Genomic DNA, 57,671 nt, shown 5'->3' with positions numbered 1-57,671 from the left:
TTCCTCAGCCGCACCGCACCCGAATTCATGGCCGAGCTGTTCAAGATGGAAGTGCCCGAGATCTATGACGGCATCATCGAGATCAAGGCCGTTGCCCGCGATCCGGGCAGCCGTGCCAAGATTGCCGTCATCAGCTATGACAGCAGTATCGACCCGGTCGGCGCTTGCGTCGGTATGCGCGGCAGCCGCGTTCAGGCCGTCGTGAACGAGCTTCAGGGCGAAAAGATCGACATCATTCCGTGGAATGACGACCAGCCCACGTTCCTCGTCAACGCGCTTCAGCCGGCCGAAGTCTCGAAGGTCGTTCTGGACGAGGAAGCCGGCAAGATCGACGTGGTCGTCCCCGAAGAGCAGCTGAGCCTTGCCATCGGCCGCCGGGGCCAGAACGTGCGCCTTGCCAGCCAGCTGACCGGTCTGGACATCGACATCATGACCGAAGCCGAGGACAGCGAGCGCCGCCAGAAGGAATTCGAAGAGCGCACCGGCCTCTTCATGGCCGCGCTGGATCTGGATGAATTCTTTGCTCAGCTGCTGGTTTCCGAAGGGTTCACCAATCTGGAAGAGGTCGCATATGTCGAGCTGGACGAGCTGTTGGTGATCGACGGCGTGGACGAAGACACCGCCGGCGAATTGCAGGCCCGCGCCCGCGACATCCTCGAGGCCAAGGCCAAGGAGGCGATGGACAAGGCGCGCGAACTGGGTGTCGAAGACAGCCTGGTTGAATTCGAGGGGCTGACGCCCCAGATGGTGCTGGCGCTGGCCGAAGATGGCGTCAAGACGCTTGAGGATTTTGCGACCTGTGCCGATTGGGAACTGGCAGGCGGCTGGACTGTGCAGGACGGTGAGCGCATCAAGGATGATGGCCTGCTCGAGCCCTTTGACGTATCGCTTGAGGAAGCGCAGAATATGGTTATGACTGCCCGCGTCCTTCTGGGCTGGGTCGATCCGGCCGAGCTGAGCGGCGATGCCGATGAGGACGCAGCAGAAGAGGAGGCCGAGGCCTGATCGCAGGCCTCGGAATGCACCTTATGGGACGCGGCGGGCAACCCAAAGACCGGGAAGACGGTCCAGAGCGCAAATGCATCGCCACAGGCGAGGTGCAACCAAAATACGGCCTGATCCGTTTTGTCATCGGACCGGAAGGCGAAATCGCCCCTGATCTGATGGAAAAACTGCCGGGTCGGGGCATCTGGGTGGCGGCAGATCGCGCCGCACTCGAAAAGGCGGCGACCAAGGGCCTTTTTGCCCGCGCCGCCAAACAGCCGGTTCAGGTGCCCGAAGCGCTTACGGATTGGGTCGAAAGCCTGCTGGCGCAGCGGGTGGTCAACCTGATCAGCCTCGCACGCAAGGGTGGCCGCGCCGTGTCGGGCTACGAGAAGGTCAAGAGCAGCCTCGACAAAGAAGAGGCCGAAGTATTGATACAGGCCAGCGACGGGTCAGAGCGCGGGAAATCCAAGCTCAGCACGCCGCATTTCGGCTCATTCATCGGATGGTTGACCGCCGATGAACTGGGTCAGGCCTTTGGGCGACAAACGACGATCCATGCGGCACTGTCCGCTGGCGGTTTGACGCAACGTGTTGTAGAGGAGGCGGCAAGGCTGAAGGGCCTGCGCGTTTCGGACGATGGCAACGGCCATCGGAAAGGAAAGAAGACCAGATGAGCGACAACGACGGAAAGAAGACATTGGGTGTTCGTGGCGGTCCCCGTGGGGGCAGCGTGAAGCAGAGCTTCAGCCATGGGCGGACCAAGAACGTCGTGGTGGAAACCAAGCGCAAGCGCGTTGTCGTGCCCAAGCCGGGCGCCGGCAACATGGGCGGCGCTGGCAAACCCGCGCCCATCGGGGATCCCTCCAAGCGACCCGCTGGCATTTCCGACGCCGAGATGGAACGCCGGATGAAGGCGCTTCAGGCTGCCAAGGCGCGGGAAGGCGAAGACGCCGCGCGCCGTGAAGCCGAAGAAAAACAGCGCGAAGAAGAGCGTCAGCGCCGTCGCGACGACGCCGAGGCCAAGGAGCGCGAAGAGCAAGAGCGCGTCGAGGCCCTCAAAGCCAAGGAAGTCGAAGACGAGCGTCAGCGCAAAGCCGCGGCAGACGCCGCCAAGCAAGCCGCCGCTCCTGCTGCGACGAACGAGCCGGAAGGCGCGCGCTCTGCGCCGCGCGGTGCCGCTCCGTCGAGCGCACCCCGCAAGAGCCAGGATCGCGACGCTGAGCAAAAGCGCCCCTCCAAGGGCAAGGGCATGGGCGACGATAACCGCCGCTCGGGCAAGTTGACGCTGAATCAGGCGCTGTCGGGCGGCGAAGGTGGTCGCCAGAAATCCATGGCCGCGATGAAGCGCAAACAAGAGCGCAATCGTCAAAAGGCAATGGGCGGCACGCAAGAGCGTGAAAAGATCATCCGCGACGTGCAGCTTCCCGAGACCATCGTCGTGGCCGAGCTGGCCCAGCGTATGGCAGAGCGTGTTGGCGATGTCGTCAAGGCGCTGATGCAAAACGACATGATGGTCACGCAAAATCAGGCAATCGACGCCGACACTGCGGAGCTGATCATCGAAGAGTTCGGCCACCGTGTCGTTCGCGTCTCTGATGCGGATGTGGAGGATGTCATCGCCCAGGTTGATGAAAAAGAAGAAGACATGCGCTCGCGCCCTCCGGTCATCACGATCATGGGCCACGTCGACCACGGCAAGACATCGCTGCTGGACGCCATCCGCAACGCCAAGGTTCAATCCGGCGAGGCTGGCGGCATCACGCAGCACATCGGCGCCTATCAGGTGACGACGGCCAATGGCTCGGTTCTGTCGTTCCTCGATACGCCCGGTCACGCGGCGTTCACGTCGATGCGCTCGCGCGGTGCCCATGTGACGGATATCGTCGTGCTTGTGGTTGCTGCCGATGATGCGGTGATGCCGCAGACCATCGAGGCGATCAATCACGCCAAGGCCGCCAAGGTTCCGATGATCGTGGCGATCAACAAGATCGACAAATACGAGGCGAACCCGCAAAAGGTGCGCACGGATCTGCTTCAGCACGAGGTCGTCGTCGAGGCGATGTCGGGTGACGTGCAGGACGTCGAGGTGAGCGCCACGACCGGTCAGGGACTTGATGAGCTGCTTGAGGCGATCGCGCTTCAGGCCGAGATCCTCGAGCTGAAGGCGAACCCCAACCGCGCTGCGGAAGGTGCCGTGATCGAGGCAAAGCTGGACGTGGGCCGTGGCCCCGTTGCCACCGTCCTCATTCAGAAGGGCACGCTGCGCACTGGCGATATCTTTGTCGTCGGGCAGCAGTTCGGCAAGGTCCGCGCGCTGATCAACGATCATGGTGACAGGATCAAGGAGGCCGGCCCCTCCGTTCCGGTCGAGGTTCTGGGCCTTAATGGCACGCCCGAGGCGGGCGACGTTCTGAACGTTGTCGGCACCGAGGCGCAGGCGCGCGAGATCGCGGAATACCGTGCCAACGCGGCCAAGGAAAAGCGCGCCGCAGCCGGTGCTGCCGTGACGCTGGACCAGATGATGGCGCAGGCCAAGCAGAACGAGAACGTGGCAGAGCTGCCGATCCTCGTGAAAGCGGACGTCCAAGGCTCTGCCGAGGCGATTGTTCAGGCGATGGAAAAGATCGGCAACGAAGAGGTGCGCGTGCGCGTCCTTCATTCGGGTGTCGGCGCCATCACCGAAAGCGACATCGGCCTTGCCGAAGCGTCGGGCGCCCCTGTCATCGGCTTCAACGTCCGGGCCAATGCGCCTGCGCGCCAGAGTGCCAACCAAAAGGGTGTCGAGATCCGCTATTATTCGGTGATCTACGACCTTGTGGACGACATCAAGGCCGCGGCATCGGGCCTTCTGGGCAACGAGATCCGCGAGAAGTTCATTGGCTACGCCAAGATCCTGGAAGTGTTCAAGGTCACGGGCGTCGGCAAGGTTGCGGGCTGCCTCGTTACCGAAGGTGTTGCACGCCGCTCGGCTGGTGTGCGCCTGCTGCGCGACGATGTCGTGATCCACGAGGGCACTCTCAAGACGCTCAAGCGCTTCAAGGATGAAGTGCCCGAGGTCCAGTCGGGTCAGGAATGCGGCATGGCGTTCGAGCGCTATGAGGACATCCGTCCCGATGACGTCATCGAGATCTTCGAACGCGAAGAAATCGTCCGCACTCTGGACTGAGACAAGCCTTAATTATCAAAAAAAGGGCGTCCCACCGGGGCGCCCTTTTTGCGTTGAGGTCTGCCTACAGCCAGTCGCGCAGGATCGGAATCAAGGGGATATCCGCAGGCGGCATCGGGTAGTCGCGCAGTTGATTGGGGCGCACCCACTTCAGCGTCTGCCCCTCTTGCGCCTGCGGGATGCCATCCCATTTGCGGCACGCAAAGAGCGGCATCAGCAGGTGGAAGCCCTCATAGCTGTGGCTGGCGAAGGTCAGCGGCGCGAGGCAACTGGCCCATGTGTCGATGCCCAGCTCCTCTTGCAGTTCGCGAATCAGCGCGGCCTCGGGCGTTTCGTCCGGTTCGACCTTGCCGCCCGGAAACTCCCACAGGCCCGCCATGGACTTGCCCTCGGGCCGCTGGGCCAAAAGGACACGGCCATCGACGTCGATCAGCGCGACAGCCGAGACAAGGACCACCTTCACGAACGGTAGTCTGCGTTGATATCGATGTATCCATGGGTCAGATCGCATGTCCAGACGCGGGCGGTGCCGCCGCCGAGACCCAGATCGACATGAATGATCAATTCCTGATTTTTCATGTAAGCTGATGCCGCCGCCTCATCGTATGTCGGGCTGACCCAGCCATTCTCGGCGACCTTGAGATCACCAAACCAGATGGATAGCGTATCTCGGTCGGCGCGGGCGCCGGACTTGCCCACCGCCATCACGACGCGGCCCCAATTGGCGTCCTCGCCCGCGATGGCTGTCTTGACCAGCGGGGAATTGGCGATGGATTTGGCGTGTCGATGCGCGTCGGCGTCACTGGCAGCGCCCGTGACGGAAATTTCGACCAGCTTGGTCGCACCCTCGCCATCGCGCACCACCTGCTGTGCAAGGTCCAGCATGACGCGGCGCAACCCTTCCATGAAGCCTATGGAATGTTCGGTCACTATGGCGCCCGATGCGCCGGTCGCACCCACCAGCAGCGTGTCCGATGTCGATGTATCGCTGTCGACGGTGATGCAATTGAACGTGGTGCGGTTCAGCGCCGACACCATTGATTGCAAGACCGGCTGCGGCACGACGGCATCGGTAAAGATATAGACGAGCATCGTGCCCATATCAGGCTCGATCATGCCAGATCCCTTGGCGATCCCGGCGATGTGCACGGTCTTGCCATCCATCTCGACCTCGGTGGCCGAACCCTTGGGAAAGGTGTCGGTGGTCATGATCGCACGGGCCGCGTCCGAGATGCCCTCGGCATCCAGTGTCTCGTTCAGCGTTTCCAACACGTCGACGATGCGCTCGTGTTTCATCGGCTCGCCGATGACCCCTGTCGAGGAGGAAAAGACGCGGTGATCGGGAAGGCCAAGCATCTGTGCCACCGCGCCGGTGACGGCGCGCACCGACTCGACGCCGCGCGCACCGGTGAAGGCATTGGAGTTGCCGGAATTCACGATGATGGCCGCACCCTCCTCGCCGCTGCGCCCGATCTTGGACTGGCAGTCCAGAACGGGCGCAGAGCGCGTGGCCGAGCGGGTAAACACCCCCGCCACCGTGCTGCCCGGCGCAAGATGCGCCAGCATTACATCAGTGCGCCCCTCATAGCGCACACCGGCGGCGATGCTGGCAAAGCGGACCCCCTCGATCACGGGGAGGTCCGGAAATGCGGCGGGCGCCAGTGGCGAGACGGAGCTGATCGTGGCCACGTTTGGTTACTCTTCCAGAAGGTTCATCTGGTTCAGCAACTCGGGATCCATCTCATCGCCTGTCGCGCGATCGACGTCACCTGCCTCCTCCAGTTCGCTCACCTTCTGGGCAATCGCCTCCTGCCGCAGCGTCTCGGCGATTTCGTCACTTACATCCTCCAGCTTGGGGGTGTCCTTGGCGCGCGTCTCAACCAGCTTGATGACATGCCAGCCAAACTCCGTTTGGACCGGATCGCTGATCGCGCCCGCTTCCATGCCTTCGACGGCATTATAGAAGGGCTCGACCATCATGCCTTCGCTGAACCAGCCAAGCTCGCCTCCAGAGGGGCCCGACGGCCCGGTCGAATGCTCTTCGGCAAGCGCCGCGAAGTCGGCATCGCCCCTTGCCTCTTCGACGAGGGCCTGCGCCTCTTCCTCGGTTTCGACGAGGATATGGGCCGCATTGTATTCGGTGACGGACTCGCCGCCGACGTAGTTCTCGTCGAAATAGGCTTGCACGGCCTCATCGGTGACTGCGGCCTCTGCGACGGTGGCCATTTCTTCGGCGGCAATCAGCGCGCGGCGCTCGTTTTCGAGGGCCAAGGCGGCGCGGCGGGGCAGGTCGCCCTCATGCGCATCCGCCAGCAGCGTCTGCTGGATCAGCTGGTCGAGGATGCCGGGAAACAGCACATCGGCGGGCACCTGCTGAAACTGTTCGGGCAGGCCCGCGCGCAGGATCAGCATATGACCCAGCGTGATGTCTGTGCCGTCCACCGTGGCGACGACAGTATCGGCGCTGGGCGCGTCATCCTGTGCGAGAACCGGCGCGGTGCCGAGTGCCCCCATCAACATGGCGCAGGTGGCAATCGGTTTGATACGGTCGAGCATTGGACGTTCCTTCATAGTTGCGTGCGGTCGGGCTGCGCGGGGTGCGCAACGTTGACACCAAGACAGCGGGCGCTTACATCGCCTTTGAATAAAGGCATATCCCGCTGATACCCTTCTCGACATAGGGGTGCAATGTAAACGGGACAAGGCATTGCCTGACACAAGAAATGACAAGACGGGAACGTATTGAACATGCTGGGTATTGGAACGGTCGCCCGTAAGGTCTTTGGCACGCCGAACGACCGCAAGGTCAAGGCGACGCGCTCACTGATCGACAAGATCAACGCGCTCGAGCCCGAAATCGAAGCGTTGGATGATGCGGGCATCATCGCCAAGACCAATGATCTGCGCGGCCGCCTGCAAAAAGGCGAAACCCTCGATCAACTCTTGCCCGAGGCATTTGCGAACTGCCGCGAGGCGGCGCGCCGCGCGCTGGGACTGCGGGCATTTGATGTGCAGCTGATGGGCGGGATATTCCTGCACCAAGGTAACATTTCCGAGATGAAGACCGGCGAGGGCAAGACGCTGGTTGCCACGCTGCCTGCCTATCTGAATGCGCTGGGCGGCGAGGGCGTTCATATCGTCACTGTCAACGATTACCTCGCCAAGCGAGACGCCGAATGGATGGGTTCCGTCTTCTCCGCGCTCGGCATGACCACCGGTGTCGTCTATCCGAACCAGCCCGAAGATGAAAAGCAGCGCGCCTACGCCTGCGACGTGACTTACGCCACGAACAACGAGCTGGGCTTTGATTACCTGCGCGACAACATGAAGTCCGAGCTGAGCCAAATGAACCAGCGTGGTCACAACTATGCCATCGTGGACGAGGTCGACAGCATCCTGATCGACGAGGCGCGCACGCCACTGATCATCTCGGGCCCGGCGCAGGACCGCAGCGATCTCTATATCGCCATCGACAAGCTGATCCCCGAACTGCGCGAAGAGCATTACACGGTCGATGAGAAGACACGCGGCGTCACCTTCACGGACGAGGGCAGCGAATTTCTCGAAACGCTTCTGGTCGAGCGCGAGATCCTGCCCGAGGATCAATCGCTATATGACCCCGAAAGCACGACCATCGTTCACCATGTCAATCAGGGCCTGCGCGCGCACAAGCTGTTCCAGAAGGACAAGGATTACATCGTCCGTGACAAGGAAATCGTGCTGATCGACGAATTCACCGGGCGCATGATGTCCGGTCGTCGCCTCTCGGATGGTTTGCACCAGGCGATCGAGGCCAAGGAAGGTGCCAAGATCCAACCCGAGAACGTGACGCTGGCGCAGGTCACATTCCAGAACTACTTCCGCCTTTACAACAAACTGTCGGGCATGACCGGCACCGCGATGACCGAGGCGGCAGAATTTGCCGAAATCTATGGCCTTGGCGTGGTGGCCGTGCCCACCAACCAGCCCATCGCCCGCATCGACAAGGATGACGCGGTGTTTCGGACCACCGCCGAAAAATACAAGGCCGTCATCGAAGAGATCAAGGAAGCGAACGCCAAGGGGCAGCCGACGCTGGTGGGCACCACTTCGATCGAGAAATCCGAGATGCTCAGCCAGATGCTGACCGACGCGGGCGTCGAACATAACGTCCTCAACGCGCGCCAGCACGAGAAAGAGGCGCAGATCGTCGGCGACGCGGGCAAGCTGGGCGCGGTGACGATTGCAACCAACATGGCGGGCCGCGGCACCGACATCAAACTGGGCGGCAACATCGACCTCAAGATCATGGAGGCCATTCAGGCCGATCCCGAGGGCGATCCCGCCGAGATCCGCGCGCGGATCGAAGAAGGTCACAAATCCGAAGAGCAGGCAGTCAAGGATGCGGGTGGCCTCTTTGTCCTCGCGACCGAGCGTCACGAGAGCCGCCGCATCGACAACCAGCTGCGTGGCCGTTCGGGCCGTCAGGGTGATCCGGGGCAATCTTCGTTCTTCTTGTCACTGGACGACGACCTGATGCGAATTTTCGGCTCGGAGCGGTTGGAAAAGGTGCTGGCGGGCCTCGGCATGAAAGAGGACGAGGCGATCATCCACCCATGGGTGAACAAATCGCTCGAACGTGCGCAAGCCAAGGTCGAGGGGCGCAACTTCGACATCCGCAAGCAGCTGCTCAAGTTCGATGACGTGATGAACGAACAGCGCAAGGTGATCTTCAAGCAGCGCCTCGATATCATGCGGGCTGATGATCTGAGCGAGATCATCAAGGACATGCGCGGCGAGGTGATCGACGATCTGGTCGATCAATACATGCCGCCCAAGACCTATGCCGATCAATGGGACATGGAGGGCATGCACGACGCCATCATCGAGCAGCTGAACATGGACCTGCCCGTGCAGGCATGGGCGGACGAGGAAGGTGTCGACGACGAGGACATCAGCGAGCGCATAGAGAAGAACGCGAACGAAATGATGGCGAAAAAGGCCGTTGCCTTCGGGGCCACCAACATGCGCATGGTCGAAAAGCAGTTGCTGCTTCAGACCATCGACGCCAAGTGGCGCGAGCACCTTCTGACCCTTGAGCATCTGCGCAGCGTTGTCGGCTTTCGCGGGTATGCGCAGCGCGATCCGCTGAACGAATACAAGAACGAGGCATTTTCGCTATTTGAATCGATGCTGGACAGTCTGCGTCAGGATGTGACCCAGAAACTGAGCCAGGTGCAGCCCGTTTCGGAGGCAGATCAGCAGCAGATGCTGAAAAAGATGATGGAAGAGCGCGCCGCGCTCAAGGCTCAGACCGACGCTGCGAAACCTCAAGATGATGGAGACGAGAAGGCTGCACGCCCCGCCGAGGCCGCGATTGAAGGATTTGACGAGAATGATCCCACCACGTGGGGCAATCCGGGCCGCAATACGGCCTGCCCTTGCGGGTCGGGCGAGAAGTTCAAGCATTGCCACGGACGCCTTACCTGATCTGGCATAAAAGTCACCGGGCCGCCTTGGTGCGGCCCGAATGACTCCGCGTCCGCGCCATATGGGCGCCCTTTTCCATTGCTAGCGTATCAGCACGACCAGAAGTTTTTCAGGCGTGTGGAGGTAGGGTATGCAAAAGATGAGGATGATCGCACTGGGATGCGGAACGCTGGCATTGGCGCTGGGCGCCGGTCATTTCATGCAGTCCCGCAGCGCCGGCGCACCTGTGGCGCAGGATGCCGCCACCCCGGCGCCCACCTTGGGAAAGGCGCAAGGCGCGGTGCATAATGGCGCGCTGGAGCTGTCGTCGATTACCCTGACATCCGCCGTCCCCGTGCTGCCCGCAACGGCGCCCACTCCAAGCCCGCTAGCCGTGCCCCCCGCCCCGCGTGAGGCCGCGCTGAACGGTGAACCGGCGCAGACTTTGGTCGATGCCCTTCCCAGCGAAGAACCTGCGCCTAGCCTTGGCTGTGACTATGCGCTGAAGGCCAACGTGGCGCCGGGTGCGATGGTCTCCTTGTCGCTCGACGCCCCTTGCGCGCCGGGCGAGCGGTTTACCCTGCATCACAACGGCATGATGTTTACCGAAGTGACGGATGATGGCGGTCATGCCAGCATGCTGGTTCCTGCGCTGTCGCGGAAAGCTTCCTTTATTGCGGCCTTTGCCAATGGTGATAGCGCCGTTGCCTCTGCCGAAGTCGAGAGCCTGGAGTATTATCAACGCGTCGCAGTGCAATGGCAGGGCGCCAGCGGCATGCAGCTTCATGCGCTGGAATTTGGAGCGGGCTACGAGGACGCAGGGCACGTTTGGGCCGGTGCCGCCCGTGATGTCGCCGCTGCCGCAGATGGCAGTCGTGGCTTTCTGACCCGCTTGGGCGACGCCGCGAAGCCCGAGGCGCTGATGGCGGAGGTCTATACGTTTCCCAGCGAGCTGGCAGGCCGTGACGGTGATATCGACCTGAGCCTCGAGGCCGAGGTGACCGAGGCCAATTGCAACCGCGATATCGAGGCGCAAGCCTTGCAGGTGCAGGCGAATGGCGCGCTGAACGTGCAGAATGTGACGCTGATGATCCCGGATTGCGACGCGGTCGGTGATTTTCTGGTGTTGAAAAATTTGCTGAATGACATCACGATTGCGCGCAACTGACACGCCGGATCAAGGACGACCTGATGACACAGCTACGTGCGGCGATCTTCGCCGCACTTTTTCCTTGTCTGGCGGCCGTGCCGGCGATGGCGCAGGACGTAACGCTGACCTCGCGGGACGGCGACGTGACGATCACCGGGGACCTTTTGGGCTTTGATGGTGAGTTCTACCGCGTCGATTCCATCTATGGTGAGCTGACGGTAGATGGCTCGGGCGTCCTCTGCGAGGGGCCGGGGTGCCCCAACCTGAGCGCCTTCGTGGCCGAGGCGACGCTGTCGGGCGCGCCGACCATAGGCCGCGTCCTGATGCCGGCGCTGATCGAGGCGTTTGCCCTGCGTCAGGGGATGGACCTGTCGCGCGACAATACCTCGGACATCGCGTTCACCTATACCCTGTCGGACCCCGAGACTGACGAGGCGCGCGGGCGCTTTCACTTGCGCCTGACGAATACCGACGAGGGCTTTGCCGATTTGCTGGCAGGCGAGGCGGACATGGCGATGTCGCTGCGCGAAGTCACCCGCGATGAGGCTATTCGCGGCCGTGAGGTCGGGCTGGGGGATCTGCGCGATACGCGGCGCAGCCGCGTCCTGGCGCTCGATGCGCTCGTGCCGCTGGTGTCAGCAGGCAATCCCGTTACCACGATCACGACGCCCGAACTGGCAAAGGTGTTGTCGGGCGAGATCACCGATTGGGTCGGGCTGGGCGGCCCCGATGCGCCCATCGCGGTTCATCTGCATGACAGCACGACCGGCCTTGGCCAATCGACCGAGCGCCAGATGCTGCGCGGTGGGGCGCAAGGGTTTGTCGAGGATGCGATCCGCCATCTCGACGGCGAGGCCCTTGCCCACGGCGTCGCGCAAGATCCCTTTGCGCTGGGCGTCGGCAGCCGGTCGGAAAAGGGCCTGACATTCGAGTTGGCCCTGACTGGCGATTGCGGATTTGGCATGACGGCCACGCGCCGTGCGGTCAAGACCGAGGATTATCCGCTGACGGCGCCAATGTTCCTTTACCTGCCTGCCCGGCGCCTGCCCAAGCTGATGCGCGAATTTCTCGCCTTCACCCGTGAGCCTGCCGCCCAGCTGGTGATCCGGCGCGCTGGTTTTGTCGATCAGTTGCCAGAAGAGATCGCGATCGACGATCAGGGCGACAGATTTGCAAACGCGGTTCTGCGCGCAGGCGAGGAAATCGGCCTGAAGGATTTGCAGCGCATGGTGCGCGTGCTCAGCCCGTTGAAGCGCCTGACGACAACCTTCCGCTTTGAGCCGGGCTCGGCCCGGCTGGACGCACAATCGCGCGCAAACATCGAAAGCCTTGCCCGAGCGCTGGAAAGCGGGTTCTACGATGGGCGCCAACTGCTGTTCGTGGGATTTTCAGATGGGGAAGGCGTGGCAAGTGCAAACCGCGTGATTGCGCTGCGCCGTGCCGACGCCGTGCGCGATGCGGTCATTCGCGCCGCCGAGACGGCGGAACTGGATCGGCTGAAGCTGGACATCGATGCGTTCGGTGAGGCGATGCCGATGGCCTGCGATGACAGCGAGTGGGGTCGCCGCGCCAACCGCCGCGTGGAAGTCTGGATACGCTGACACCCGCCGAACCTGCATGCTGCGCCTCGCGGCCTATGGGAAATGGGTAATTTTACCAAGAGAAGCCCCATAGGGCGAGGTTGACTGAGAGCCGTTCAGCGCCTCTTGCGGGCGCGGTCGGCCTCGATCCGATCCATGGCCGCAGTCCATTCCCGGTCGCGCAGAGTGCGCCGAAAGGCGCGGCGCAACTGGCCGACCGCATCGCGATCGTACCACCTACCATGGGTGAGGATCAGGCGCCGAGGCTCCCACGCGATCATCCGTTCGAGCGCTTCGGCGAGTGGCGCCTTTGAATAGCGCATGCGCCTGTCGATGCGCATCTTGCCATCTGCATCGTCTATTCCCGCAAGCCAGATCAGGGGACGCGCCCAAGCGGGCAGCATGGCGGTTTCGACCGCCTCGATCAGATTGGCAACGATCAGCGTGCTCGACGCGCGGTGCAGGAAGGCCGCCTCGCCGTGGTCGCCGCTGCCTTGGGCGATGGTTAGGTCTATATCTCCTGCCCATGCAGCGGGCGCATCTTCGGTAAGCTCATGGGAGCGCGCGATGGGCGTGCCTGCCTTCGACGCACGTTGCGCTATGCCGGGCAGGGCGTGAACCAGCGCGGCCGGATAATCGCGCTGCCACTCCGGGACGTGGGCGCATGATGCCAGATCGGCGGCGATCAGATGGGCAACTGGGCCGAGTGCATCAAGTTCTGCCTTGAGCTCATCCGTAAGCGCTGTTGGTGCGTGGATCCACAAAGCGCCGCTTTGGAGCCGGATGACCGTGCATCGCGCCGGATAGGGCATCCCCAAGAGCCATCGCCCCTCGGCGTCGATGATCCAGATGTTATCCGCCACGGGCTTGAGCGTATTGAGCGGCTCATAGCCCGCGGCGTGCATGTGCCTGGCCAAGATCAGTCGGTAACGCGCACGGCGGTCATCACGTCAGGCTGGCCGACCACGGCACCATTGCCGCCTGTGCCGCGTTTGATCGCGTTCACCACGTCCATACCGTTCGTCACCTTGCCGACAACCGTATATTGGCCGTTGAGGTGGGGCCCGGCGTCGAACATGATGAAGAACTGGCTATTGGCGCTGTCGGGGCTCTGGCTGCGGGCCATGCCGATCACGCCCGCCTCGAAGGGCTCGCTTGAAAACTCGGCCTCGAGGTCTGGAAGATCGCTGGAGCCAGATCCGGCGGCGCGCATATTGCCACCTTCAAGCTTGCCGAATTCGACATCACCAGTTTGCGCCATGAAACCGTCGATCACGCGGTGAAAGACAACCCCGTCATAGGCGCCCTGTTCGGCCAATGTGGTGATCTGTTCGACATGGGCAGGCGCGACATCCTCGAAGAGGTCGATGGTGACGGTGCCGTTCGCCTCTCCTTCGATGTCGATTTCCAGACCGGTGGCCAGCGCGGGCGCGCCAGCGGCGATCAGCAGGGCCGCGAGAATATTACGCATCTGCGGCCACCTTGACGCTGATCATCCGGTCGGGGTTCGCGGGCGGCTCGCCCTTGGTGATGTTGTCGACCAGATCCATCCCCTGAATGACGCGGCCATAGACGGTGTATTGGCCGTTCAGGAAATGGTTATCCTTGAAATTGATGAAGAACTGGCTGTTCGCGCTGTCGGGATTGGCGCTGCGCGCCGCACCCAGTGTGCCGCGGTCATGCGGGATCTTGGAGAACTCGGCCTTGAGGTTGGGCAGATCGCTTGCACCGGTGCCGGCGGCGCGCGGGTTGTAATCCTTTTCCATGTTGGCGTTCTGCACGTCGCCCGTCTGCGCCATGAAGCCGTCGATCACCCGGTGGAACGCCACGTTGTCATAGGCGCCGCTACGTGCGAGCTCTTTCATCCGGGTCGCATGGCCGGGTGCCACGTCGGGCAGAAGCTCGATCGCGACGGTGCCGTCCTTGAGCTCGATCAGGATGGTGTTTTCGGGGTCTTTGATCTCGGCCATGGGTGGGCCTCCTGTTTTGCGATGCGTTGCACCGTTATCTAGGCGCTCATGCCCGCCTTGCCAAGCGGGCCGTCTGGCGAGCGGTCTGCCAAGCCGCCTTGACGCCTGCGCCGGGCCGCGCCAAGAGGGGCGCAACGTGGACGACACCGGGGCCAAGGAGAGCGAAATGAGCTGGAAAACCCTCGACGATATGGATCTGAACGGCAAGCGCGTGTTGGTGCGTGTCGACATCAACGTGCCCGTCGACGACGGGCGCGTCACCGATGCCACCCGGATCGAGCGTATCGTGCCGACGGTCGAGGATATTCTGGCCAAAGGGGGCCGCCCCGTGTTGATCGCGCATTTCGGCCGACCCAAGGGCAAGGTGGTGCTGGATTTGTCGCTGCGCATCGTGTTGCCCGCGCTTGAGGCGGCGCTGGGGCACAGCGTCCGCCTGATCGAAACGCTGGACGGCGCCGAGAATCTCACCGCCGAGGCTGCTGCCGCCGAGGTGCTGCTGCTCGAGAACATCCGCTTTTATCCGGGCGAAGAGGCGAACGATCCGGAGTTCGCCGCGCGCCTTGCCGCGCTGGGCGATATCTATTGTAACGATGCATTCTCCGCCGCGCATCGCGCACATGCCAGCACCGCTGGCATTGCGCATCTCCTGCCCTCCTGTGCCGGCCGCCAGATGCAGGCAGAGCTTGAGGCGTTGGAGGCGGCGCTGAGCCGTCCCAAGCGCCCCGTTGTGGCCGTTGTTGGCGGCGCCAAGGTTTCGACCAAGCTGGATCTGCTGAGCAACCTCGTGGAAAAGGTCGACAGCCTCGTGATCGGGGGCGGCATGGCCAACACGTTTCTTGCCGCGCAGGGCCTGCACGTGGGCAAATCGCTTTGCGAGCATGACATGGCCGCCACCGCGCGCGAGATCATGACCAAGGCCGCCGCAGAGGGGTGCGAGATCATCCTGCCTGCGGATATCGTCGTCGCACGCGAGTTCACCGAGAATGCCGAGAACGAGACACTGGCGGTGCATCTATGCCCCGATGATGCGATGATCCTCGATGCGGGTCCGCAAAGCGTAGCGCGGGTGGCGCAGGCACTGGACCAAGCCAGAACCCTGATCTGGAACGGCCCGCTCGGCGCGTTTGAAATCGCGCCCTTCGATGCCGCGACCAACGCCGCCGCCCGCCACGCGGCCGGGCGCACGCGCTCGGGCGATCTGATCTCTGTCGCGGGGGGCGGCGATACCATCGCTGCGCTGAACCGCGCGGGGGCTGCCGATGATTTCACCTACATTTCGACAGCCGGGGGCGCCTTCCTTGAGTGGATGGAAGGCAAGGATCTGCCGGGGGTTGCGGCGCTCAAGCCCTGACAGGCATCAAGGCGCGTTAGCGCGACCACAATTGCAAGCGTGCGCGTGCTGACCTAAAAGCGCATCGACCCAAGAATTTCAGAAGAGCGGAGCCGATACATGTCCAACGCAGCCAAAGCTGACAAGATTCGCGCCGGAAACGGCTTTGTTGCGGCACTGGACCAGTCCGGCGGATCGACCCCCAAGGCGCTGGCGCAATACGGCGTGCCCGAAACGGCGTATGACGGCGACGATCAGATGTTCGACATGATCCATGCGATGCGCGCGCGCATCGCCCAAGCGCCCGATTTCAACGGTGACAAGGTGATCGGCGCGATCCTCTTCGAGATGACGATGGACCGCAACATGGGTGGCAAGCCATCGGCGCAGTACCTTTGGCAAGAGCGCGGTATCGTTCCCTTTCTAAAGGTCGACAAGGGATTGGAAGATGCGGCGAACGGCGTGCGCCTGATGAAGCCGATCCCCGATCTGGACGCACTTTGCGAACGCGCTGTGGCCGCAGACGTTTTCGGCACCAAGATGCGCTCGGTCATCGACGCGGCATCGCCTGACGGTATCGAGGCGGTCGTTGCGCAACAGTTCGAGGTCGGCAAGCAGATCCTTGGTCACGGCCTCATCCCGATTATCGAATCCGAGGTGACGATCACGATCGAGGACAAGGCCGAAGCCGAGGCCCTGTTGCTGGAGACGCTCAAGCGGCATCTGGATGCGCTGCCCGGCGGCACCGAGGTGATGCTGAAGCTGACGCTGCCCGAGACCGCCAACCATTATCACGCGCTGACGCAGCACCCCGCGGTCATGCGCGTCGTTGCCTTGTCGGGCGGATACAGCCGCGATGAGGCAAACCGCCGCTTGGCACAAAACACGGGCGTCATCGCAAGCTTCAGCCGAGCCCTGACAGAGGGGCTGTCTGCGGATCAATCCGATGCAGAGTTCAACAAGACGATCGGCGAGACGATCGACCGCATTCACGCGGCCTCCATAGCAGGATAAGCGCGCCCTTTTCTTCTTGCTGAAAATATCCCCCGCGCGGAGCGCAAAATCTCTTTTGGGGATCCGTCTGTTCGCACGCCCGACGCTTCAGGCGTTCTCGCCCAGTCGCGCGAGGATGGCGGCCGTGTCCACGCCCGAGATCGCGCCGGTCGTGCGCCCCCGCTCGCCTGTCAGGCGGGTGGCGATATAGGCATCGGCGACCGCAGGCGGCGCTTGGCGGATCAGGATCGACGCGGTCAGCAGGGTGGCGAGGCTGTCGGCATACCAGCGTGCCTGCCCTTCATCCGATAGGCGCGGAAACCGTCCCATATGCGCGCGCAGTGCGGCATCATACCGGCGATACTCGCCACTCACCGCGCCCAGTGCGTCGCTCAGAACTTCGCCAGCCAACGGCACCTCGCGCAGCGTGCGGACGATTTCGAGGCACAGGACATTGCCGGGCCCCTCCCAAACGCCGCTCGATGACGCTTCTCGGTAGATCATCGGCACGCCGGACTCCTCGGCAAAGCTCATTCCGCCCATGCACTCCATCGCTTCGGTGACAAGCGGCGGGCAGAGCTTGGTGTTCAGGTATTTGGCCAATGCAGCGCCCAAACGGGAAAACGCGCGGCCATGCTCGCTGCCCTCATCGAAGGCGCGCGCCACGGTCAGGGAGAGAGCCAATGCGCCCTCCCAGTCCAGCGCCAGATCGGTCAGGACGCTTTGCATCAAGGGCTGGTCGATCAGCTGTGCCTCGCCGATGCTGCGGTGGCTGCACCAGTGATGCGCCGCGCCAAGGGCTGCGCGCATGAGGCCCGCAGGCGCCGCGCCCGCATCGAGGCGCGTGTGATGGATCATGTCCTGCACATGGCGAAGGCCCTCGCCCTCATCGCCCAGCGGATAGGCGATGGCATCGGCGAATTCGATCTCGGCCACGCCGCATGAGCGATTTCCGAGACCATCCTTGAGGCGCTGGATATGCACCGCGTTGCGCGTGCCCTCCAGCCACCGGGGGACGAGAAAGGCGGTCAATCCGCCGGGTGTCTGCGCCAGAGTGATCAGACCATCCGACATCGGCGCGGAGCAAAACCATTTGTGTCCGCGCAGCCGATAGGTCTCACCCTCGCGCACCGCCTGCGTAGTGGATCCGGTCAGGTCGGTGCCACCCTGTTTTTCAGTCAGCGCCATGCCCATGGTCGCCGCCGCCTTCTGCGCCAATGGTTTGATCGCAGGATCATAAAGACGTGCTGTCAGCTTTGGCACCCATTCATCGAAAAGCGCCGGTGCGGCGCGCAGGGCGGGAATGGCGGCATAAGTCATTGTCATGGGGCAGCAGATCCCCGGCTCGACCTGCGCGGTGACATAGACCATTGCCGCATGGGTTGAATGGCCGCCGTCGGCCCCTTCCCACGGCAGGGCGGCATAGCCGGCGCCAAGGCCCGCCTGCATCAGCTCGCGGTAAGCGGGGTGATACGCCACCTCGTCCAGCCGGCGCCCGCCCGCATCGAAGAGGCGCAATGTCGGGGCATTGTGATGCGCCTCCTGTCCGGTCTCGCGCAGTGCGGCCCGCCCCATCTTGCGGCCATAGAGTGCGATGTGGTCCCCATCGCCGCCGAACGCGTGGTCGCGCAGGGCCACGTCCCCCTCCCAGAGGTTCAGATCACCGCGCGCCGCAGGCTGGTTTGCCACAGCGTGTGTATCCGTCTCATGATGGGGGCCAGAAAGGAGGCCGGATGTATCATTGCGGGCATTGGACATGATGGCTCTCCTCTAACGGGTGCATTTAGGCGAGGCTGCCACAAGATTGCAACGCCAAGCGCGCAGCATCGCTGCGGGCGAGAAATATGATTCCAAAGCCGGCACCACTGTGGCAGTGTGCGCTAAAGCCCGCTTAGAGGCCCGAAGCCAAGACAAGAAATGAGGCAAGACCGGTGATCCATCGCAAGAAGCCCCCTGTGGGCGTTTTCGTCTATTTCGTGATCGCGTTCGCGCTGGGCACGTATTTCACCTTTGCCGCGGTGCAGGGGGATTACGGCCTCTTCAGCCGTGCGACGATCGAGGCCGAGGCGAGTGAGCTGCAAGCGCAGCTCGATACGTTGAATGCCGAAATCGCCGTGATGGAAAACCTCACGCTGCGCCTGTCCGATACCTACCTCGACTTGGATCTTCTGGACGAGCAGGCGCGCTCGGTCATCGGGCTGCTGCGCGGGGACGAAATCGTCATTCGTTGATCTGACTTGCCACTTGGGCTGGCACGCGCTTATCGTCACGGGTAAGACGCAACCGTTTGTGCCGGGTATAGTTTAGCGTTAAACTATATGCGACCCACGCGCCAACCAAGGGGATACCTGCTGATGGCTGTCCAGAAGAAAGCAAGCAAATCAAACGCCTCGGCGGAAGAGCTGAAGGCGTATTATCACGATATGCTTTTGATCCGTCGATTCGAGGAGAAGGCGGGTCAACTCTACGGCATGGGTCTTATCGGGGGTTTCTGTCACCTCTACATCGGCCAAGAGGCTGTCGTCGTCGGTCTGGAGGCCGCGGCCGAGGAAGGCGACAAGCGCATCACCACCTACCGCGACCACGGCCACATGCTGGCGTGCGGCATGGACCCCAACGGCGTCATGGCCGAGCTGACGGGCCGCGAGGGCGGATACAGTCGCGGCAAGGGCGGCTCGATGCACATGTTTTCCAAGGAAAAGCATTTCTACGGCGGGCACGGTATCGTTGGCGCGAATGTGCCCTTGGGTGCGGGCCTCGCCTTCTCGGACAAGTATCGTGAGAATGATCGCGTGACCTTTACCTATTTCGGCGATGGCGCCGCCAATCAGGGGCAGGTCTACGAGACGTTCAACATGGCCAAGCTGTGGGATCTGCCGGTCGTCTTTGTCATCGAGAACAATCAATATGCGATGGGCACGGCGCAAAAGCGCTCTACCTCCTCGCCGGAGCTGTTCAAGCGGGGCGAAGCCTTTGGCATCCCCGGCGAGGCGGTCGATGGCATGGACGTGCTGACTGTCAAGGAAGCCGGCGAGAAGGCTGTTGCGCATTGCCGCGCAGGCAAGGGGCCGTACATCCTGGAGATCATGACATATCGCTATCGTGGCCACTCGATGTCGGACCCGGCGAAATACCGGACCCGCGACGAGGTGAACAAGATGCGAGACGAGAAGGACTGCATCGAGCATGTCCGCGAATTGCTGCTGACCGGCAAGCACGCGACCGAGGAAGACCTGAAATCCATCGACAAGGAGATCAAGAAGGTCGTCAACGCCTCGGCCGAGTTCGCCAAGGACAGCCCCGAGCCGGACGAAGCCGAGCTGTGGACCGATGTCTACGCCGCCGAAGTCCCGCAGAAAGCCTGAGGAGCCACGCATATGCCAACAGAAATTCTCATGCCCGCCCTCAGCCCCACGATGGAAGAGGGCACACTGGCCAAGTGGCTGGTCAAGGAGGGCGACACCGTCGCCTCAGGCGATATCCTTGCCGAGATCGAGACGGACAAGGCCACGATGGAATTCGAGGCCGTCGACGAGGGCACGATCGGCAAGATCCTGATCGATGCCGGCACGGAAGGCGTCAAGGTGAACACCGCCATCGCCGTGCTTCTGGAGGAAGGCGAGAGCGCCGATGATATCGGTGATACCTCCGAGGCCGAGACGCCGAAGGAAGAGCCAAAAGAGTCCAAGGAGGCCCCCAAATCGGACGCGCCCAAGGCCGTTCCCGCGCAGGCCAAGGCGCCCGAGCCCGACCGCACACCTGATTGGCCCGACGGAACCGAGACCAAGAAGCAGACTGTCCGCGAGGCGCTGAACGAGGCGATGGCCGAGGAAATGCGCCGCGACAAGGAAGTCTTCATCATGGGCGAGGAGGTGGCCGAGTATCAGGGCGCCTACAAGATCACTCAGAACCTTCTGGACGAATTCGGTGCCAAGCGCGTGATTGACACACCGATCACGGAACATGGCTTTGCCGGGATCGGTGTGGGCGCGGCAATGGGCGGCTTGCGCCCGATTGTCGAGTTCATGACGTGGAACTTTGCCATGCAGGCGATTGACCAGATCATCAACTCGGCGGCCAAGACCCTCTATATGTCGGGCGGGCAGATGGGCTGTCCCATCGTATTCCGTGGCCCCAACGGCGCCGCCGCCCGCGTGGGCGCGCAGCACAGTCAGGATTACGCGGCATGGTATGCGCATATTCCGGGCCTCAAGGTGGTGCAGCCCTATTCGGCCTCCGATGCCAAGGGCCTGCTGAAAACCGCCATTCGTGACCCCAACCCGGTCGTCTTCCTCGAAAACGAAATCCTCTATGGCAAGTCCTTTGATGTGCCGGTGATCGAGGATTACACTGTTCCGTTCGGCAAGGCGCGCATCTGGCGCGAAGGCACCGATGTGACGATCGTCAGTTTTGGCATCGGGATGACCTATGCGATGGAGGCGGCCGAAAAGCTGGCCGAGGACGGTATTTCAGCCGAGGTCATCGACCTGCGCACGCTCCGCCCCATTGACTACGACAGCGTGATTGCCTCGGTGCAAAAGACCAACCGCTGCGTGACCGTCGAAGAAGGCTTCCCGGTGGCGTCCATCGGCAACCACCTGTCGGCGGTCATCATGGAACGCGCGTTCGACTATCTGGACGCGCCGATCATCAACTGCCTTGGCAAGGACGTGCCCATGCCCTACGCCGCTAACCTCGAAAAGCTTGCCCTGACCTCGACCAAGGAGGTCTTGGACGCGGTGCATAAAGTGACCTACCGGTAAGGAGAAAAAGCGATGCCGACAGAAATTCTGATGCCCGCGCTTTCTCCGACCATGGAGGAAGGCACATTGGCGAAATGGCTGGTCAAGGAGGGCGACACCGTCTCTTCCGGTGATCTGCTGGCCGAGATTGAGACCGACAAGGCCACGATGGAATTCGAGGCCGTGGATGAGGGCACGATCGGAAAGATCCTGATCGAGGCCGGCACCGAAGGCGTCAAGGTGAATACCGCCATCGCCGTGCTGCTGGAAGAGGGCGAGAGCGCCGACGACATCGAGGATGCGGGCAGCGCGCCCGCGCCTGCCAAGGAAGAAGAACCCGAGGAGGAGGCGAAGACGCCCAAACCCAAGTCTGAGGACAAAGAAAAGGCCAAGGACAACGACAAAGCGGCGGCAGAAGTCTCCGAAGCCCCCGCAGCGCCCAAGAACGCCGATGGCGAACGCATCTTTGCCTCGCCCCTCGCGCGCCGCATCGCGGCGGACAAGGGGCTGGATCTGAGCCAGATCGACGGCTCGGGCCCGCATGGCCGCATCGTCAAGGCCGACGTCGAGAACGCCAGCGCCAAGCCCGCCGAAACGTCAGGTGCGGATGCCCCAGCCGCGCCCGCACCAGCCAAGACGGGCCAATCCGCCGAGGCCGTCGCCAAGATCTACGAGGGCCGCGAATTCACCGAGGTCAAGCTGGACGGGATGCGCAAGACCATCGCCGCGCGCCTGACCGAGGCCAAGCAGACCGTGCCGCACTTCTACCTGCGCCGAGATATCAAGCTGGATGCGCTGCTGAAATTTCGGGGCGATCTGAACAAGCAGCTCGAAGGCCGCGGCGTCAAGCTGAGCGTGAACGACTTTATCATCAAGGCGTGTGCGCTGGCGCTGCAATCGGTGCCGGAGGCCAATGCTGTCTGGGCCGGTGACCGTGTGTTGCAGCTCAAGCCGTCGGATGTGGCCGTGGCCGTGGCGATCGAGGGAGGGCTCTTTACCCCCGTGCTGAAGGACGCCGACATGAAGTCGCTGTCGGCCTTGTCCTCCGAGATGAAGGATTTGGCAAGTCGCGCCCGCGATCGCAAGCTGTCGCCAGCCGAGTATCAGGGCGGCAGTTTTGCCATCTCGAACCTCGGCATGTTTGGCATCGACAATTTCGATGCTGTCATCAACCCGCCGCATGGCGCGATCCTTGCGGTTGGCGCCGGTGTCAAGAAGCCCGTTGTCGGTAAGGATGGCGAGCTGTCGGTGGCGACGGTCATGTCCGTGACGCTCAGCGTCGATCACCGGGTTATCGATGGGGCGATGGGTGCCGACCTTCTCAAGCATATCGTCGAGAACCTTGAAAACCCGATGGTCATGCTGGCCTGAGTCACTATTTGCTCAGTAAATCCGACACTGCCAATTTCGAAGGAGCGCACTGAAAAGTGCGCTCCTTTCGTTCGTTCAAGGAAGTGACGCTTTGGACAAAGCAGTAAGCTGAAAAAACAAAACACCGGGCAACCGCCCGGTGTTCTCTAATACAAAATGATGAGCGTCGGACGTGCGAGGCAAGTGCCTTCAGCGCACACCCAGCAATTGATCCATAAGCACCGAAGGCTGATCGCAGCCCGCCTCACCAACGATACGCGCAGGAACGCCGGCCACCGTCTTGCAGGCCGGCACCTCTTCCAGAACGACCGAACCCGCAGCGATCCGGCTGCAATGACCAACCTTGATATTGCCCAGCACCTTGGCCCCGGCGCCGATCAGGACACCATCGGCGATCTTAGGATGGCGGTCCTCTTCCTCTTTGCCGGTGCCGCCAAGCGTGACGGAATGCAGCATCGACACGTTGTCCCCGACCACGGCAGTCTCCCCGATGACGATGCTATGCGCATGGTCGATCATGATCCCCTTGCCGATCCGCGCTGCCGGATGAATGTCTACGCCAAACACTTCGGAGACGCGCATCTGAAAGAACCGCGCCATGTCCCGCCGGCCTTCACTCCACAGAAAATGAGCGATGCGATAGGCTTGGATTGCCTGAAACCCCTTGAAGAACAAGAGCGGCAGGATGTAGCGATCACAGGCCGGATCACGCTCAAACACGGCCACGATGTCGGCGCGCGCGGCAATCCCCGTATCGGGGTCTTGGCGATACGCCCAGTCGCAAATCTCGCGAAGGATCTGCTCGGGCATTTCATTGGATGCCAGCTTCATCGAGGTGCGATAGGCCAGCGACGATTCAAGCGTTTTGTGGTGAAGTATGCTGGAGTGCACCATTCCGCCCATCAAGGGTTCATCCCTGATCGCAGCCTCGGCTTCGTCCGTGATCTGGTGCCACACCGGATCGCAGTTTGTCAGTTGTGCGTGCGATTTGGCCATGGCCCAAGCTCCTTCTTTATGTCGCTATTATAGCACATAGGAACAAATGGCAAAATGCAAAGCCGTGATAGCAGTCATTCGGACGCGGACGTTCTTCGGTGGCCCGCGCCCGGAGAGCCTCGCTCAGACAGTTACTTCTTTGCGAGCAAAGACGCCCGGTCCAAACTTGGCAGAAATCTGCGCGACGCGTACTTCGAACGGCCCTGTCGCGCCATCCTGGGCCTTCTGCGCTGCGTCATACCGCCATGAAGGTGCCGCCACCACCTCTTCTCTCAGCACGGTATCATCGACCACGATTCGCAGAAGATACGATTCGCTTTCTTCGCCCAGTGGCACCTCGGGGACATCCCATCGATCCCCGTCTATGCGTGTACGGCGGATCCAGCTGACTTCTGTTGCGCCCTGCCCATCAGCCACCGCGCGCAGGTGCACCGGGCTGTAGGGCCGCAGGCCGATTCCGTCAAATGCCAGAACCGCGCGCTGATAGGATGGATCGTCCACAGCCCGTCCTGCGGGCCCGATGCGATAGTTCTGCGCCCGGCGTCTCAGGGCGTCTGGCAAGGAGATTTGGCTTGGTGTTCCGTCCATCATGACCAGATAGCTGCCTTTTGGCCAAACCGCCTCTGCAATGTGGTCGGTGCCCAACTGGCCGCGCAGGCGGTGACTGAGAAAATACGTATCTTTCCCGATCAGGGTCGCATCGCGGAATTGCATCAACTCCCAACCGTCCGTCGTGCCGTCACCAACAGCGCACAGGTTCGCCCCGTCAAGCAGGCCCATGTCATCGACGCTTTCAAGTCGGCCTGACAGCATCCGCACTGTCAGACCCTGGCCCCGGTCGATCAGGCCCGGGCGGCCCGGTGTGAGGGCATCCTCCAAAACTCCAACAGTGGATCTCGCCTCGATCAGTTGATTCAGGCGATAGTTTGTATCGGTGCTCGATGAGTAAAGCGCGGCAGGCCCCGGCCACGGCCGGGACGTCACGGCCAGAACCGCCGATACCCCCACTCGTCAGGGCCTGTGTAGAAGAACGGCGGGGACACATCGGGTTGCGCCAATTTGAGAAGGTCGAAGTAATCATTCTCGGTCGATTGCCTGGGCACCTCAGGGCCCGCAGGGGTCGACGGGGTCAGACTGAAGTCCGACGCCATCGCCGTACCGAAGAAGGCCGCAACTTCGGTGTCAGCCGCAGAAGTCTTCTCCGGGCTGCCCGATATGCCCGGTGCCTTGGACAGTGTCACACGTCCGCGCCACGGCAGGGGCGGCTGGCCGACCTCGTCACTGTATGGGTCCGGCAGTGTGTTGCCGGCAACTTGGTCCATCAGGATGAAAGGATAGAACATGACGTCTTGGCCCGCCTCTTTCAAAGCGGCAATGGCCTCCAGCACTGACTGGTCCGTGGGCGTCCCGCCATAGATGGGTGTGCCGTCGCTCGTTTGTGGCACCAGTTGCGCGGTTGCCCGCGTCAGGCCAGCAACGGTCCAAGGCATATTGCGGGCATCATGCAGCTTCTGCTCGACTTTGGGCCGCAGGCTGCACATGCCGCAGCGCAGATCGTCTCCGAACCAGCTGACCACCAGTGAGGTGCTGCCGCACTTCGGCAACTCGCCGTTCAACGCATCCAGAGAGGTCGCCAGATCCGATTTTCCTGAAGGTGTATTAATGTTCGCCAAGGCCGAGGCGCCCGCCCCGTAATTCATTGTAACCGGCGTGGTTGCCAGCGTGTATTCTCCGCTCCCCGGAAGCAGTGCGACCGCCCGCACGCCGCGCGCAGGGTCCAGTTCGGCGCCTTCCTCGCTGGCTTGCGAAGGGCGCGTCACCTCAAAGGTAAACTGGGGCACGCGATTGCCAAACTGGCTCAGCTCCAGATCCTCGATCACCACATATGCTGTGCCGCGATAGGCAGGGACAGTTCCCGTACCTTCGACGGCCTCGATCTTGGGGTCGGGCAGTTGATCACGCGTGCCGGCATAGATTCGCATGGTGATGGAATCGCGTGCGATTTCGCTACCGTCTCGCTAGTGTAACCCAGCGTATTGATGTCGAACGTGCAGGCGCCGTCACCCAGAACGGCTGAGCACGGTTTTTGATAGACCCGCCCCAGCGGCCGATTCAGCGCCTCTGTCAGACCGCGCAACTCGGCCTCAAACGCGCCTCCCGACCGGCGCAACTCACCGATCGTGCCGCGAAACTGCATATGGCGCTGGCTCACGTCCTGCCAGTTGACCAGCCACGCCTTGATCTCGGCGCCATCGTAGCGGCCAGCCTCAATGTCCTCCTCGCGTATCGACGCATCGCTCAGCGCGCCCAGCGCCTCGGTATTGTCGACCGACAGACCGGTCGTCTGCTGAATGGCCAGTGCGCTCAGCCCAGTATCGGCACGAAAGGTAAGTCCGTCGAATTCGAGCGGCCCGTCATGGTCGGTAAAGCCAAGCACCGTGCCATCCTTGCGCGTCAGCGCCCAGGCCCGGCACGTGCTGGTGACCCCGCTGCGCAGGTGGGCATCGAGGCCCGCGTTCATCCCACTCATACCCGTATCTCCACCACGGGCACGTTCGGTGCGTCCCCGGCCTGGAAACTGGCGACGCTGACCATGATCCGGTCCGTGTCAAACCGGACAGGCACATCGAATTCGAATCCCGCCGTCACCGCATCGCCCGCGTTCGGCGGATGCAGAAACGTCACGATGCCGGTCGTGTAGTCGACGGTGTAATGCACGCTTTCCTGCTGCTCGTCCCTTCCCAGATGCGTATCCTTCTCCAGCCGGTAATGCGCCGGATCGGCGATCACCTCACTGCCCGACGTGTGCCGCAACACGACCTCTTCGATTGCCTTTACCGGCGCCACGGGCAATGCTTGGCCATACCCCGTGCGCCATGCGATCAACTCCCACGAAAACACGCGCTCGATCAGCACCTTTCCGGTGCGCGCCTCAATCGAGGCGATGGCCGCCCTTAGGAAGCTCTGCAGCACCGCATCCTGCACATCATCATCGGCAAAGCCGGTGCCCAGCCGCAGATGCGCCTTGAACTGGTCCACCGGCAAGGCGGCCTCGGGCACGGCAGTTTCTTCAATCAACATCATGGAATAACTCCGATAGTGCCGGATCCCTCCGGTGGTTCAGGCGCGCGCCGCCCGCGTTGCTCGGACGGAGGGGAGCAGCTGGACAACGCTTCAAGTAGTGGGCAGCGCACGCCCCGGACGGGGGCAAATCCCCCCGCCCGATCCGCGCCTCCTTTACGAGGTCGCGAATTTCAGCAGCTTGATCGCCGCATAGTCGCTGACATCGCCGCCGACGCGCTTGGTCGCGTAGAACAGGACGTGCGGTTTTGCGCTGAAGGGGTCTCGCAGAACACGCAGGTCCGGGCGCTCGGCCACGGTGTAGCCCGCACCGAAATCACCGAATGCGACCGACATCGAACCTGAGGCCATGTCGGGCATGTCCTCTGCGATCAGCACGCGGTAGCCCAGAAGGCGCGCAGGCTCCCCTGCCGAAAGACCATCAGACCAAAGGAAGCGGCCATCGGCGTCCTTCATCTTGCGCAGCGTGCCAGCCGTCTTGGCTCACATCAAAACGGTGCTTGCGCCCGGCGACGGTATATTCATAGGCCACCGGCCAGCCATCATTGCCCGGCACCACACTCATCCGGTCCGAACGCAGCACGTGCAGCTCAACGGGCGCGCCGTCCGCATCGCCCACCGCTTCGACATACGCGTTGCCCGTCAGCAGCAACTGACCGTAAAGCGCCTCCAGCAGTTCGGCGCGCCCCTGCGCCGGGTTGGGTCGCCGCATCAGCGTCAGCATCGGATGCACGGCAAAGCGCTGCTCGGCATCCTGAAGCACCAAGGGCAGCGACGCAGCCGCTTCCGCGATCATCTTCACACAGCGAAAGCCCACCGGATTCGCGGCAAAGCCCTGACGCGTCAGCGTTCCGCTATCGCGCGCGCTCCAGGCGACGCGATTGGAGCCATGCCAGGCCATGACACGGCCCGCCGCGCTCGCCTTGGCTTCGGGTGCGCTGGGCTGATCTGGCGCCGCGCCTTGCCGAAAGAAGTCCATGATCATCTGCCGCTTCTCCTTGATCTGCCATCAGGGGCCAAAGGCGTGTTGGCCTTTCATCCGCTGTTGAAGGCATCATTGTCTTAAAGGTTTAAGAAAACTGAACGTGACCGTGCGCTCCGCTTTCGTTCTCTCGTGCGTGCCTGCACATACTGGCGCGGCGCGGGTACTGTCGTTACGCTTGACCAAAAGCGGGGCCAGACATGCGATCCGAATCCCTTCAGAACTTCTTGGGCGCTGCCCGGTCCGCGTTTTCTTCGCGGGTCCGTGATCCGAATGGCGCAGCGTCCATCCAGCGCATTTTTGACGCGCTCGACACGCCCGGCGCACCGGCGACCTCACCGGGTGCCCGCCTGCCGGTCTGCACATATCTGGCGCAGGCAACCGACCCGACGCGCTTCGCCGATCCAGACCTGAAGGTGCTGATAAAGTCATTCAATGCGCTCGAGCCGTCACTCACTTGGCGACCGCGCAGCGGTGATCACACCAATGCCAGTGCCGACTTTGCCGATAGCCACGCGAATACCATGATCGCCGGGCCCGGCGGGGCCGAGCGGCGCAGTGACGTGTGGATCGGCGCCTCGCTCGTCGCGCCGAATGTCCGCTATCCCGACCACGACCATGCGCCGGAAGAGACCTATCTTGTCCTCAGCCCCGGTGATTTCATGCAAGGGCCGGATAACTNCGACCACGACCATGCGCCGGAAGAGACCTATCTTGTCCTCAGCCCCGGTGATTTCATGCAAGGGCCGGATAACTGGCACACACCGGGCGTCGGCGGCACGCTTTATAATCCGCCCGGCATTCTGCACGCCATGCGGTCCGGTGCGGCGCCGCTCTTTGCCTTTTGGGCGTTATGGGCGGCGCCGCACGTTCGTTGATGCATCACACCGCCCGCACGCGCGGATGCTGCCATTTCGCAGCAGGCTCGATCATCAGCTCGTGCAAAGCCCAGACCAATGCATCGACGCGGTCGGGGCTGCCCCGGCCCTCGTATCCTTGCAAGGTCATGGCGCACATTTGGTCCTCCAGCGCACCCAGACCGCGCAGATGATGCACGCGCCCCTGCTCGTAGAGCGCGGCAATGGGCTCAGCTCGCGCCACCTTGCCGCGCGAGGCATGAACGGCTCTGATCGGCACCATAGGGTCGATCTGCCGGATGACTTCCGACACCAGTTCGCCCCCCTGATTGACCTCGGCCACCAACCGCTCAGCACCCCAGCTTTGCATCGCGCGCACCGCTGCCAAGGCCCAGGTCGCCGGGCTGGCCGCAGTCACCGTTTCGTCCGCCAGGACATAGGCCCGCCAGTTCTGCACCGGCCCGCGCGTAACCGCGCCGACCACCACGATGCCGCAGTCATCAGCCTTGGGGCCACCTGTGACCGGTGGATCGACTGCAACAACGATCCGGTCCATCTCGGGCGCAAGCTCCACCCGAAGCGCTTCGAGCGCGGCCGTGGTCCAGAGCGCGCCCTCCGCATCCTCCATCAGGATCCCGTCCAGCTCTTGCCGACCCAGACGCGTCCCTGCATAGCGCGTGCGCACCTCGTCGAGGAAGCTTTCGGCCAGAAAGGCACGGTTCGCTTCGGTGGGCGCACTCGTCACCACGGTCGAGGGAGATTTCAGCAATTCCTTCAGCACGCCGACATTGCGCGGTGTCGTGGTCACGCAGACCCGAGGCCGCTCGCCCAGCCGCAAGGCGAATTGCAGCATGTCCCATGTGTCTTGCGCTTTTTTCCACTTGGCCATTTCATCGACCCACGCACCATCGAATTGCGGTCCACGCAATCCCTCAGGTTCATGCGCTGAAAACACCTGCGCAATGGCGCCGTTGGGCCAGACCAGCCGCGCTTTCGTTGCCTGCCATTCGGGCCGCCGGTCAGGCGGAGAGCAGGCCAATATCCCGCTCTCACCAAAGACCATTACGTCTCTGACTTGGGCAACGGTCTCGCCCACCAGTGCCAGCCGCTTGCAAATCCCCACATCCAGTGGCGCGGATCCTTCGACCATGCTGCGCACCCATTCGGCCCCGGCGCGGGTTTTCCCCCCGCCGCGCCCCCCCATGATGACCCAGGACCGCCAATCGCCCTCGGGCGGCAGTTGGTGATCCATCGCCCAGAACTCGAACAGATAGGGCAGGGCCAGCAGCTCGCCCTCGCTCAGCTCATCGAGGAAAGCGTCCCGGACATCCTGCCCTTCTGAGGCGATCCAGACGGCACCCGATCGAATCCCGTGCGGCGTCCATGTCGAGGGCGTATCCATTGACGATCCCTTGCTCTTTCTTTTTGCGTTGCTCAAGTTGTGTCTCCGCTTCGATTGCCATTTTCAGCCATTGCCTGATGTCTCCCAGAATGCGGCTGCGGTTTTTGATATCTTCAAAGTCCTCTGCTCGGACGCTGTCTGAAAGTGCCTCCAGATCCTCACACATGGCACGCAACTGCCGCTCCAACGTCGTGACGGTCGCGCTCAGGGCCGACTGGCCCTCTTCGGGTGTTATCAAACTCATTCGTGATCACTGCCTCATGCGATTGCGTTGCTTGCCCCACCGCCCGCGCAAAAATGAAAAAGCGACCACCGGGGAGTTACCCCGGGGCCGCTTGCCCATCTCTTCCAGTATGTCACAACCTATACGCGAGACCGTGCGCAAAGTCAAACGAATTCAAGCGGCAGGAAACCCCTAACCGCCCGATATGGTTACCTTTTGTTAAGGTTGGAGAGTGGCCATTGCCACTCTCCGGTGATCCATCAGGCGTTCACATCGACCACGACACGCCCCTTGACCTGGCCCTTCAGAATGTCGCGGCCGAGCTCGGGCAGATCCCCCAGCTTGGCTGCATGAACCATGGCTTCCAGCTTCTCCATTGGCAGGTCGCTCGCAATACGCTTCCACGCCTCGGTGCGCCGCGCAAAGGGCTGCATGACCGAGTCGATGCCCAAGAGGTTTACCCCCCGCAGAATGAAGGGCGTGATCAGCGCGCCCTCGATCGGCGCGCCCCCAGCCAAGCCAATCGCCGCGACGGATGAGCCATACTTCATCTGCTTCAAAACCCGGCCCAGCATTGATCCTGCCACCGCGTCTACGCACCCGGCCCATTGTTCGGCCTCCAGTGGCTTCTTGGTGACTTCGGTCAGGTCATCGCGCGGCACGATCTGCGTCGCGCCCAAGTCCTTCAGGTAGCCTTCGGTCTCGGGCCGCCCCGTCACCGCCGCCACCTCATAGCCCAGATTTGCCAGGATTGCGACGGCCACGCTGCCCACGCCGCCTGCGGCGCCGGTGACCAAAACAGGCCCGGAACCGGGTTTCAGACCCGCATCCTCCAGCGCCATGATCGCCAGCATCGCGGTAAAGCCCGCAGTGCCCACGGCCATCGCCTGCCGCGCGTCCAACCCTTCGGGCATCGGCACCAGCCAATCGGCCTTCACGCGCGCCTTCTGTGCGTAGCCACCCCAATGCGCCTCGCCCACGCGCCAGCCGGTCAGCACGACCTTGTCGCCCGGCTTGTAGCGATCATCGCTCGACGTCTCGACAGTCCCGGCAAAATCAATGCCCGGCACATGCGGATAATTCCGCACCAGCCCGGCCCCCGGACCGATGCACAGACCATCCTTGTAGTTGACCGTCGAATACTCGACCGCCACCGTCACCTCGCCATCTGGCAAGTCGGCCTCGGTCAGCTGCGTCACTTCGGCATGTGTCTTGCCGCTCTCGTCATCTTTGGTCACGACCAATGCGTTGAATGTCATACGTCATCTCCTTCTAAGGTTGCGCCGGGCAATCGCCCGACTTTCATATCCACTCAGCCCCTCGGCGCCCAGTCGGTCTCTGGGTCCATCGGGTAGATGGGGCGCGCCAACTTCTGAAAATCGAAAAGCCCAAGGTTCGAGCTGGTGATGCCCGCGCTCGCGCATTCCACGACGGCCCGCGACAGCGGCTCAAAGACAGGGCGGCAATACATCCGGGACTTGAGGATCAGGAATTTTGCAGAAACAGGGTCTACTCCTGCGCAACTGAACACGCCCAGATCCCATGGCTCGTGCGGCCGCTCGGTCACCAGAACCGTGGCGCTCTCCAGTTGCAGAACGGCCGCGCGCCCCATGTCGCAGGTCTGCCCGGTATAGATCGGCCCGCTGACCACATAGCGGCCCTGGCCCGTGAAGGCGACCGTTCCGCTTAGCTCCAAGGACGGATTGGGGGGAAACCCCTCCAACGGCACCTTGTTGCCGAGGCGCACAGACACTTGCGCACCGCTTCCCGCCTTTGTCATCTGCGCGACCACCTCGGGGTCACAGATCGGCCCGGCGATGATTCCGCGCATCCCGGCCTCCAGCGCCGAGCGGAGCACATCGACTGTGTCGCAGGTGCCTCCCGACATGCAATTGTCCCCGTGATCCAGCAGCAGGACAGGCCCCGCGCCGGGTCGGTCTGCCGCCTGCCGGGCCTCGGCCAGAGAAACATCCAAAGGCGCCTCGCGATAGACAAATCCTTCGCGTCCCGCCCATGCGGCAGCGCCAAGGTCGCATGCCACCTCATGGGCCAGCGCGCCGGTGTCTGCGACAACCACGACCGATACGCCCGCATCCGAAATATCAGACAGGGGAAACCCGCCAAAGATCGTCACAGCCTGCACGCCATCGCGTTCTTCCGCAGCGCGCGCGGCGGCGATCAGATCGGTCATGATCCCCGGCACTTCGGTGTTCATACGCAGGGTTTGTGCCAGAATGGGCGGATGAACCATCGCCATGGCCGGGCGCGCCGCCCCGCAACGTATGGCGTCCATCATGCGCACCACATGTGCGCCCGTTTCGCGCATATCTATGTGAGGATAGGTCTTGAACCCCGCGATGCAGTCGCAACTCTCGATCAGCCGCGCGGTGATATTACCGTGAAGGTCCAGCGCCACGCCGATCGGCACATCCGGCGCCACCTCTCGCAGCCGCGCCAAGAGTTCCCCCTCGCAATCGTCGATCTCCTCGGCCACCATCGCGCCGTGCAGGTCCAGCAGGATCGCATCGCACCCCGCCTCGGCAGCCTTCAGGATCGGCGCACACAGCGCCTCGAACACCTCGCGCTTTGCGGGTCCGCTTGGGTTTGCCGTGGCGCAGAGCGGGGTGACCAACTCGGCACCGATGCGCTCGGCATAGTCTATGAACGCGCCAAAGGCCGTGGCCGAGCCTGCCCCGAACGCCCGCGCGTCTGCGTTGTGAAGCGGTCCGAAATCCTCAAGCGGCGTCGGCACCGGCGAGAACGTGTTGGTCTCATGGTTGAACCTTGCAGCGATGATGCGCATCGTTTGTCTCCTTTACGCTGGGTCCGGTACGGCGGGCTGCTTGGGCCGGGCGATCAGCGTGATACCGATTGACAAAACGATCAAGCCCAGCGCCACGATCTTTTGCCATCCCAGCGGTTCACCCAGTAGATAGGCGGCGGATAATACGCCCACAGTCGGTGCCGTCAGGATGGAAATGGCCGCCACCGTCGCGGGCAACCGCCGCAAAAGGACGGCCCACAGCAAATAGCATGTCGCCATCGGCCCCGCGACGTGAAAGCCGAATACCAGCCATGTCGCAGCGCTGGGCGCGCGCGCAAGACCTTGCGGCTCCAGCCACAGCGCCAGTGGCCAGGCCAGCACCATCGACACCACGAAAAACCACAAGGTCAGCGCCAGTGGCGACAGCGACCACGTGCGCGCTTGCACCAGAACATTGCCGATGGACCACGAAAGCGCCGCCGCCAGCATGAAGAGCGCGCCCGCAGGCGCCGCCACCAATGCGGCGAAATCCACCGATGCCAGCACACCAAGGCCGGCCATTCCGATCAGCACCGCCAGAACGCGCCGCCATCCCAGCCGCTCTTTCAGGAAAACCGACGCAAGAACGGCGGTGATCGCGGGCATCGTATAGGCAATGATCGCTGCCCTCGACGCCTCGGTCAGGGTCTGTCCCAGCGCCGTGGTGATGTTGAAGCCAAAGACCACGAAAATACCGGCAATGACGATAGCGCGCGCCTCACCCGGTTCGGGCCGCAGGCGATGACCCAGCAGCTTGACGATGCACAGCAGCACCAGCGCCCCGCCAGTGAATCCGGCGGCTCTCAGGCTGAGGGGCGGCACCTCGCGCAGCAGGAATTTGACCGTAGGCCAGTTCAGCCCCCACAGGATGCCCACCAGCGCGACCATGGCCAGAATAAAGGGCGTCAGCCGCGGTTCCACTCGGGTTCTCCTGCTCAGATTGCGGCAGGGCGCCAGCCCTCCGTCACGTGCGGGAGCCTTCCATAAACCCTAGCGGCTTTCCATCGCAAAACCGCCACAAGATATTCTAGTGACTTCGGGGGCTTAAATCGCTTAGACCACTCGGGGCTGGGCATTGCCAAAGCCATTCAAGACAGGGATCAGCCGATGCGCACCATTTTCGTCACCGGAACGGCCGGGTTCATCGGTTACCACCTCGCCAAGCACCTCCTGGCCGAAGGCTTCCGCGTTGTCGGCTTTGATGGCATGACCGACTACTACGATGTCGCGCTCAAGCACCGCCGCCACCAGATGCTGCTGCAAACGCCGGGTTTCACTGCACACGAGGGCATGCTTGAGGATATGGACCTGCTACAGCGCTGCGTGCACGAGGCGGCGCCCGATGCCATCGTCCACCTCGCCGGGCAGGCAGGTGTGCGCTACAGCCTCCAAAACCCGCGCAGCTACATTTCGGCTAATATCGAGGGCACATTCAACCTCATGGAGTGTGCACGTGAGATGCCTCCCTCGCATCTGCTGATGGCCTCCACATCATCTGTCTATGGCGCGAATACCGACATGCCGTTCCATGAGGGGCAGCGCGCCGAAATGCCTCTGACCCTTTATGCCGCGACCAAACGCGCGAACGAGCATATGGCCCATTCCTACGCGCATCTGTGGAAGATCCCGACCACGATGTTCCGCTTTTTCACGGTCTACGGCCCGTGGGGGCGCCCTGATCTCGCGCTCTATAAATTCGTCCGTGCCGCCCTCGATGGCGAGGCGATCGACGTCTACAACCATGGCCGCATGGCGCGCGATTTTACCTATGTCGGCGATCTGGTGCGCGGCATCCGCCTCTTGATCGACACGCCCCCGTTGCAGCCGGACAGCCCCGAGGACATCGCGCCCGGCGACAGCCTCAGCGCCGCTGCACCATACCGCGTCGTCAACATCGGCAATGGTGAGCGGGTCGAACTGATGGATTTCATAGCTGCCATCGAGGCCAAGCTGGGCTTCGAGATCAAGAAGAACATGATGGAGATGCAAAAGGGTGACGTGCCTGGCACGTGGGCCGACTCTTCCTTGCTGGAATCGCTCACAGGATATCGCCCGAACACTCCGGTGGTCGAGGGGATCGGCGAATTCGTCGACTGGTATCGCGCCTACCACAAACCCGCGTGATCGCCCTGCGGGCCATCTCGACAACCTGCACGATTTGCGGCACTTCGGGATGGCCATGAACAGCGATTTCCCCCTTACCCGCGACCTCGTCCTGATCGGCGGCGGTCATGCACACGCCCTCGTTCTGCGTAAATGGGGGATGAAGCCGCTGCCGGGCGCGCGGCTGACCCTTATCGATCCGAACCCCAAGGCGCCCTACACCGGCATGTTGCCCGGCCATATTGCCGGTCACTACCCGCGCGAGGCGCTGGATATCGACCTTGGCCGTCTCGCCCGTTTTGCCGGTGCGCGCCTGATCGTCGGGCGCGCCTGCGGGATTGACCGCGCCACGCGCCGCGTGCAGGTCGATGGCCGTCCGGACATCGCCTATGACGTGCTCAGCATTGATATCGGCATCACTTCGGCGCCCATGACGCTCACCGGGTTTGACGCGCACGGCATTGCGGCCAAGCCGCTTGGACCTTTTGCCGATCGTTGGCAGACCTTTGTCGAGGACGTCAGATCAGGCTCTATTCAACCACATTGTGCCATATTGGGCGGCGGTGTAGCCGGGGTTGAGCTGGCCTTGGCGATGCATCACCGACTGTCGCAGGTCACGCCTCATCCTTGCGTCCACGTCATTGACACCAGCGATGCCCTCACCGGGGTCGCCCCGGCGACCGCCCGCATCCTGCGCGGCCGCATGAAGGCCGTCGGGATTGTGCTGATCGAGCAGGCGGATATTGCCGAAATCACCCATGATAGTGTCGAATTAGAGGATGGTGCGTCCATTCCCGCCACGCTTTCCGTGGCCGCCGCAGGCGCGCGGCCCTGGCCATGGCTTGCCCGGACGGGCCTCGCCCTTGCGGATGGTTTCATCACCGTGGATGCCTACCTGCGCAGTGTCGATGATGGCGCCATCTTTGCGGCGGGCGATTGCGCATATCTGCGCCACGCCCCGCGCCCCAAGGCTGGCGTCTATGCTGTACGCGCCGCGCCAATCTTGCTCGACAACCTCCGCTCCGCCCTGATGGGCGCCGTGCCAAAGCGCCGGTTTGAGCCGCAAAAGCAATATCTCAAACTGGTATCCTTGGGCGAGAAGGATGCTGTTGCCGATCGCGGCGCGCTTGGTCTCAGCCTGCCGGGCCTCTGGCGTTGGAAAGACCGCATTGACCAACGTTTCATGCAGAAGTTCCGAGATCTGCCCGCGATGCCCCAGCCCAAACTTCCCCGCGAAATGGCCGATGGCACCGCGCAGGAGCTGACCGATCACCCGATGATCTGCGGCGGTTGTGGTGCCAAGGTCGGTCCCGAAGCCTTGCAATCGGCTCTGTCCGGGGCGCGCACGGGCCTGCGGGACGACGTGCTGATCCGTCCGGGCGATGATGCAGGCGCGCTGCAAATCGGGGATCGCGTTCAGGTCATCACCACGGACCACCTGCGCGCCTTTACCGCCGATCCGTGGCTGATGGCGCGCATTGCCGCCATTCACGCGTTGGGCGATGTCTGGGCAATGGGGGCCGAGCCTCAGGCCGCCCTCGTCAACATCGTCTTGCCCCGGATGAGTGGGCCGTTGCAGGCGCGAACATTGGCTGAAATCATGTCTGCGACCCATGATGTCATGGCCGCTGCCGGGGCCGAGGTCATCGGCGGCCACACCACTCAGGGCGCCGAGATGACCATTGGGTATACCGTCACCGGCCTCATGCCCGAGGGTCGCGCGCCCATCGGTGTCGGCGGTGCGCGCCCCGGCGACCGCCTGATACTGACCGTTGCGCTGGGCACCGGCGCGATCCTTGCTGCCGACATGACAGGCGCTGCGGATGGGAACATCGTGCGAAGCGCACTGGATCATATGGCGTTCAGTCCCCAATCAGCCGTGCAGAGCCTGAATATGGCACATGCCATGACGGATGTGACCGGCTTTGGCCTCGCCGGCCACCTTCTTGCCATCTGCCGCGCAAGCGGTGTCGGAGCGCAGATTGATGGTGACGCTATCCCCCTTCTCTTCGGTGCCGAACACATCCTGCGGGCAGGGCACAGATCGTCGCTTCATGCATCAAACCGCGCCTTTGCCGCCCCGTCCATGACAGGCCTCGGCGCCGGACCCCAGCATGACATTCTCTTTGATCCTCAGACCGCTGGTGGCTTTCTGGCCGCAATCGCCCCAAGGGATGCCCAGCGCGCTCTCGAGAGCCTTCACCAGATGGGCATGACCGCCACTGATATCGGCGCAATCACTGATGCGCCGCCCGGTATCAGCCTGCGCTAGCCGTCTCGATTACTGCCATCAGATCGGGCAACGCCGCCCGCAGCGCCGCGTCGTCCAGCGCAGGCAAACTCACAGCGCGCGCCTGCGCGGTCTCATGCCGCTCGCGTGCCCGCTGATAGCCTGGATCGTAGTGCTCGCGGATCAATTCTTCTGCCAATGCGGTGAAATCGCCGGTCGCCACCATCTCTTGCCAATGATCCACCGTCTCATGTCCGCGCAGCGGGCGCAGCAGATCGAGGCTCGCGCAGAGTTCTTCGGGCTGGTCCGTCATGTCGCTATAGGCATTGGCCAGATAGCGCGCCCGCGCCTCCGCCGGCGCTGTCACGCGTATGACGGGCGCCGACTTCATTGCTGTCCAGAGGCTGGGCGGCACGATACGCGTTCCGACTTTGTGCGATTCGGCCTCGATCACCACAGGCCGTGCTGGATCGAGCGCCGCGATTTTCTGCGCAAGCCGCCCCTCGAACAGCTTTTGTGGCGGTTGCCCGCCCGCCCGCGCGCCAAGGGCCGAGCCGCGATGGTTGGCCAGCCCTTCAAGGTCGATGACCTGAACACCGCTTTCCTCAAGCAATTCCAGAAGCCGGGTCTTGGCCGTTCCAGTGTTGCCATCCAGCAGCACGGGCCGCAGTGCCAGCGTACTCTCGTAGAGCATCTGCACCACCAGCCGCCGATATGCCCGATACCCGCCCTCCAGCAGGCGCACGCGCCAGCCGATCTGCTCCAAAATCGAAGCGAAAGAGCCTGATCTCTGTCCCCCGCGCCAGCAATAGACCAGCGGCTGCCAACTGCCGTCATGCCGCGCCAGTGGCCCTTCCAGATGCGCCGCGACATTGCGCGCGACCAGCGATGCGCCGATGCGCCGCGCCTTGAACCGGTCTTCTTGCACATAGATCGTGCCCACCTCGGCTCGCTCGGCATCATCGAGGCTGGGCAGGTTGATTGCGCCCGGCAGGTGATCCTCGGCAAACTCGCTGGGCGAGCGGGCATCAATAAGCGTATCGCAAGGCAGCGCGGCCAGTTGGCCGATATGGGTCAGGTTCAGCTTCATGCGATGTGACTACTGCCTATTGCAGGGGCTGAAAACGACAATCTTGCCGCGGTCCCCCGCGGCTAGCTGAACGTCTGCCACCCTGCGTCGGGGGCAAAACGCGCACCATGCTCCGCCTCCAACTCTTCGAGGCGCTTGACCACCGCGTCGACGCCCCGCTCGCGCGCGTAGTGCATCGGCCCCCCGCGAAACGGGGCCCATCCGGTGGCAAAGATCATGGCGGCGTCGATATCATCGGCCTCCTGCGCCGTGCCTTGGCGCAAAACCTCGGCACAGGCGTTCAGCATCGGCAGGATGAGCCGGTCGGTCAGATCCGCGGGCGCGCCGGCGTCGCTGTCGGGATGCGGCGTGCCATCGGACCAGTCGTAATACCCCTTGCCCGCCTTCTTGCCGGTCTCGCCCGCCGCCACCTTGGCGCGCAGAGTGTCCGATATGGGCGCAAGCGGCGTCTTCAGCCCCTCAGACAGGCTGACCGCCACATGCAGCCCGATATCTAGGCCCACCTGATCGGCCAGTGTCACCGGCCCCATCGGCATGCCAAAGCGCAAGGCAGCGGTGTCGATCGTCTCCTTCGCCACGCCCTCATCCATCAGGATCATCGCCTCCATCATGTAAGGGACCAAGGCGCGGTTCACGAGAAAACCGGGCGCGTCGCCCACATGCACCGGCAGCTTCTTGATCGCGCCGCAGAAGGCGGCAAGGCGCGCTGCCGTCTCGTCCGACGTCTTCGGCCCCCGGATTACCTCGACGAGGTCGATGCGCGAGACGGGGTTGAAAAAATGCAGCCCGGCGAAATGTGCGGCATCGGGCGCATGGGCCGCCAGGTCGGCCAACGACAGGCTGGAGGTATTGCTGGCCAGTATCGCGCCCGCCTTGATTTTAGGTTTCAGGTCGTCGTAGATCCCTTGCTTGGTTTCCATTGTCTCTGGTCCGGCCTCGATGATGAGGTCCGCAGAAGCGATGCCATACCCCTTGGGATCCGGCATCAACCTGTCCAGCGCATCGCGCTTTTCGAGACTACTCAGGTGTTTGGAGTCGCATATATCGCCCGCCTGCTTGATCGCGCGCCCCAGTGCCTCGGGGGACAAATCGCCCAAGGTCACGCGCTTGCCACCGATGGCGGACACGGCGGCGATTTCGGCGCCCATCGCGCCCGCCCCGATGACATGAACATGCGTGATGCCATCCTTGCCCTTGGCATTGCCGCGCAGCCGCCGGCGCAGGAAAAACGCGCGCTGGAGGCTCTGCGACGTCTCAGTCTGCAAAAGCTGGCCAAAGGATGCGATCTCAGCCTTCTGCATTGCCGTCGCATCATCGCCATGCTCTTCCCAGAGGTCGATCAGCGCATGGGGCGCGGGATAGTGGGCCTTTGGTGCTTTCTTCTCGGTCTTGCTGCGCATCTGCCGCGCCGCATAGCCGCGCGCGGTGGCATAGCTCAGGGCGTGCGCTTTCAGGCCCCTGTCCTGGCCTTCCATCTTGCCATTCGCCGCCGACAGAACGGCGGCCGCAACGTGGCGCTCTTCGACAACGGCATCCAGCAGGCCCAGCGCCTTGGCCTTCTTGGTATGCGCGCTCTTGCCGGTAAGCATCAGGGTCATCGCCTCCACCGGGTTGATCAGCGCCAGCGACCGGAATGTGCCGCCAAGGCCCGGATGCAGGCCCAATTGCACCTCGGGAAAGGCAAAGGACGCGCCGCGCACGCCGATCCGCATATCGCAGGCCAATGCCATTTCGAATCCGCCGCCCAGACAGGCCCCATGGACCACGCAGATGGTCGGGCACTTCAACGCCGCCAGGCGGTCGAACACGGCATGCCCCTCGCGCAACAGCGTCTCGGGGTCGTCTGCCACATCCTTGAATTCCGAGATGTCGGCCCCGGCGGCAAATCCCGCCTCCTTGGCCGAGCGAATGACCAATGCCTTGGGCAAATCGGCCTCCGCAGCCGCAAGGTGTTGATCGAGCTCTTCCAGCACGCGCCGCGAGATGACGTTGGTGCCACCCGCTTCACAGTCCATGGCCAGCCAGAGGATGCCGCTTGCATCCCTCCCGCTGCGCCAATTGCCCTGCCGCGCACCTGTACCGCCCATTTCGCGCCGCTCGGCGCCCAGAAATTCCATCACTGTTCCGCTCATTGCACAGCCTCCAGCATCATCGCGCCACCAAGGCCGCCACCGATACATTCGGTCGCGATCCCGCGCTTGGCGCCGCGCGTTTTCATCGCATTGGCCAGATGCAGAACGATGCGGTTGCCACTGGTGCCCACGGGATGCCCCAGCGAAATGGCACCGCCATCCACGTTCAGCCGGTTGCGGTCAATCCGCCCGAAGGCAGCATCGTATCCCAGGACCTCGCGGCAGAAGTCCTCATCCGCCCAAGCCTCGACGCAGGACAGCACCTGCGCGGCAAACGCCTCGTTCAGCTCCCACAGATCGACATCGTCACAGCCCAGCCCCTGCCGCTGCGCGATTGGCGTCGACGCCAGAACCGGACCCAGCCCCATAATGGAAGGGTCCAGCCCCGCCCATTCGCTATCGGTGATTTCGGCCAGCGGCTCCAGCCCGTGCACATTGACCGCCTTTTCTGAGGCCACGATGACCCAGCTGGCCCCATCTGTGATCTGGCTGGAGTTGCCCGCCGTCACCTTGCCGTAAGGTTTCTCGAACACAGGCTTCGGCTTGGCCAGCCCGGCCATATCGCTATCGGGGCGCACGCCGTCGTCATGGTCATGGACCGTGCCATCGGGGCCAAACGCAGGAACCACCTCGCCCAGCAGGTCGCCATTCACTTGTGCGGCGGCAAGACGATGGTGGCTTTGCATTGCGTATTCATCCGCCATCTGACGGTCGATGCCAAAGCGATGCGCCAGGATCTCGGCTGTCTGGCCCATGCTGAGATCGGTGATCGGATCGGTCAGACCCCGCTCAAGTCCTACCACCGGCTTGAAGAAATCGGGCCGGATCCCGCCCAGCAGCTTCAGCTTCTCCACCGGGCTGCGGGCCGTGCTCAGATTGCCCAGCCATTCCGCCGCCGATTGCCGCAGGATGAGGGGGGTATGGCTCAGCGCTTCGGCTCCGCCCGCAAGGATCATGTCGTGACTGCCCGACCGGATATAGCGGTAGGCGGTGTCGATGCTCTGCATCCCCGAGCCGCAGTTGATCTGCATTGTAAAGGCGACCATCCGCTCACCCAGTCCAAGGCGCAGGGCTGCGACGCGGGCCGGGTTCATCTCGTCCGCGATCACGTTGACGCATCCCAGGATCACCAGATCCAGCGCCTCGCGCGCAAGGGGCTGACGCGCCAGCAGGGGCCGCCCACATTGCACCGCCAGATCGACGGGCGTGAAAGGGCCGGGCGCACCCCGCGCTTTCAGAAACGGCGTGCGCGCGCCATCCACCAGGAATACTCGGCTCGATTGCGTCATTCTGCGGCCTCCTCAGGCTTGTGCTTGGGTGCGTCGCGGCCCTCGCCGTCGGGGATCAGCCCCGGAAAGTAGTGGCCCAGCTCTTCGGGGTCGAAATCGTCTACGGCGATGACGCGTGAAACCAGATCGTTCATGTCGTTTATCTGGCTCAGCTCCGCCGCGCTGATGATGCCGGCGTCGCGGCCCTCGCGCGGCGTCTTGCTTGCGTCGCGCAGACGTTTCATCGCCGGGGCCATCGCGGTGACGCGTCCATAGCAGTCATTGAGCAGCGATATCCCCGGATGGCTGCAACTGCCCGCGATATCGCCCGTGATGCGGTCGCGCGCGGGCGAAGGTGTATAGATCAGGTCACTACAGGCTTCGACCAGCGCGTCATCCGGCCCTTTCTCGCGCCGTCCGGGCCAGGTTATGCCCCGCAGGATCCACGCGGCCCAGCGCGCGGGCAGGTTCACGATCACATCGTCCAGCGCGACCTGAATCCGCTGAAACGCAATTTCAGCGGTGTAATTCAAAACGGGCAGGTCGGCCTTTTGCCGCCCCTCGTCCTCCCATCGCTTCAATGCGGCAGAGAGGATGTACATCTCGGACAGGATGTCGCCCATGCGGGTCGACAGCATCTCCTTGCGTTTCAGCGCGCCGCCCAGCGTCAGGAAACACACATCGGCGGTCAGCGCATAGGCCGCCGACCAGCGGCCAAGCCTGCGGTAGATATGCGTGGCGGGCCCGGCAAAGGGGGCGGGGGAAAACCGCCCTCCCGTCAGCGCCCGGCCCCACGCACGAAACAGCGTCTTGCCGGTATGACCGATATGCGCCCAGATGGACTTGTCGAACGCATCGAGCGATTTTTGACGGTCCGGCTCCTGCAAGGCCATCATGTTGTCCAGCATATGGGGATGCGCCCGGATCGAGCCTTGGCCGAATATGATCAGGCTCCGCGTGACGATATTCGCGCCTTCCACCGTGATCCCGATGGGCACCGCGCGATAGAGGGCCAGAAGGTAATTCGACGGCCCGTCAATCACCGCCTTGCCGGAATGAACATCCATCGCGTCATTCAGCGCCTCGCGCATCCGAAAGGTCGCATGCGCCTTCATGATGGCCGAAATCACCGATAGCGCGCGCCCCTCGTCAAGACCCGCGCAGGTCAGGTGCCGGGCCGCGTCCATGGCATAGGCATCCGCCGCCAGCCTGCCCATGCAGATCTGCACGCCGCCGAATTTGCCGATCGGCAGGCGGAATTGCTCGCGGATGCGCGCGTAGGCGCCCGTTGTATGCGCGCTCAGCGCGATGGCGGCGCACCCCATCGAGGGCAGGGAAATACCCCGCCCCGCTGCCAGCGCAGACATCAACATCATCCAGCCGCGCCCTGCATACTCCGGCCCGCCGATGATGTTTTCCAGCGGGATGAACACATCCTTGCCGGTCGTCGGCCCATTCATGAACATGGTGGACGAGGGGATATGCCTGCGCCCCGTCTCGACCCCGTCCAGATCCGTCGGCACCAGCGCGCAGGTGATGCCTATGTCCTCGGTATCGCCAATCAGGCCGTCCGGATCGCGCAGCTTGAACGCAAGCCCCAGCACGGTGCAAACCGGCGACAGCGTGATATACCGCTTGGCCCAGTTCAGGCGGATGCCCAGCACTTCCTCGCCCTGCCAGTCCCCCTTGCAGATGACGCCTTCGTCGATCATTGCGCCTGCGTCACTGCCCGCCTCGGCGCTCGTCAGGCCAAAGGCGGGCAATTCGCGGCCATCGGCAAGGCGTGGCATCCAATAGTCGCGCTGCGCCTCGGTCCCGAATTGATGCAGCAACTCGCCCGGTCCCAACGAATTGGGCACCATGACCGTCACCGCTGCCGCAACCGACCGCGTCGAGATAAAGCGCACGATCTCGCTGTGTGCAAAGGCCGAAAACTCCAGCCCGCCATGCGATTCGGGGATGATGATCCCAAAGAACTTGTGCTTGCGCAGAAACGCCCAGACCTCGGGCGACAGATCCGCGTCTGTTTGATTGATCTCCCAATCATCCAGCATATCGCACAGCTGGCGGCATGGCCCGTCCAGAAACGCCTGTTCCTGTTCGGTCAGTTTTGGCGCGCGAACGCCTTGCAGCTTGGACCAGTCCGGGTTGCCGGAAAACAGCTCTGCCTCCCACCAGACTTCGCCAGCGGTCAGGGCCTCGCGCTCGGTATCCGACAGGGCGGGCAAGGCGCGCTGCGCCCAGCGGTGTATCGGGCGGGTGATGTATCTGGCGCGAAACGAAGACATGGCAGGCTCCCTATTGGGCACAGTGGCAACGCACGCATGCGCCCATGTGTTCCCATGCAGGGCTCCCGTCCCTGACGCAGCGCAAGCGTTACCCTACCGTCATCATAGCCCGGTTTGACGACAAAAATATACGCCTGCGCGGCTTCTTCAGGCGCCCAGATCGATCTCGGCTTGGGATTTGGTCAGATCGTCGATGCTGCGCAGCTGGCCGATCAGGGCCTCCATCTTGTCCACTGGGATCATGTTTGGCCCATCGCTTGGTGCGGTATCTGGCGCTTCGTGCGTTTCGATGAAGAGGGCCGATACACCCACCGCGACAGCCGCGCGCGCTAGCACCGGCGCAAATTCGCGCTGCCCGCCTGACGTGGTGCCTTGCCCGCCGGGCTGCTGCACCGAATGGGTGGCGTCAAAGACGACCGGATACCCTGTCCGCGCCATCACTGGCAGGCCGCGAAAATCGCTGACCAGCGTGTTGTAGCCAAAGGATGTGCCCCGATCGCACAGCATGATGCGCGTGTTGCCGGTGCTGGCGATTTTTTCGGCGACATTCTCCATGTCCCACGGCGCAAGGAACTGCCCCTTCTTAACGTTGATCGCGCAGCCCGTCTCGCCGGCCGCCAGCAAAAGGTCGGTCTGGCGGCAGAGAAACGCGGGGATCTGGATCACATCCACCACCTCGCCCGCCGGCGCGCACTGATGCGCGTCATGCACATCCGTCAGGACCGGGCAGCCGAATTCATCGCGAATCTTGTCAAGGATGCTCAGGCCCTCATCCATGCCCAGCCCCCGCTGCGTCGACAACGAGGATCGGTTCGCCTTGTCATAGCTCGCCTTGAAGATGAAGCGCGTGCCCGTTGGCGCGCAGGCCTCGGCAATCCGCCCCGCCATCATGCGCGCGTGATCCAGGCTTTCCAGCTGGCAAGGTCCGGTGATCAGCGCGAATGGCGCGCGCCCGCCGATCTCGATGTCGCCGATGGTGATGCTGCGTGTTTCGATCATTGTGCCTCCAATGCCGCCTCGATGCGGGCGACGTCCTCGGGGTTGTTCAGCTCCCAGAAAAGACGCCCGCGCGCGTCCACCTCGACACAGCGCACCGGCATCCCGGCAGAGAGAAAGCGCAACTGCTCCAGCCCCTCCAGCGTCTCGAGCGTGCTGATGGGCGCCTCGACATATGCCTTCAGCGCGTCCGGCCGATAGGCATAGACGCCGACATGGTGAAACACCGGAATCGGCGTGGGCAGCTTGCCGGGGGCGATATAGGGCAGCACTTCCTTGGAAAAATAGAGCGCGTTCTGCTTTGCGTCAAAGACCGCCGTCGTGCCGCCCACGCGGCCATTCTGACGGTCCTCGACGAAGTTGTCGTAGGTCTGCCGGTCGCAGCGCAGCACGGGCGTCGCCATCATCGCGGTGGGATCGGCCTGCATGGCCGCGATCAGCTCTTCCACGAACCATGGGGGTGTCAGCGGCGCGTCGCCCTGAAAATTGACCACCAGATCGGGCCTGCCGTCCAACTGGGCCAGCGCATCGGCGCAGCGCGCCGTGCCGTTCTCGCAGGTCGAGGAGGTCATCACCACTGCGGCGCCGAAACTGCGCGCGTGCTCGGCGATGCGGGCGTCATCGGTGGCGACATACACGGCATCGACCCCCTCAATCGCGCAGGCTGCTTCCCAACTCATGCGAATGAGGCTCTTGGCGCTGCCATCCTTCTGGCGGATATCGACCAGCGGCTTGCCGGGATAGCGCGTCGAGGCATAGCGCGCGGGAATGAAGATGACGGTTTTCATGTGCGGCCTTTCAGGTAGGTGCAAGGCTTCATACACCATAACGCTGGCCAAGGGGCAATCGCTCGCGCGCGCTCAGTCGATCCGATGCGCGGCGCTCAAAGCTCTCTCAGATCGGCCAGCGCGCGGTTCTCGGCCCGAATGCGCACCCAGAGCATTGCGGCATTGAGCAAGGTGAACAGCACCGCGACCCAGACCAGCCCCAGCACCATCGGCGCGACGATGATCTCGGCCACGACCAGAACGTAATTGGGATGCCGCAGATGTCGGAACGGGCCGCGCTTCACCAGCGGCGCGCGCAGGATGATGATGCGCGTGGTCCAACGGGGGCCAAGCGTCGCCAATATCCACACGCGCAACACCTGAAGCACGGCAAAAATGGCTAGCCAGCCCGGCGAGACAGGCTGGCCCATTCCGAACATGATCAGGCAGAGGATCCAGAGGCTGTGCATTGCCACCATCACCGGGTAATGGCCCGCGCCCACCTCATAAGCGCCGCGCGCCATCAGGCGGGCGGTGTTGATCCGCGCGATGACCAGCTCGCTCAGCCGTTGCAGCACGATAAAGCCGAGAAAGAGCGCGGCGCCGATTTCCATCAGGCCGCCCGTTCGGTCATATTTTCCGCGACATACAAAGGCAGATAGGATGCGGTAAATCCGGGGCCCAGCGCGCAGGCCATCATCTGCCCCGTAGCCCCGGCATCCAGCACGGCGCGCAGCACAAAAAGCACGGTCGGCGCAGACATGTTGCCGCATTGGCGCAGCACCCGGCGCTCGGCGTCCAGACTGCCCGCCGCCAGATCCATCGCCTCTTCGATCGCGGCAATCACCTTGGCGCCGCCGGGATGGCAGACATAGCGGTCAATCCTTGCGGGCGTCAGATCGGCGGCCGCCAGCGCGCCTGCCGTCGCGGCGCCGAAATGCTCGGCAACGAAGGCGGGGATGGAGCGGTCAAAAACAACGCCAAGGCCGGTATCATCGACGTCCCAGCCCATGATGCCCAGCGTATCGGGCCATGTCATCTGGTGGCCTCGGCCCAGCGTGACATGCGCGCCGCGCGGTGCATCCGTGCTGATGCAGGCCGCCGCCGCGCCGTCGCCAAAGAGGACCGCCGCGATGATATCCGCCTTTTGCAGCCGGTCCGACCGAAACGACAGCGAGCAGGTCTCGACCACTACCAGCAGCACCTTTGACCCAGCATCCCCGCGCGCCAACGCGGCGGCAGTCGCCAGCCCACTGACACCGCCCGCACATCCAAGGCCAAAGATTGGCACGCGCATCACGTCATCGCGAAACCCCATTTCGCCCAGCACCCGCGCCTCCAGCGTCGGTGTGGCGATCCCGGTGGAGGAGACGGTGACGATGCAATCCACCTCCCAAGCGGCCCAGCCCGCATCATTGAGCGCGGTGCGGGCCGCGTCGATAAAAAGCGCGCCGGCGCCGGCGACATAGGCCGCGCTGCGATCCTTCCAGCCATGCTTCTGCGTGAACCAGTCGAGTGGCACGACCGAATGGCGCTGCTCAATGCCAGAGGTCTCGAATGTCTTGGCCAGACGCGAGAACTGCGGATACCTGTCGCCAAATATTTCGGCGGCGCGCGACGCCACCTCGGCTTGGTTCAGGCAATAAGGCGGCAGCGCAGTGGCGAGGCCATGAAGATGGGCGGACATATCCGATCCTTTGCGCGTCAAGGTCTGGTGCGTCGCACCAGCCCTCAGCCAAAGCTAGCATGAGCCGCTTTGATAACCACCGCTCCCCGCTGCCCGTTCCCGCGGCGCCTCGTCAGGTCGCCTGCAAACCGCCCCCCAGCGGCACACGGCACAGCGCGTGAAATCGCCCGCTTGCATCCTCGCCCATCAGGGTCAGCGCGTCGATCCAGAAGGGGCATGGCAAGAGCGGCTCCAGCAGGGGGAGCAGCGCTGCCTCCACCGCGCCAGCCTCTGCCTCCTTCAGCGGGCCGGTCAGCGTTGCGTGAAACTGAAACCGCTCCATCACATGGGGATACCCCCATCGCAGCAATAGCGCATCGGCCTCGGGCGACAGGCGGCTACGCCTGCGCCGCGCAATCTCGTCCCCGGTCAGGGGCGCGCGAAACGGATCGAGTTGGCGCACCGCCTCGGCGGCCAGCGCATTCAGCGCGGCGCTATCACTCTCGGGCCGCAAGCATAAAAATCGGCCCATCCGTGCCAGCTTCAGTGCATCCAGTCGGACAGGTGGCCGGCTCAGGGCAAGGCTGTGAAACGCGGCACACAAGCCATCCTCGGTCTTGCCGGGGGCAAGGCGAAAGGGTGCCTTGATCGTCGCGTGAAAGCCGTAGGTGCGCGGCCTTGCGGTAATCTCGCACAAGGAGGTGCCCGGTATTTCAGGCGCGAACTCGGGCGCATCCACCTCGGCAGAGGCAACCGGATCCCAGCCCAGCCAAGCGGCCCCGAACCGCGCAAGCGGGCCAGGCGGCGGCGTCCAGTAGACGGCGTATCGCATGAAGGTGTCGGGTGGCACAGGTGGCTGCCTCGTGATCTCGAAAACGGAACGCATCCGGCATGACAGAACCGGCGCTTGATGCAAATGCCCGTGTTGCCTGGGGGGCAGCGCGTTCACCGGCGGATAGCCGCTTTTTCTGCCCGCCCCAGCATCAGCGCTACTTGCCAACTCATGAGCTCACCGCTACATACCGACCGTCGGTTTGTAGTAAGGCGCAGCATATGCAAGAACTTGAACCCAACAGCGTCCCCGGCGCCAAGCGCGAGCGTCTGGCGCCCGAAGAGCGGCGCGCGCATATTCTCGACGTGGCGCAGGGCCAGTTCCTCGCGCGCGGCTGGGATGATGTGACCGTGGCCAGCGTTCTGGCCGAGGCGGGCATCTCCAAGGGCGGGTTCTACCATCACTTCAAGGCCAAGGATGATTTGCTCGACGGTGTGGTCGCGCGGTTTACCAAGGCCGGCCTGGCCTCTGCCGAGGCGGCGAGGGCCGCCACCAGTGGCGATGCCTTGATGCGCTTCAATGCCTTTCTGGCCGAATCGAGCCGTTGGAAGGCCGAGCAGGCCGCGCAGATGAAGTTTTTCCTCGATGCCATGCTGCACCCCGGCAATGATGTGCTTTTTCAGCGCATATCGGCGGCCTCGGCTGCGGCGGCCCGGCCCATTCTGCATCAGATGATCGCCGATGGCGCGCGTGAAGGCCGTTTTGATGTGCCGGACGCGGAACTTGTGACCGAGATGATCCTTGCCTTTTCAACCGGACGGCGCGCCGCGGTCCAAGGTGCGATGCGCGCCGCCGAGGCCGGGGATCTGGACGCAGGGGTCGCCTGTCTCGACAAACGCATGGTGGCCGAAGGTGCGCTGATCGACCGAATGCTGGGCCTTCCGGAGGGCAGTGTCACTCTGTCCAATCCGGCCGAATACCGCCTCATGCTGCGCGCCCTCACGCCCGCCCCCAGGAAAGCGACATCATGACCAAGACCCTACCCGAGACGCGCAAGACACTCACCTTCGAAAGCGACAAGGCATCGTCGCGATCCCGCTGGGTCGCGGGTGGCCTTGCCGTGGCGATCATCGGCTGGATGGGCAGCGGATACATCCTGCCTTCCGCAGATCCCGCGCAGACCAGCACGAAGCCGGCGGCGCCCAAGCCGGTGACCGTCGCCGTGCGCCGCTCGGTCGCCGAAAGTGTCGAGCAGGTGTTTGTAGCCGAGGGCCAGGCCTTGCCGGACCGCGATACGATGATCCGGGCTGAGACCTCGGGGCAGATTGCCGAGCTGTTGGTCGACAAGGGTGCTGTCCTCGAGGCCGGGCAGGTCATTGCCCGGTTCGACACCGACGCGCGCACATCCGATCTGGCTCGCGCGACCGAAGAGCTCAGCCGCGCCCGGCGCGAGTTCGACAATGCGACGTCGCTGGTCGAGCGGGGCGTTGCCACAGCCGACCGCGTTGCACAGGCCCGCGCCGATCTGGCCAGTGCAGAGGCGGGCGTCAGCGCCGCCGAGCAGGCGATCGAGAACACCGAAGTCCGCGCGCCCTTTGCCGGACGGCTGGAAACGCTCGAAATCGACACACGCGAATTCATCTCGACCGGGGCCGATATCGGTCGCATCGTCGACAACACGCCGCTGACGATCCGCATCCAGATCCCGCAGCAATCGCTGAGCGATATCAAGACGGGCCTGCCCGCCGACGTGTCCTTCATCACCGGCGCGGTGGCGACCGGGACAGTCACTTTCGTCGGCACAAGCGCCGACACCGAGACACGCACATTCCTGGCCGAGGTCGAAGTGCCGAATGAAGGCGGAGACGTCCCCGCAGGCATCAGCGCGCGCCTGCGTATCCCGACCGGCAGCGCGACGGCGCATTTCGTCTCACCCGCGATCCTGTCGCTGGACACTGGCGGCACCTTGGGGATCAAGACGGTGAATGACAGTGATGTGGTAGAGTTTCACGAGATCACGATCGTGCGCGCGCAGACCGATGGCATCTGGGTCGCGGGCCTGCCGGATGAGGCGCGCATTATCTCGATCGGTCAGGGCTTCGTCAATGATGGCGAGGCCGCCGATCCGCAGGAGGACGAACAGGGCGCAATGCCTGCGCCGGAGGCAGGCCAAATCACTGATACCATCGCCACGGATGCAGGGGCCACGGAATGAACCGCCTGATCGACGCCGCCTTCAGCCGCAGCCGCGTGGTCGTCATGGCACTGGTGATGATCCTCGCGGTCGGCTCTTACGCATATGTGTCGATCCCCAAGGAATCCTCGCCCGAGATCCCGATCCCGATCTTCTACATCTCGACCACACTCGACGGCATCTCGCCAGAGGATTCCGAGCGCTTGCTGATCGAGCCGTTCGAGGCCGAGCTGAGCGGGCTGACCGGCCTCAAGCAGATGACCGCGAATGCGGGCGAGGGCTATGCCAGCGTGCAGCTGGAATTCGAGCCGGGTTTTGACAGTGAGGCCGCGCTGGACAACGTGCGCGAGGGCGTCGACCGCGCGCGGCCCGAACTGCCCGAGGATGCGACCGACCCGGTGGTGAACGAGATCAACACCGCGCTCTTCCCGATCCTGACCGTCATTCTGTCGGGCCCCGTTCCCGAGCGCACGCTCAATTCCCTTTCGGATGATCTGTCGGACCGGATCGAGGCGCTGAGTGGCGTGCTGGAAGTGGATGTCGGCGGCGCGCGCGATGCGCTGCTCGAGGTGCTGATCGACCCCACAGTGTTCGAAACCTACAACATCAGCTTTGAAGAGCTGATCAGCCAGATCAATCGCAACAATCGCCTTATCGCCGCCGGCGCCATCGAGAATGCGGCTGGGCGCATCGTGCTCAAGGTGCCGGGCCTCATCGAGGATATCGAGGACGTGATGGCCCTCCCGGTCAAGGTGCGCGGCGATACTGTCGTGACCTTTGCCGATGTGGCCACGATCCGCCGCACCTTCGAGGATCCCACCGGCTTCGCCCGGATCGACGGACAGCCTGCGCTGGCGCTGGAGATCAAGAAGCGTGCGGGTGCCAACATCATCGAGACGGTCGCCGACGTGCGCGGCGTGATCGAAGAGGCGCAGGCCGACTGGCCCAGCAGCGTCGCCATCGACTACATGCAGGACGAAAGCGAGCAGGTCGAGACGATGCTGAGCGATCTGGAGGCCAATGTCATGGCCGCCGTGATCCTCGTGATGATCGTCATCGTCTGGGCGCTGGGCATCCGCTCGGCGCTGCTGGTCGGGCTTGCCATCCCCGGCGCGTTTCTGGCGGGTGTCACCGCGCTTCTGGTCATGGGCTACACGATGAACCTCGTCGTGCTCTTCTCTTTGATCCTCGTGGTCGGGATGCTGGTCGACGGCGCCATCGTCACGACCGAGATGGCCGATCGCCGCTTGCAGGAAGGGGACCCGCCCAAGGCCGCCTACGCCTATGCGGCCAAGCGCATGGCCTGGCCGATCATCGCCTCGACCGCGACGACGCTGTCGGTGTTCTTTCCGCTGCTGTTCTGGTCGGGCACGGTGGGTGAATTCATGAAATTCCTGCCCATCACGGTGATCCTGACGCTGACCGCCTCGCTCTTCATGGCGCTAGTCTTCATCCCGGTCGTGGGCGGCATCATCGGGCGCAAGACGCCCCAGTCGGCGGCGGACAAACACGCGCTTCACGCTGCCGAAAAGGGCGATCCGCGGGATTTGACTGGTTTCACCGGCGGCTACGTCAAGGTGCTGCAATTCGCGATCCTGCGGCCTTGGGCGACGCTCATCATGGCGATCAGCTTTCTCATGGCGGGCTTTGGCGCCTATGCGCAGTTCGGTAACGGCATCAGCTTCTTTCCCTCGGTCGAGCCGGATTTTGCGCAGGTGCAGGTGCGGGCCCGTGACAATTTCTCGATCTTTGAAAAGGACGCGCTTGTGCGCCGCGTCGAGGAACGCCTTTATGCCTATGACGAGATCCAGTCGATCTACGCCCGCTCGGGCGGCAGCAATCAGGACGCGGCCGACCTGATCGGCACGATCCAGATCGAATTCACCGAATGGGACACGCGCCGCACCGCCGACCTGATCGGCGAGGAGATCCGCGCCGACATGGCCACCATTCCCGGCATCGACGTGCAGGTGCAGACCGCCTCGAGCGGCCCCTCGGCGGGCAAGCCGATCAACCTGCGCGTCCGGGCGCGCGATCCCCAAGCGCAGGCAAGCGCCGTCGAGGACATTCGCGCCGCGATGGAGGATATCGGCGGCTTCACCGATGTCACCGACACGCGGCCCCTACCGGGGGTCGAGTGGCGCATCGCGGTCAATCGCTCCGAGGCGGCACGCTTTGGGGCCGATATCTCGACGTTGGGGCAGGCGGTGCAACTCCTGACGCGGGGCATCACCGTGGCCGACTACCGGCCCGGAGATGCGGATGGCACAGTGGACATCAACGTGCGCTTTCCCTCGGACGAGCGCACGCTGGAAGAGCTGCAATCGCTGCGCGTGCCGACCTCGGCGGGCCTCGTGCCCATCTCGAACTTCGTCACGTTCGAGCCAAGCCCCCGCAGCGGCACCATCACCCGCGTCGATCAGCGCCGCGTCATCACCATCGAGGCCAATGTCGCCCCCGGCATGCTGGTCAACGATCAGGTGGCGGCGCTGCAATCTGCCATTGACCGGCTCGATCTGCCCGATCGCGTCGAGGCTGCCTTTGCCGGTGAAGCCGAGGATCAGGCGGCGTCGATGAACTTCCTCGCGGGGGCCTTCGTCACGGCAATTTTCCTGATGTTCGTGATCCTCGTCATCCAGTTCAACAACTTCTACCAAGCCTTTGTGGTGATGAGTGCAATCGTCTTTTCCATCGCGGGCGTCCTCTTTGGCCTTATCGTCACGGGGCGGCCCTTTGGTGTCGTCATGGGCGGTATCGGGGTGATCGCGCTGGCCGGGATCGTGGTGAACAACAACATCGTGCTGATCGACACCTACAATGATCTGAAAAAGTCGGGCCTGTCGCCCCTTGAGGCGGCGCTGCGCACCGGCGCGCAGCGTTTGCGCCCGGTGGTCCTGACCTCGGTGACGACGGCGCTGGGCCTCATGCCCATGGTGATCGGGATCAACATCGACTTCTTTGGCCGCGAGATCGTCTATGGTGCCCCCTCCACTCAGTGGTGGACCGAGCTTAGCTCGGCCATCGCCGGGGGGCTGGTCATCGCCACGGTTCTCACGCTGGTCGTGACGCCCGCGATGCTGATGCTGGGCGAGAAACGGGCAAACCGTGCGCAGCCGGCAAGGGACCCAGCAGTGCCACAACAGGTCTGACGCGCGGCGGCCAGCACAGGCAACTTCGCCTCGGCGTCGCAAAAGTTTCACTTGTCAGCGTGCTAAATTTCCATAATCCATGAAATATGGAAAATGATCCCGCCACGCAACTCAGCACGCTTGGCCATCCCCAGCGGCTGGCCGTTTTCCGGCTGCTCATGCGCCGCTATCCGGGCCAGGTCCCGGCAGGTGATCTTGCGGCTGCGCTGGACATCAAGGCCAGCACGATGTCGACCTATCTGGCCGCCTTGCAGCGTGCCGGGCTGGTCGTGCAGACGCGGGCGGGCACATCCCTTCTCTACGCCGCCGACATGACGCGCGTGCGGCAGCTCTTTGAGTATCTGCTGCTGGATTGCTGCCGTGGGCGCCCCGATCTTTGCCTACCTCTCGCCATAGGAGACACCTCGATGTCTGATCGCAAATACAACGTGCTTTTCATCTGCACGGGCAATTCCGCCCGGTCCATCTTTGCCGAATCGATCCTGCGCGCCACCGCGCCAGACCGATTTGAGGCGTATTCTGCGGGCACGAACCGGCACTCCAGCCTCAATCCCTTTGCGCTCCGGGTGCTTGCCGACAAGGGCTACGACACCTCGCCGCTGCGGTCCAAGCATATCTCAGAGTTCACCAGCCCGGATGCGCCCAAATTCGACTTTGTCTTTACCGTCTGCGATCAGGCCGCCAACGAGGACTGCCCCGCTTGGGAGGGCCAGCCGATCAGCGGGCATTGGGGCATGCCCGACCCGGTCAAGGTGACCGGCACGGATGCCGAAAAGAGCCTCGCCTTTCAGCAGGCATTCGGCGCACTTCGCAGCCGGATTGCGGCTTTCACCGCGCTGCCCATGGCCAGCCTGGATCGTATCGCATTGCAATCGGCCGTGGACGAGATTGGCCGTGCGTCCACCAAGGAAACATCATGACAACATATGCAATCAATGGCCTCGGCCGCGTCGGCAAGCTTGCCCTGCGGCCGCTGCTGGAGCGCGGCGCGCACGTCGCCTGGATCAACGACGCGGTGGGTGACGCGCATATGAATGCCCATCTGCTGGAGTTCGACACCGTGCATGGCCGCTGGGATGCCGCGTTTTCCCATGACGCGGATAGCGTCACCATAGACGGCACGCGCATCCCCTTTGTCGGCACCAAGGATATTGCATCCTTGCCGCTGGAGGGCGTCGACGTGGTGATCGACTGCACCGGCGTTTACAAGACCGAGGCCAAGTTGCAGCCCTATTTCGATGCGGGCGTGAAAAAGGTGGTCGTTTCTGCCCCGGTCAAGGACGGCGGCGCCGCCAATATCGTCTATGGCGTCAACGATGGCATCTATGACGCGGGCACGCATCGCATCGTCACGGCAGCGTCCTGCACGACCAATTGCCTCGCGCCGGTGGTCAAGGTCGTGCACGAGGCGATCGGGATCAAGCATGGCTCGATCACCACGATCCATGACGTGACCAACACGCAGACCATCGTCGATCGACCCGCCAAGGATCTGCGCCGCGCCCGCTCGGCGCTCAACTCGATGATTCCGACGACGACAGGATCGGCCACCGCCATCACGCTGATCTACCCCGAGCTGAAGGGGCGCATCAATGGCCATGCCGTGCGTGTGCCTCTGCTGAACGCCTCGCTGACCGACTGCGTTTTCGAAATGGAGCGCGCCACGACCGCTGAGGAGGTCAACGCCCTCTTCAAGGCGGCGGCAGACGGCCCGCTTGCCGGTATTCTGGGGTATGAAGAGCGTCCTCTCGTCTCGGCGGATTACACCAACGACACCCGCTCGGGCATCGTTGATGCGCCCTCGACCATGGTCATCGGCGGCACGCAACTGAAAGTCTACGTCTGGTATGACAACGAGATGGGCTATGCCCACCGGCTGATTGACGTGGCGCTGATGGTTGGCGCCTCCCTATGACCCAACGGCCCGAGGGTCTGTCGGCCTACATCGCGGTGACGGCGGCCTATTGGGCCTTTATGCTGACCGATGGCGCGCTGCGGATGCTCGTGCTGCTGCATTTTCACAGTCTCGGCTTTTCCCCGGTGCAGCTGGCCTACCTCTTTATCCTTTACGAGGTGGCGGGGATGGCGACGAATCTTGCCGCAGGCTGGATTGCGGCGCGTTTCGGCCTGACTTCAACGCTTTATATGGGGCTGGGCCTGCAAGTGGCAGCGCTGCTTGCGCTGACGCAGCTCGATCCCGGCTGGGCCGTGGCGACATCGGTCGCCTTCGTTATGTGCGTGCAGGGCGCCAGCGGGGTGGCCAAGGATCTGGCCAAGATGTCGTCCAAATCCGCGGTCAAGCTGCTGGCCCCGCCCGAGGGCGGCGAGCTGTTTCGCTGGGTGGCGCTGTTGACGGGGTCCAAGAACGCAGTCAAGGGCGTGGGCTTTCTCCTCGGTGCGGCGCTCTTGGCAACCTTGGGATTTGTCTGGGCGATCGTGGCCATGGCCGCGGTGCTGGCGGTGGTGCTGGTCGCAGTGGCCACGCTGATGCCAGGCGGCCTGCCACGCGGCCGCAAGGGGCCGAAGTTTTCGGATGTCTTTTCGACATCGGCGAACGTCAACTGGCTCTCGGCGGCACGTGTGTTCCTCTTTGGCGCGCGCGATGTGTGGTTCGTCGTCGGCATCCCGATCTATTTCTACGCGGTCCTGTCGGATGGCACCGAGGCGGGCAACCGGGCCGCCTTCTTCATGATCGGCAGCTTCATGGCCGCGTGGATCATCCTCTACGGCGCGGTGCAAGCCAGTGCGCCCCGCCTGTTGCGCGCGGCCAGTCGCCCCGAAGCCGCGCTGATCGGGGCGGCGCGCAGCTGGGCCGGGGCGCTCTGCGTCGTGCCTGCTGCTTTGACCGCCGCTGTCCTTGTGGCGCCCGGTCCGCAGACATGGCTGACGGTCACGCTGGTGGTGGGGCTGCTGATCTTTGGCGCGCTTTTCGCAGTCAACTCGGCGCTTCATTCCTATCTCATCCTCAGCTTTACCAGATCCGAGCGGGTCACGATGGATGTCGGGTTCTACTACATGGCCAACGCCGCCGGGCGCCTGATCGGCACGCTCATGTCGGGGCTGACCTACCAGATCGGCGGCCTTGCGCTCGTCCTTGGCACCGCCACGCTCATGGTCGCGCTGTCCGCGCTCCTTTCGGGCCGGCTGACGCCCATGCCCCAAGGTGCGCCGGCAGGCTGACAGGCTAGGGCCCGAGGCCAAACGTTGATCGCATTCTGCCCTTGGGCGATATAAACGCAAGACGAGGTCCAGACAGACGAGGCGACAGAGCATGAGCAAATCCCTGACCATCCGGCGCTATGGCCCAGAGGATGCCGGGGCGTGGAACGCCTTTGTCGCCGCGTCGGGCAATGGCACTTTCCTGCATGACCGCCGATTCATGGACTATCATGCGGATCGGTTCGAGGATCATTCCCTGATCGTCGAGGCCGATGGCAGCATGGTCGCGCTTCTCCCGGCGAACCGTTCGGGCACTACATTGCAATCCCATGGCGGGCTGACCTACGGCGGCTTTGTCACCGGGCCCGGCATGTCAGCCGCGATGATGGTCGAGATCATGGAGATCCTGCGCGCCGCCCTCAGGGCAGAGGGTTTTGCGAAACTCCATTACAAGGCAATTCCCCATATATTCCACCAATATCCCGCCGAAGAGGACGTCTATGCCCTCATTCAGGCGGGCGCGCGCCTAGTGCGCTGCGATCTGTCGTCGGCCATTGCCATCGGAACCGCGCCCAAATTCTCCAAGTCCAAGCGGCAGGGCGTGACCCGCGCCCGCAAGGCCGGGCTGGAGGTGGCGCAAAGCGATGATTTCGCGGGGTTTTGGGCGGTCCTGACCGAACGGCTGGGCGCGGCCCATGACGCCGCCCCGACGCATAGCCTGGACGAGATCACACGCCTTGCCGCGCACTTCCCGCAGGGCATCCGCCTCTTTACCG

At 63.3% G+C, this 57,671-nt stretch carries 46 protein-coding genes and 4 pseudogenes (2 of these 50 running past the window's edge); 22 read left to right on the top strand and 28 right to left on the bottom strand.

Going from position 1 to position 57,671, the window contains the following annotated elements; all coding sequences use genetic code 11:
* The 3 genes in view from nusA to infB are tightly spaced (at most 23 nt apart) and all read left to right on the top strand, a layout consistent with a single transcriptional unit that may run on beyond the window.
* A protein-coding gene (gene nusA / locus V8352_RS02885) for a transcription termination factor NusA (RefSeq protein WP_336422742.1) crosses the window boundary here: on the top strand, positions 1–1,005 show its 3' portion. Its footprint begins 606 nt before the window's first position; 1,005 of the gene's 1,611 nt are visible here — the last part of the coding sequence; its start codon lies off the left edge, out of view; the stop codon is at positions 1,003–1,005.
* Between the two features lie 23 nt (positions 1,006–1,028).
* On the top strand, positions 1,029–1,661 hold the full coding sequence (locus tag V8352_RS02880; RefSeq protein ID WP_336422788.1) for an RNA-binding protein: 633 nt from the start codon (positions 1,029–1,031) through the stop codon (positions 1,659–1,661).
* A complete protein-coding gene (gene infB, locus V8352_RS02875; RefSeq protein WP_336422741.1) occupies positions 1,658–4,153 on the top strand; it encodes a translation initiation factor IF-2 in 2,496 nt (831 codons plus the stop codon). The genes V8352_RS02880 and infB overlap by 4 nt, the downstream gene beginning before the upstream one ends.
* Positions 4,154–4,217: 64 nt before the next feature.
* Here infB and V8352_RS02870 read toward each other — a convergent pair whose 3' ends face one another.
* From V8352_RS02870 to V8352_RS02860, 3 genes are read right to left on the bottom strand one after another with little or no spacing between them, the layout of a single operon-like run.
* Positions 4,218–4,616 carry a (deoxy)nucleoside triphosphate pyrophosphohydrolase gene (locus tag V8352_RS02870; RefSeq protein WP_336422740.1) on the bottom strand — a complete coding sequence of 133 codons (399 nt, stop codon included), beginning with the start codon at positions 4,614–4,616 and terminating at the stop codon, positions 4,218–4,220.
* A complete protein-coding gene (gene argJ / locus V8352_RS02865; protein ID WP_336422739.1) occupies positions 4,613–5,842 on the bottom strand; it encodes a bifunctional glutamate N-acetyltransferase/amino-acid acetyltransferase ArgJ in 1,230 nt (409 codons plus the stop codon). The genes V8352_RS02870 and argJ overlap by 4 nt, the downstream gene beginning before the upstream one ends.
* A 6-nt stretch (positions 5,843–5,848) precedes the next feature.
* A complete protein-coding gene (locus V8352_RS02860; RefSeq protein WP_336422738.1) occupies positions 5,849–6,709 on the bottom strand; it encodes a peptidylprolyl isomerase in 861 nt (286 codons plus the stop codon).
* Between the two features lie 192 nt (positions 6,710–6,901).
* Here V8352_RS02860 and secA point away from each other — a divergent pair, with 192 nt between their 5' ends.
* The 3 genes from secA (at position 6,902) to V8352_RS02845 (ending at position 12,352) form a co-directional block, all read left to right on the top strand.
* Positions 6,902–9,622: a preprotein translocase subunit SecA gene (gene secA / locus V8352_RS02855; RefSeq protein WP_336422737.1), complete on the top strand. Its 2,721-nt coding sequence runs from the start codon at positions 6,902–6,904 to the stop codon at positions 9,620–9,622.
* A 130-nt stretch (positions 9,623–9,752) separates the two neighbouring features.
* Complete coding sequence (locus V8352_RS02850) at positions 9,753–10,769, top strand: hypothetical protein (protein ID WP_336422736.1); 1,017 nt, start codon at positions 9,753–9,755, stop codon at positions 10,767–10,769.
* 23 nt (positions 10,770–10,792) lie between these two features.
* Positions 10,793–12,352 carry a phosphate ABC transporter substrate-binding/OmpA family protein gene (locus V8352_RS02845; protein WP_336422735.1) on the top strand — a complete coding sequence of 520 codons (1,560 nt, stop codon included), beginning with the start codon at positions 10,793–10,795 and terminating at the stop codon, positions 12,350–12,352.
* A 95-nt stretch (positions 12,353–12,447) separates the two neighbouring features.
* Here V8352_RS02845 and V8352_RS02840 read toward each other — a convergent pair whose 3' ends face one another.
* From V8352_RS02840 to V8352_RS02830, 3 genes are read right to left on the bottom strand one after another with little or no spacing between them, the layout of a single operon-like run.
* The gene (locus V8352_RS02840; protein WP_336422734.1) at positions 12,448–13,236 is read right to left on the bottom strand and encodes a DUF4336 domain-containing protein; all 789 of its coding nucleotides are present in this window, start codon (positions 13,234–13,236) and stop codon (positions 12,448–12,450) included.
* A gap of 14 nt (positions 13,237–13,250) precedes the next feature.
* On the bottom strand, positions 13,251–13,802 hold the full coding sequence (locus V8352_RS02835; protein ID WP_336422733.1) for a peptidylprolyl isomerase: 552 nt from the start codon (positions 13,800–13,802) through the stop codon (positions 13,251–13,253).
* A complete protein-coding gene (locus tag V8352_RS02830; protein ID WP_336422732.1) occupies positions 13,795–14,301 on the bottom strand; it encodes a peptidylprolyl isomerase in 507 nt (168 codons plus the stop codon). The genes V8352_RS02835 and V8352_RS02830 overlap by 8 nt, the downstream gene beginning before the upstream one ends.
* A gap of 166 nt (positions 14,302–14,467) precedes the next feature.
* On the opposite strand from V8352_RS02830, the gene V8352_RS02825 reads away from it, so the two are divergent.
* Positions 14,468–15,652 carry a phosphoglycerate kinase gene (locus tag V8352_RS02825; protein WP_336422731.1) on the top strand — a complete coding sequence of 395 codons (1,185 nt, stop codon included), beginning with the start codon at positions 14,468–14,470 and terminating at the stop codon, positions 15,650–15,652.
* 99 nt (positions 15,653–15,751) lie between these two features.
* Entirely contained in the window at positions 15,752–16,645 is an 894-nt protein-coding gene (locus tag V8352_RS02820) for a fructose bisphosphate aldolase (RefSeq protein ID WP_336422730.1), read from the top strand.
* Between the two features lie 87 nt (positions 16,646–16,732).
* Here V8352_RS02820 and V8352_RS02815 read toward each other — a convergent pair whose 3' ends face one another.
* Positions 16,733–18,382 (bottom strand): acyl-CoA dehydrogenase family protein, encoded by a 1,650-nt coding sequence (locus V8352_RS02815; protein ID WP_336422729.1) that lies wholly within the window; start codon positions 18,380–18,382, stop codon positions 16,733–16,735.
* A gap of 173 nt (positions 18,383–18,555) precedes the next feature.
* On the opposite strand from V8352_RS02815, the gene V8352_RS02810 reads away from it, so the two are divergent.
* From V8352_RS02810 to V8352_RS02795, 4 genes are all read left to right on the top strand, one after another.
* Positions 18,556–18,855, top strand: a complete 300-nt coding sequence (locus V8352_RS02810) for an FtsB family cell division protein (RefSeq protein WP_336422728.1) — start codon at positions 18,556–18,558, stop codon at positions 18,853–18,855.
* A gap of 123 nt (positions 18,856–18,978) precedes the next feature.
* Positions 18,979–19,989 carry a pyruvate dehydrogenase (acetyl-transferring) E1 component subunit alpha gene (pdhA, locus tag V8352_RS02805; protein ID WP_336422727.1) on the top strand — a complete coding sequence of 337 codons (1,011 nt, stop codon included), beginning with the start codon at positions 18,979–18,981 and terminating at the stop codon, positions 19,987–19,989.
* A 12-nt stretch (positions 19,990–20,001) separates the two neighbouring features.
* The gene (locus V8352_RS02800; protein ID WP_336422726.1) at positions 20,002–21,387 is read left to right on the top strand and encodes a pyruvate dehydrogenase complex E1 component subunit beta; all 1,386 of its coding nucleotides are present in this window, start codon (positions 20,002–20,004) and stop codon (positions 21,385–21,387) included.
* Between the two features lie 12 nt (positions 21,388–21,399).
* Entirely contained in the window at positions 21,400–22,737 is a 1,338-nt protein-coding gene (locus V8352_RS02795; protein WP_336422725.1) for a pyruvate dehydrogenase complex dihydrolipoamide acetyltransferase, read from the top strand.
* Between the two features lie 189 nt (positions 22,738–22,926).
* On the opposite strand, the gene cysE is transcribed toward V8352_RS02795, so the two are convergent.
* The 7 genes and pseudogenes from cysE to V8352_RS21945 all read right to left on the bottom strand — a co-directional run.
* Positions 22,927–23,733: a serine O-acetyltransferase gene (gene cysE, locus V8352_RS02790; protein WP_336422724.1), complete on the bottom strand. Its 807-nt coding sequence runs from the start codon at positions 23,731–23,733 to the stop codon at positions 22,927–22,929.
* A 123-nt stretch (positions 23,734–23,856) separates the two neighbouring features.
* On the bottom strand, positions 23,857–24,717 hold the full coding sequence (locus tag V8352_RS02785; protein WP_442970939.1) for a GTA baseplate fiber-binding domain-containing protein: 861 nt from the start codon (positions 24,715–24,717) through the stop codon (positions 23,857–23,859).
* A 139-nt stretch (positions 24,718–24,856) separates the two neighbouring features.
* Positions 24,857–25,748: pseudogene (locus V8352_RS02780) on the bottom strand (baseplate multidomain protein megatron); the annotation flags it as partial.
* Positions 25,748–26,263 (bottom strand): annotated as a pseudogene (locus V8352_RS02775) (DUF2163 domain-containing protein); the annotation flags it as partial. The pseudogenes V8352_RS02775 and V8352_RS02780, both read right to left, overlap by 1 nt.
* The gene (locus V8352_RS02770; protein ID WP_336422721.1) at positions 26,260–26,817 is read right to left on the bottom strand and encodes a head-tail connector protein; all 558 of its coding nucleotides are present in this window, start codon (positions 26,815–26,817) and stop codon (positions 26,260–26,262) included. The gene V8352_RS02770 and the pseudogene V8352_RS02775, both read right to left, overlap by 4 nt.
* A 153-nt stretch (positions 26,818–26,970) precedes the next feature.
* Positions 26,971–27,297 (bottom strand): annotated as a pseudogene (locus tag V8352_RS02765) (phage major capsid protein); the annotation flags it as partial.
* Positions 27,296–27,799 (bottom strand): annotated as a pseudogene (locus V8352_RS21945) (phage portal protein); the annotation flags it as partial. The pseudogenes V8352_RS02765 and V8352_RS21945, both read right to left, overlap by 2 nt.
* Positions 27,800–27,996: 197 nt before the next feature.
* Here V8352_RS21945 and V8352_RS02755 point away from each other — a divergent pair.
* Complete coding sequence (locus V8352_RS02755) at positions 27,997–28,674, top strand: dimethylsulfonioproprionate lyase family protein (protein ID WP_336422720.1); 678 nt, start codon at positions 27,997–27,999, stop codon at positions 28,672–28,674.
* Between the two features lie 4 nt (positions 28,675–28,678).
* Here the strand turns inward: V8352_RS02755 and V8352_RS02750 are convergent, their stop codons facing one another.
* From V8352_RS02750 to V8352_RS02730, 5 genes are all read right to left on the bottom strand, one after another.
* Entirely contained in the window at positions 28,679–30,055 is a 1,377-nt protein-coding gene (locus tag V8352_RS02750; RefSeq protein ID WP_336422719.1) for a DNA-packaging protein, read from the bottom strand.
* Entirely contained in the window at positions 29,958–30,299 is a 342-nt protein-coding gene (locus tag V8352_RS02745) for a hypothetical protein (RefSeq protein ID WP_336422718.1), read from the bottom strand. Before V8352_RS02745 ends, V8352_RS02750 begins: the two co-directional genes overlap by 98 nt.
* A 239-nt stretch (positions 30,300–30,538) precedes the next feature.
* Positions 30,539–31,537, bottom strand: a complete 999-nt coding sequence (gene acuI / locus V8352_RS02740) for an acryloyl-CoA reductase (RefSeq protein WP_336422717.1) — start codon at positions 31,535–31,537, stop codon at positions 30,539–30,541.
* Between the two features lie 53 nt (positions 31,538–31,590).
* Positions 31,591–33,081: a M81 family metallopeptidase gene (locus tag V8352_RS02735; RefSeq protein WP_336422716.1), complete on the bottom strand. Its 1,491-nt coding sequence runs from the start codon at positions 33,079–33,081 to the stop codon at positions 31,591–31,593.
* Positions 33,082–33,093: 12 nt separating this feature from the next.
* Positions 33,094–34,002, bottom strand: a complete 909-nt coding sequence (locus tag V8352_RS02730; RefSeq protein WP_336422715.1) for a DMT family transporter — start codon at positions 34,000–34,002, stop codon at positions 33,094–33,096.
* A gap of 186 nt (positions 34,003–34,188) precedes the next feature.
* On the opposite strand from V8352_RS02730, the gene V8352_RS02725 reads away from it, so the two are divergent.
* Positions 34,189–35,205: an NAD-dependent epimerase/dehydratase family protein gene (locus V8352_RS02725; protein WP_336422714.1), complete on the top strand. Its 1,017-nt coding sequence runs from the start codon at positions 34,189–34,191 to the stop codon at positions 35,203–35,205.
* Positions 35,206–35,260: 55 nt separating this feature from the next.
* Entirely contained in the window at positions 35,261–37,456 is a 2,196-nt protein-coding gene (gene selD, locus V8352_RS02720) for a selenide, water dikinase SelD (RefSeq protein ID WP_336422713.1), read from the top strand.
* On the opposite strand, the gene mnmH is transcribed toward selD, so the two are convergent.
* The 9 genes from mnmH to V8352_RS02675 form a co-directional block, all read right to left on the bottom strand.
* Positions 37,443–38,504: a tRNA 2-selenouridine(34) synthase MnmH gene (gene mnmH, locus V8352_RS02715; protein WP_336422712.1), complete on the bottom strand. Its 1,062-nt coding sequence runs from the start codon at positions 38,502–38,504 to the stop codon at positions 37,443–37,445. The two genes, selD and mnmH, sit on opposite strands and share 14 nt — an antisense overlap.
* Before the next feature lie 62 nt (positions 38,505–38,566).
* Complete coding sequence (locus V8352_RS02710; RefSeq protein WP_336422711.1) at positions 38,567–40,636, bottom strand: 3-hydroxyacyl-CoA dehydrogenase NAD-binding domain-containing protein; 2,070 nt, start codon at positions 40,634–40,636, stop codon at positions 38,567–38,569.
* Entirely contained in the window at positions 40,633–41,925 is a 1,293-nt protein-coding gene (locus V8352_RS02705; RefSeq protein WP_336422710.1) for an acetyl-CoA C-acetyltransferase, read from the bottom strand. The genes V8352_RS02710 and V8352_RS02705 overlap by 4 nt, the downstream gene beginning before the upstream one ends.
* On the bottom strand, positions 41,922–44,192 hold the full coding sequence (locus V8352_RS02700) for an acyl-CoA dehydrogenase (protein ID WP_336422709.1): 2,271 nt from the start codon (positions 44,190–44,192) through the stop codon (positions 41,922–41,924). Before V8352_RS02700 ends, V8352_RS02705 begins: the two co-directional genes overlap by 4 nt.
* Before the next feature lie 147 nt (positions 44,193–44,339).
* Entirely contained in the window at positions 44,340–45,191 is an 852-nt protein-coding gene (kdsA, locus tag V8352_RS02695) for a 3-deoxy-8-phosphooctulonate synthase (RefSeq protein WP_336422708.1), read from the bottom strand.
* On the bottom strand, positions 45,188–45,976 hold the full coding sequence (locus tag V8352_RS02690; protein WP_336422707.1) for a 3-deoxy-manno-octulosonate cytidylyltransferase: 789 nt from the start codon (positions 45,974–45,976) through the stop codon (positions 45,188–45,190). The genes kdsA and V8352_RS02690 overlap by 4 nt, the downstream gene beginning before the upstream one ends.
* Positions 45,977–46,071: 95 nt before the next feature.
* Entirely contained in the window at positions 46,072–46,569 is a 498-nt protein-coding gene (locus V8352_RS02685) for an isoprenylcysteine carboxyl methyltransferase family protein (RefSeq protein WP_336422706.1), read from the bottom strand.
* Positions 46,569–47,642 (bottom strand): type III polyketide synthase, encoded by a 1,074-nt coding sequence (locus tag V8352_RS02680; protein ID WP_336422705.1) that lies wholly within the window; start codon positions 47,640–47,642, stop codon positions 46,569–46,571. Before V8352_RS02680 ends, V8352_RS02685 begins: the two co-directional genes overlap by 1 nt.
* Positions 47,643–47,754: 112 nt before the next feature.
* The gene (locus V8352_RS02675; protein ID WP_336422704.1) at positions 47,755–48,507 is read right to left on the bottom strand and encodes a DUF1045 domain-containing protein; all 753 of its coding nucleotides are present in this window, start codon (positions 48,505–48,507) and stop codon (positions 47,755–47,757) included.
* A 167-nt stretch (positions 48,508–48,674) separates the two neighbouring features.
* Here V8352_RS02675 and V8352_RS02670 point away from each other — a divergent pair, with 167 nt between their 5' ends.
* The 7 genes from V8352_RS02670 to V8352_RS02640 form a co-directional block, all read left to right on the top strand.
* Positions 48,675–49,424, top strand: coding sequence for a TetR/AcrR family transcriptional regulator (locus V8352_RS02670; protein WP_336422703.1), 750 nt, complete (start codon positions 48,675–48,677; stop codon positions 49,422–49,424).
* Positions 49,421–50,608, top strand: coding sequence for an efflux RND transporter periplasmic adaptor subunit (locus V8352_RS02665; RefSeq protein WP_336422702.1), 1,188 nt, complete (start codon positions 49,421–49,423; stop codon positions 50,606–50,608). Before V8352_RS02670 ends, V8352_RS02665 begins: the two co-directional genes overlap by 4 nt.
* On the top strand, positions 50,605–53,736 hold the full coding sequence (locus tag V8352_RS02660; protein ID WP_336422701.1) for an efflux RND transporter permease subunit: 3,132 nt from the start codon (positions 50,605–50,607) through the stop codon (positions 53,734–53,736). Before V8352_RS02665 ends, V8352_RS02660 begins: the two co-directional genes overlap by 4 nt.
* Before the next feature lie 86 nt (positions 53,737–53,822).
* Positions 53,823–54,656, top strand: a complete 834-nt coding sequence (locus tag V8352_RS02655; protein ID WP_336422700.1) for an arsenate reductase/protein-tyrosine-phosphatase family protein — start codon at positions 53,823–53,825, stop codon at positions 54,654–54,656.
* Positions 54,653–55,651, top strand: coding sequence for an ArsJ-associated glyceraldehyde-3-phosphate dehydrogenase (locus V8352_RS02650; RefSeq protein WP_336422699.1), 999 nt, complete (start codon positions 54,653–54,655; stop codon positions 55,649–55,651). The genes V8352_RS02655 and V8352_RS02650 overlap by 4 nt, the downstream gene beginning before the upstream one ends.
* Positions 55,648–56,916, top strand: coding sequence for an organoarsenical effux MFS transporter ArsJ (arsJ, locus tag V8352_RS02645; RefSeq protein ID WP_336422698.1), 1,269 nt, complete (start codon positions 55,648–55,650; stop codon positions 56,914–56,916). Before V8352_RS02650 ends, arsJ begins: the two co-directional genes overlap by 4 nt.
* 91 nt (positions 56,917–57,007) lie before the next feature.
* A protein-coding gene (locus V8352_RS02640; RefSeq protein ID WP_336422697.1) for a GNAT family N-acetyltransferase crosses the window boundary here: on the top strand, positions 57,008–57,671 show its 5' portion. Its footprint extends 287 nt past the window's final position; only the first 664 of its 951 coding nucleotides appear in the window; it begins with the start codon at positions 57,008–57,010; its stop codon lies off the right edge, out of view.

The organism is Roseovarius sp. D0-M9, from assembly GCF_037083805.1.
GTDB lineage: Bacteria > Pseudomonadota > Alphaproteobacteria > Rhodobacterales > Rhodobacteraceae > Roseovarius.
Note: the sequence above shows the minus strand (reverse complement) of the source record. Positions and strands in the feature narration are given on the sequence as shown.

Coding starts and splice junctions, on each gene's coding strand:
- V8352_RS02880 (WP_336422788.1), top strand. CDS start 1,029: ATGGGACGCGGCGGGCAACCCAAAGACCGGGAAGACGGTCCAGAGCGC.
- infB (WP_336422741.1), top strand. CDS start 1,658: ATGAGCGACAACGACGGAAAGAAGACATTGGGTGTTCGTGGCGGTCCC.
- V8352_RS02860 (WP_336422738.1), bottom strand. CDS start 6,709: ATGCTCGACCGTATCAAACCGATTGCCACCTGCGCCATGTTGATGGGG.
- secA (WP_336422737.1), top strand. CDS start 6,902: ATGCTGGGTATTGGAACGGTCGCCCGTAAGGTCTTTGGCACGCCGAAC.
- V8352_RS02850 (WP_336422736.1), top strand. CDS start 9,753: ATGCAAAAGATGAGGATGATCGCACTGGGATGCGGAACGCTGGCATTG.
- V8352_RS02845 (WP_336422735.1), top strand. CDS start 10,793: ATGACACAGCTACGTGCGGCGATCTTCGCCGCACTTTTTCCTTGTCTG.
- V8352_RS02840 (WP_336422734.1), bottom strand. CDS start 13,236: ATGCACGCCGCGGGCTATGAGCCGCTCAATACGCTCAAGCCCGTGGCG.
- V8352_RS02835 (WP_336422733.1), bottom strand. CDS start 13,802: ATGCGTAATATTCTCGCGGCCCTGCTGATCGCCGCTGGCGCGCCCGCG.
- V8352_RS02830 (WP_336422732.1), bottom strand. CDS start 14,301: ATGGCCGAGATCAAAGACCCCGAAAACACCATCCTGATCGAGCTCAAG.
- V8352_RS02825 (WP_336422731.1), top strand. CDS start 14,468: ATGAGCTGGAAAACCCTCGACGATATGGATCTGAACGGCAAGCGCGTG.
- V8352_RS02820 (WP_336422730.1), top strand. CDS start 15,752: ATGTCCAACGCAGCCAAAGCTGACAAGATTCGCGCCGGAAACGGCTTT.
- V8352_RS02815 (WP_336422729.1), bottom strand. CDS start 18,382: ATGTCCAATGCCCGCAATGATACATCCGGCCTCCTTTCTGGCCCCCAT.
- pdhA (WP_336422727.1), top strand. CDS start 18,979: ATGGCTGTCCAGAAGAAAGCAAGCAAATCAAACGCCTCGGCGGAAGAG.
- V8352_RS02800 (WP_336422726.1), top strand. CDS start 20,002: ATGCCAACAGAAATTCTCATGCCCGCCCTCAGCCCCACGATGGAAGAG.
- V8352_RS02795 (WP_336422725.1), top strand. CDS start 21,400: ATGCCGACAGAAATTCTGATGCCCGCGCTTTCTCCGACCATGGAGGAA.
- cysE (WP_336422724.1), bottom strand. CDS start 23,733: ATGGCCAAATCGCACGCACAACTGACAAACTGCGATCCGGTGTGGCAC.
- V8352_RS02770 (WP_336422721.1), bottom strand. CDS start 26,817: ATGATGTTGATTGAAGAAACTGCCGTGCCCGAGGCCGCCTTGCCGGTG.
- V8352_RS02750 (WP_336422719.1), bottom strand. CDS start 30,055: ATGGATACGCCCTCGACATGGACGCCGCACGGGATTCGATCGGGTGCC.
- V8352_RS02745 (WP_336422718.1), bottom strand. CDS start 30,299: ATGAGTTTGATAACACCCGAAGAGGGCCAGTCGGCCCTGAGCGCGACC.
- acuI (WP_336422717.1), bottom strand. CDS start 31,537: ATGACATTCAACGCATTGGTCGTGACCAAAGATGACGAGAGCGGCAAG.
- V8352_RS02735 (WP_336422716.1), bottom strand. CDS start 33,081: ATGCGCATCATCGCTGCAAGGTTCAACCATGAGACCAACACGTTCTCG.
- V8352_RS02725 (WP_336422714.1), top strand. CDS start 34,189: ATGCGCACCATTTTCGTCACCGGAACGGCCGGGTTCATCGGTTACCAC.
- selD (WP_336422713.1), top strand. CDS start 35,261: ATGAACAGCGATTTCCCCCTTACCCGCGACCTCGTCCTGATCGGCGGC.
- mnmH (WP_336422712.1), bottom strand. CDS start 38,504: ATGAAGCTGAACCTGACCCATATCGGCCAACTGGCCGCGCTGCCTTGC.
- V8352_RS02710 (WP_336422711.1), bottom strand. CDS start 40,636: ATGAGCGGAACAGTGATGGAATTTCTGGGCGCCGAGCGGCGCGAAATG.
- V8352_RS02705 (WP_336422710.1), bottom strand. CDS start 41,925: ATGACGCAATCGAGCCGAGTATTCCTGGTGGATGGCGCGCGCACGCCG.
- V8352_RS02700 (WP_336422709.1), bottom strand. CDS start 44,192: ATGTCTTCGTTTCGCGCCAGATACATCACCCGCCCGATACACCGCTGG.
- kdsA (WP_336422708.1), bottom strand. CDS start 45,191: ATGATCGAAACACGCAGCATCACCATCGGCGACATCGAGATCGGCGGG.
- V8352_RS02690 (WP_336422707.1), bottom strand. CDS start 45,976: ATGAAAACCGTCATCTTCATTCCCGCGCGCTATGCCTCGACGCGCTAT.
- V8352_RS02685 (WP_336422706.1), bottom strand. CDS start 46,569: ATGGAAATCGGCGCCGCGCTCTTTCTCGGCTTTATCGTGCTGCAACGG.
- V8352_RS02680 (WP_336422705.1), bottom strand. CDS start 47,642: ATGTCCGCCCATCTTCATGGCCTCGCCACTGCGCTGCCGCCTTATTGC.
- V8352_RS02675 (WP_336422704.1), bottom strand. CDS start 48,507: ATGCGTTCCGTTTTCGAGATCACGAGGCAGCCACCTGTGCCACCCGAC.
- V8352_RS02670 (WP_336422703.1), top strand. CDS start 48,675: ATGCAAGAACTTGAACCCAACAGCGTCCCCGGCGCCAAGCGCGAGCGT.
- V8352_RS02665 (WP_336422702.1), top strand. CDS start 49,421: ATGACCAAGACCCTACCCGAGACGCGCAAGACACTCACCTTCGAAAGC.
- V8352_RS02660 (WP_336422701.1), top strand. CDS start 50,605: ATGAACCGCCTGATCGACGCCGCCTTCAGCCGCAGCCGCGTGGTCGTC.
- V8352_RS02655 (WP_336422700.1), top strand. CDS start 53,823: ATGGAAAATGATCCCGCCACGCAACTCAGCACGCTTGGCCATCCCCAG.
- V8352_RS02650 (WP_336422699.1), top strand. CDS start 54,653: ATGACAACATATGCAATCAATGGCCTCGGCCGCGTCGGCAAGCTTGCC.
- arsJ (WP_336422698.1), top strand. CDS start 55,648: ATGACCCAACGGCCCGAGGGTCTGTCGGCCTACATCGCGGTGACGGCG.